Consider the following 57,671-nt stretch of genomic DNA (forward strand, 5'->3'; position numbering starts at 1 on the left):
CGAGCTCGGCCCTTCCGAACTGGAACACGGTGAGCCCCTCAAGGGAGGGGGCGATGAGCGATTCACCGTAGCAGTCTCTGGCACCTTTCATGAACTGGATAAGGCAGACTTTAAGGCCGTGGCCGAGGGCCCGCAGACACAGGCCAAGAGCCGCTGTCGTTTTTCCTTTCCCGTTTCCCGTGTAAACCTGAACGAGGCCCATACTTTGCAATCCACACTATTGATATTTACCTTCGAAAAAGCCGGCAAGGAGCATCTGGTTCAGGATCAGCTCGATAAAGGCATAAAAGAACATGAGATAAAGGGCAAGAGTGATCCCCAGAGTAATGAAGGCATGGGACATGGGAATCTCGCTTATGGCCTCCAGGACCTGGCTCGCAAGATACATCAGCCATAGAAAGAAGGCAAAGCCAAGCAACCCTCCCAGCCATTCCAGGGCAACGATCTTCATCACGCTCCCGAAGTAGAAGAGAGGAAAAGTGATTATCAGGTAAGCAAGGAGCGGGTAAGAGAGGTAGCCGAAGCAGATGAGGAGGTCACGCATCTCACCCTTGATGGCTCCCATTTTTTCGGCGATGAGATCGCAGGCGAAACTGCAGGCAAGCCATGCCGTCAGCACGATGAAGGGCATAAGAAACGCCATCACCATCTCGGCATCTCTCATGCCGTATTTATGAGGGGTGAGCTCCCGGGGTGCAAAGTTCTCCAGCTTCAGGATGAAGGCATTGTACTTCAGATAGCGCTCAAAGCCCATGATGATGCCGCAGATGAAAAGGAGCACTCCCGGGATGGTAAGGGACTCATAGGTGGCAATTCTCTTGAAGGTCTCCTTCGGTTCCCGAAAAAATCCTTTCCAGTCCTGAATAAAAAAGTCCATGGCTCCTCCTGGCAGATGCTGAAATGCGGTCTCGACAAGTCTTTTTACCTTTTTCTTTCGCGTTCCCCCGGGAAGTTTCCTTTCTGGGGGCGATTATTTCTGAAACTGCCGCGGGGAGCCTGAAGAAGCTCCATAACCTCGCGGGCTGCATTCCTCCTGCAGCGCTCCACGCTTTGAATAATTGTCAAGAAAAGGAGTTTCGTCGTTTATAAAGAAAAGTTATGGACCAAAAAGATACCCACAGGGAACGGTACCGTCATTTCCGGGATTGGGCCGCCAGTGGCCTGACAAAAGCTTCCCGGTCAAGAGATCATAGGCAAAGGAGTGAGTTACGGCATGGAGTTTACCCTCAATGAAGAGCAAAGAATGCTGCAGGACATGGTGCGGGAGTTCGCTCAGGAAAAGATAGCGCCAAAAGCCGCCGAGCATGACGCCGCATGCACCTTCCCCTCGGAGAACATCAAGGCCATGGCGGAGCTGGGCCTTATGGGCGTCACCATACCCGATGAGTACGGCGGGGCGGGGATGGATACGCTCAGTTACTGTATTGCCATAGAGGAGATCGCGAGGGCCTGCGCTTCCACGGCGGTGATAATGGCGGTCCATAACTCCCTTATAGGGAACGTGATCTATACCTTCGGCACCGACGGCCAGAAGAAAAAATATCTTGCCGACGTGGCCTCTGGCAAGAAGCTTGGAGCTTACGCCCTTACGGAGCCCAACGCCGGTTCCGATGCCGCCCACATAGAGACCCTTGTGAGGAAGGAAGGCGACCATTATATCCTTGACGGCACGAAAACCTTCATCACCAGCAGCGTGGCAGCGGACCTCTTCATCGTCTATGGCACCATGGACCGCTCCCTCGGCTCCAGAGGCATCTGCTGCTTCATCGTGGAGAGGGACACGCCCGGCTTCAAGGTGGGGAAAAAGGAGGAGATGATGGGAATGCGGGCCTCAGGGACCTCGCAGCTCATCTTCGAGGGATGCAGGGTGCCGGCGGAAAACCTCGTGGGGGCTGAGTGTGAAGGCTTCAAAGTATGCATGGGCGCGCTGGATGTGGGGAGGCTCGGCATCGCCGCCCAGGCTGTGGGCATTTCCCAGGCGGCCTTTGATGCGTCGCTCCGTTATTCCCAGGAGCGCAAGCAGTTCGGCCAGCCGATCTGCAACTTCCAGATGGTGCAGGCCATGCTGGTGCAGATGGCGACGGAGACGGAAGCCGCCCGCCTGATGGTGTACAGGACGGCATGGCTTAAAGACCAGGGTGAGAGCTTCTCCAAGGAGGCTTCAATGGCCAAGCTCTTCGCTTCAGACACGGCAGTCCGCACCACCATCAATGCCGTGCAGGTCCACGGCGGCTATGGCTACACCAAGGAATACCCCCTCGAGCGCTACCTGCGCGATGCCAAGGTGACGCAGATTTACGAGGGCACCTCGGAAGTGCAGAAACTGGTCATCGCCAGGCAGCTTTTGAAGAAATAATCACCGGAGGAGGTTCCCATGAATATTGTGGCATGCATCAAGCAGGTTCCCGATACGGAGACTGTCATCAAGATCACCGCCGACGGGAAGGATATAGAAAGCCAGGGAGTCAAGTACATCGTGAACCCTTACTGCGAGTTCGCCGTCGAAGAAGCGGTGAGAACAAAGGAGAAACATGCAGGAAGCACCGTCACGGTGCTCTCGGTGGGCCCCGCACGCGCCAAGGACGCCTTGAGAACCACACTCGCCATGGGAGGCGACAGGGCCGTCCACTTCGTGGACGATGCCTTTCAGAACGGCGACGGGCATCTCACGGCTGAACTGCTGGCCGCTTATCTCAAAACCCAGGCTCCTGACATACTATTTGTGGGCAGGCAGGCCATCGACGATGACTGCGCCCAGGTGGGCCCCATGCTCGCGGGGCTTCTGGGCTTTCCTTTTGTTTCTGTCATCAACAGGCTCGAGTTCTCGCCTGACCAGAAGAAAGCCAAGGTGCAGCGCGAGATAGAGGGGGGCGCCGAGGTTTTTGAGGTGGAGCTCCCGGCGGTCTTCTCCTGCCAGAAGGGGCTCAATGAGCCCCGCTACCCGGCTCTCAAGGATATCATGCAGGCGAAGAAGAAGGAGATCAAAGAGCTCAAGGCTGCCGATATCGGCAAAAGTGCCGATGAGCTCAAAGCTCTCTCCCGCACGAGGGTGATAAAGATGGAATACCCCACCAAGCGCCCGCCGGGGCGGGTGCTTCAGGGAGAGCCTGCCGACGTGGTGAAGCAGCTCCTCACGCTTCTCAGAGAGGAAGCCAAGATCCTGTGAGCTCACGAGCCCCTGACTTGAAACGAAAGGAGTAGGATAATGGGAAAAGGAATATGGATACTCGCGGAGCCCAGAGATAAGGCTCTTCCCCGTGTGGTCTTTGAAATGCTCGGAGAGGCAAGGAGGCTGGCAGCCCCCGGGGGCGAGGAAGTGACGGCAGTCCTGCTGGGCCACTCACTTGAGCCCCTTGTGGCAGAGCTTGAAAAATACGGCACCGACAGGGTTTTTCTCTACGATCATGCCGATCTTGCCGAATACAATCTCCAGGTGTACTCGAAAATCCTCGCAGATCTTATCGTGAAGGATCCACCCCGCGTGATGCTTCTGCCGGCCAATGCTCATGGCCGTGAGCTTGCCCCTTCCGTGGCGATAAAAGTGAAGAGCGGCATGGCTTCCGACTGTATCAGGTTTTCCCACGAGGGAGCCTTCCATGGCATCCGCCCCGCCTATGCGGGAAAGGTGCTGGTTACTCTCGAGTACACAGGCGACGGCCCTTCCATTGCGACCGTGAGGCCCAACCAGCTTGCCATGGGAGAACTCAGGGAAGGGCACAAGGCCACCATAGTGAAGATGGAGTTCGAGAAGCCCCAGGGACTCAGGGCAAAGCTGCTTGAGGTGAAGAAGCCTGAGCAGGGCGCCACCATGGAGGTCACCGAGGCCACCATCGTGGTGTCGGGAGGACGGGGACTGGGAGCGAAGGAGAATTTCTCCCTCTGCGAGAGCCTCGCATCGGTCCTGGGCGCCGCGGTGGGCGCCTCCCGCATGGCCGTCGATGCCGGGTGGCGTGAGCACAAATACCAGGTGGGGCAGACGGGAAAAGTGGTGACGCCCAACATCTACATCGCCTGCGGCATCTCCGGTGCCATCCAGCACCAGGTGGGGATGAACCAGTCCAAGTGCATCGTGGCCATCAACAAGGATCCCGAGGCCAACATCTTCAAGCTGGCTGACTACGGCATCGTGGGTGATATCTTCACCATCCTCCCTCTTCTCACCCAGGAGTGCCGCACAATGCTCGGGAGCGAGGTTCTTGCCTAGCGGCTCACAGAGAAAATCATCTGGAAAATCAGGGACAGCTGCCGCGTTTTCCCAGGAAAACCCCGCAGCTGTCCTCTCTTTTTGCCAGTTGACAAGAAGGCGGGAAGTACGTATACTCAAGAGCATTACTGAACGGGGGTAAAACCATGAAGATTTCCAGGGAAATCCTGCCGGAAGGCTACATTACTGACCGTAAGGAAGGCCTCTCGGCAAGCTTTTATCCCGACGGCACCCTTGCCCGTTACGGGTATTTCCCGGGAGGGAGTCCCCGGGGATGGCACCTTTCCCTTGAAGAGGGGAAGGCCCTGGGGAAGGTGGAGCGCTTCGAGTGCCACATGTTCCCTGACGGCGACGAAGGCGATTCGCCGATCGACGGCGAGGCTTTCAGGGAATGGGTTGAGCGGTGGGTCACGGAGATTTTCCGCGAAGCCTCTCACCGCCTTCACTGCACCTTCTGCGGCAAGGCGCAGCAAGAGGTGCGGAAGCTCATCGCGGGACCCACGGCTTACATATGCGATGAATGCGTGAGTCTCTGCAGCGATATCATCGCCGAGGAGTTTCCCCGGGAGTGAGGGAGCCTTACAGGATACGGCGGCCATTTCATTGAATAATGGTTTTCTGTCACGGCAAGGCATCTTACCAGCGAGACACGGCATTACAGGAGGATTATATGGAAGAACTGCACCCCGCACGTCAGTCTATAGCCGGCATCCCCGGCCAGGTATTTCTGCTCCTCATCATGGCCTGCGGCTTCGGGATCTTCATTTACAAGGCCCTGGAGGCATACCGCCTCTGTGCGAAAGGCCAGAAGGAAAACCGTCTTGATGCTATCACTGAGAGGGTAAAATCCCTCGTCATCTACGTGCTGGCGCAGCTCCGGGTCTTCCACGAGCCCTTTGCGGGCTTTATCCACGCCTTTATATTCTGGGGCTTCCTGGTGCTCTCGATAGGCTACGGAAATGCCATCATATCTGCATTCTGGAAAGGCTTCCACTTCCCTTTCACGAATACCTTCGCCTTTCTCACCATCCACAACTTCTTCTCATTGATGGTGATAGTGAGCGTGCTCCTCGCCCTCTTCAGAAGGCTTGTGCTCAGGCCGAAGCGGCTCGAATACACCCCTGAGGCCGTGATCATCCTCTGCATGATTCTCTGCATCGTGAGCTTTGACTTCGTGAGCGAGGCCTTCAAGGCGGGGGCTGTGATAAAGAGCGGCCAGGCGCTTCAGGCTTCGGTGCCTCTCGTGACGTCATTCCTGGGGGAGCAGTGCGCAAAGATGGAGATGGCTCCCCAGGCGATGATATCGGTGAGCAGCCTTTTCTGGTGGCTCCATATGCTGCTCATCTTCAGCTTCATGGCCTTCCTTCCCTTCTCGAAGCATTTCCACATCGTGACAGCGGCCATCAATGTATTCCTGAGGAACTTGAAACCCCCGGGACAGCTTTCCACCCTTGACCTTGAGAACTCCGAGACCTATGGCGTCACGGCCGTCAAGGAATACTCATGGAAGAGCCTCTTCGACCTCTTCGTCTGCACCGAGTGCGGCCGCTGCTCCGAGAGCTGCCCTGCCTATTCTACCGAAAAGCCCCTCTCGCCCAAGAAGGTGATTCAGGATCTCAAATACCACCTGAAAGGCCAGGCGAAGCTTCTCCTTGAGCCTCCGCCGCCCGCCAGGGAGGGCGAGGCTCCCTCCCGGGAGTTTCCGCCCATAGTGGGCACTGCACTCAAGGAGGATGAGATTTGGAGCTGCACTACATGCGCCGCCTGCATGCAGTCATGCCCTGTCTTTATAGAGCATGTGCCAAAGCTTGTCGAGGTGCGGCGCTCTCTTGTGCTGATGGAGAGCAAGTTTCCCCAGGAAGTGGTCCTTACCTTTAAAAACATGGAGAACAACTTCAACCCTTACGGCATTGGTTTCGGCTCCCGCGCCGAGTGGTGCGCCGACCTCGGCGTGAAGATCCTTGGAGAGGGTCAGAAGGCCGAGTACCTTTTCTGGGTGGGCTGCGTGGGCTCATTTGACGACAGGAACAGAAAAGTGAGCACTGCCATCGTGAAGCTCCTGAAAGAGGCCGGCGTGGACTTTGCCATCCTTGGCGCCGAGGAGGCCTGCTGCGGCGATCCTGCCCGCCGTATCGGCAACGAATACCTCTACCAGACCCTCGCACAACAGAATATCGAGCAGTTCAAGAACCACGGCGTGAAAAAAATCATCACCCACTGCCCTCACTGCTTCAATGTGCTCAGGCATGAATACGGGCACCTGGGAGCCGGGATCGACGTGGTCCACACGACGGCCTTCATAGGGGAGCTTGTCGAAAAGGGGAAGCTCGTCCCCAGGGAAGCCTTTTCAAAGAGCGTGTGCTACCATGATTCATGCTATCTCGGGCGTTACAACGGAGTCTATGATGCTCCCCGGGGCCTTCTTTCCGCTGTACCCGGCGCAAAGACCCTCGAGATGGGGAAAAAGAGGGAAGACAGCTTCTGCTGCGGTGCCGGCGGCGGCAGGATGTGGATGGAGGAGACCCTTGGAAAGCGCATCAACAAGGCCCGTGTCGAGCAGGCCATGGCGAAGAGCCCCGAGGTGATTGCCTCCAACTGCCCGTACTGCCTCACCATGCTCACCGACGGTGTGAAGGATATGAATCTCGAGGAGAAAGTCAAGGTAATGGATCTGATGGAGATAATGGCGCATTCCTGCGGGGAGCAAAAGTCTCAGGCCGGTGAGTGAGAAGGATGTGGGGTCCCGATCCTCAGGCGCTTCCCTCTGGGCCGTCATGGGATCCCCCCTCATGGCTGTGCTGCTCATTGTGCTTGTCCTTGTGCCCTGCATCGTGGGCACCCTGATCCCTCAGAACCTGGCTCGCTCCCTCTATTTTGAGCGCTATTCCCCCTCGGGGGGAGCCCTTCTCCTCACCCTGGGCCTTGACCATGTTTACGAAACCTGGTGGTTTCTTCTCCTCCTCTGCCTGGTGGCCTTGAACCTTGCCATTTCAAGCCTGAGACGCCTCAGGCGCCTTCGCCTGCAGGCAAAGCCCGTGGTAACAGTCCCCGTGGAGCTTTTCGCCGATCCGGCCCTCACCCTCTCATTTCCCGGAGAGGGAAGTCCCGCCAATGCCGTGGCGGGCGTTTTAAGGAAGCTGGGCTACCGCGGGGAGCATGCGAGTGAACGGGAGGGGAGGCTTTTCTTCGCGGCGTGGAAGGGAGGGCTCCAGAAATGGGGCTCCTTCGTGACGCACATGGGCCTTCTCGTAATATTCGTGGGAGCCATTGCGGGCCATGTGAGCGCCCTGAACTTCTCTTACTATACCGAGGTTGACGAGGGGCAGGAGGTGAAGGTCCGCGGCGCCGCCTTTACCATGAAGCTGCTGGATTTCTTCGCCACCGTCAACTCAAGAGGCTTTGCCACGGAGTTCACCAGCCTCGTGGAGGTGAAGGAGGAGGGACAAGAGCCTCAAAGGCGCGCCATCAGAGTCAATCACCCCTTTCATTACCGGGACATCTGGATTTACCAGGCCACCTGCGGAGTGAGGGGCTTTTCCGTGACGGCGGACGAGGGAGGAAAGAAGGTGCAGGTCTTCTTTCCCCTCGGAGACGGCGGCGGCCTCGAGGTGAAGAGCCGCTTCAATGAAGTGAAGGGAGAGAGGCTTGTCCTCTATGTGCACAATTTTTTACCCCACTTTGTCAAGGACAATGACTCTCTGGGCACTCTTTCCCATTACCCTGTCAATCCTGCGATCCGCCTTTTCGTGAAGCGCGGTGATGTCAAGGCCCAGGGGGAATGGGAAGAAGTGGGATGGCTCAAGGGAGGGGAAAAAAAGGAGCTTGGCTCTTTCATCTTCCAGTTTCAGGGCGTCACCGAGTACAGCGGCTTTATCGTCCGATCTGACAGGGGAATTTACCTGGTGTGGGCAGGTTTTCTCATCGTGGCGCTGGGACTTTTTCTCTCATGCTATGGTGCATACCGAATGGTGCGCCTCATGGGTGAGCAGGAGGGCTCGCAATGGAAAGTGTCGGTCCTTTTCATCGGTGATGATCGCCGCTTCGACAGGGAGCGCAGAGCGCTCATTCAGGCTTCCGGCGGCACCTGCTGAGGCTTTCCCCGGGGCGCAAGGTAGATGTTGTAAAGGATCAGGCCTATGATAGTCGCAAGGCCGATAAGGGAGAAAAAGAGCCAGAGGGTCTGGGGTTTGTGGAGCTTATCCACAAAATAGACGTAACTCGAGGCACCCAGGATTCCCCCTATACCGCTGCCGATTACGCCGTAAAGAAAGCAGTACCCCATGTAGGTCGCCACCTTGTCGCGGGGGGCAATCTCTCCCACGTAGCTGATGTACTTGGGGTGGGCTGTCATCTCGCCAAGCGAGAAGAGGATGATCCCCGCGATGAATACCCAGCAGTATGAGGATAACGAGAGAAGGGCCATGCCGGCCGTTCCCAATGCTATTCCGGCAATCATCGTGGGGAGGGCCCTCGTGTGCTTAACGATGCTGGAGACGAGAATCTGCAGGGCTATGATGGTCCCGGCATTGACGACTGTCACATGCTCGGCATCGAAGACAAAAGGCCTGTGAGGGCCGAGATGATCGAGGAGAGAGTTGATGAAGGCGTTGACAGGCCCCATGTCCATGTGATCCTTGAGGTACCAGAGCACGGTGTCAAACATCTGGAAGTAAAGGATCCAGAAGCCTGAGTAAATCAGGATCATGAGAATGAAGCGGAAGTCCTTGAGGACCAGCAGGGCCTCCGTAAGGACCTCGCCAAGGCTTTTCGTGCTCACCGGCCTTGGCGGCTCCCGGTAGAGGAGGAGGTTCGGGAGAATGAGGATCCCCGTGGCAATGGCCGATGCGATGAAGACATAGCTCCACGAGAGGCTTTTCAGGTAAGGCACAAGGAAAAGGGGGAAGAGGAAGGCCCCCAGGTTGATGGTCCAGTAAAAGATCCCAAAGCCCAGGGTGCTGTTTTCCCTTGACGTGACGCGGGCTATGGTTCCCGAGATGATGGGCTTGAAGGTGCCGGCGCCGAATCCCATCACGACAAGGCTCATAAAAACCAGGGGGTATGTTTTAGCCTGGCTCGTGAGAAAATATCCAAGGCCCAGCAGCGAAAAGGCCACCATGAGGGTTCTCCGGTACCCGAACCGGTCGGCAATGGCGCCGCTGATAATGGGCAGGCCGTAGAGGAGCGGCTGGATGGTGCTCTTGATGAGGCCGACGCTCTGCTTGGAAAAGCCCAGCCCCCCTTCGCCTGTTTTCATGACAAGATAGACCGAGAGGACGCTCATCACGCCGTAATAGGCGCCCCGCTCCATGAACTCGAAGAGGATCGTAATCCAGTAAACAGGGGGAAAGCCCAGGAAATCGGATTTTTTTGCCTGCTCTGCCATGGGAGGCCCTATTGGCTATTGCGGGTAAAAATCCTCTGTAAGAGGCTATTCTTCCTGAACCCCCTGCTCCCGGGGGGAGGGTTTTCATAGCGCCTGGAGAAGTCTCCCGTGAAAACAGAATACTCCCGCAAGAGAAAGGAATTATGGCTATGGGCTTCCCTGACGTACGTCTGCGGAGATTGAGGAAAAATGATGCCATAAGGAGAATGGTGAGGGAGACAAGGCTCTCTGCCGACCAGTTTATCTACCCCCTCTTTGTGCTGCCGGGAGAGAAGGTCAAAGAGGAGATCGCCTCGATGCCCGGTGTCTTTCATCTCTCCGTGGACTGCCTTGTCGAGGAATGCAGGGAGGTGAAAGGGCTTGGCATCCCTGCCGTGCTCCTTTTCGGGCTTCCTTCAGCGAAGGATCCCCTGGCCCGCGAGGCTTATGCCCACGACGGCATTATCCAGCAGGCCGTGAGGGCTCTCAAGAAGGCCCTTCCCGATCTCTATGTCATTACCGATGTGTGCCTCTGCGAATACACCAGCCACGGGCATTGCGGCGTCATAAAGGATGGCGAGGTAGAGAACGATGAGACCCTTGAGCTCATTGCCAGGACTGCTCTTTCCCACGCCCAGGCGGGCGCTGACATGGTGGCTCCCTCTGACATGATGGACGGGAGGGTGGCCGCCATAAGGAATATTCTTGACGGGAACAGCTTTTCCCAGGTGGCAATACTCGCCTATGCCGCCAAGTTCGCCTCGAGCTTCTACGGCCCTTTCAGGGAAGCGGCTGACTCGGCTCCTCAGTTCGGCGACAGGAAAGGATACCAGATGGACCCTGCCAATGGGAGGGAGGCTATGAGGGAGATCCTTCTTGATATTGAAGAGGGCGCCGATATTGTCATGGTAAAGCCGGCCCTGGCTTACCTTGACCTTATCCGCCGCGCCCGCGAGAAGGTACTTCACCCCCTCGCGGCATACAACGTGAGCGGTGAATACTCGATGGTAAAGGCAGCGGCAGCCCGGGGGTGGATCAGGGAGAAGGAGATTACCCTTGAGCTGCTCACGTCCATTACAAGGGCCGGAGCCGATATCATCCTTACCTATCATGCCAAGGAAGCGGCACGGTGGCTCGCCGGGAAAGAGTGACCCGAATGAACGATGCGACACAGAGGCTTATTGAGGCTCTGTCGGAAAAATATGAGGTGGTGAAGCGCCTTAAGAAGGGTGATGTTACCGCCGTCTATCTCTGCCGGGAGCAGAAGGGCGGCGCTCTCTTCGCCGTGAAGGCCCTCTGGGCGGGGAATGTGCCCTTCTATGAGAAAGATCTTGCCGCAGAGAGCTTCGAGCGGGAGGTGAAGGTCCTCAGGACGCTCCGCCACCGGTGCATTCCCCTCTTCTTCGAGAGCTTCTCCTCGGGATCGTGGCATTACTATGTCATGGAGTATATCGAGGGGAAGACCCTCAGCGAGATCAAAAATGAGCGGGGAAAGCCCCTGGAGGTCGATGACGCCATAAGCTCCGCCTCGAAAATCTGCGGGGTCCTTCATTTTCTTCACAACAGGGCCACGCCCATAATCTTCCGGAACCTTGATCCCACCAACGTGTTCTCCACCAGGGAGGGCGAGATAAAGCTCATTGACTTCGGGCTTGTGCGGTTTTTTGATGCCTCAAAGAAGCAGGATACCCTTGTGATGGGGACTTTCGGCTACGCGGCCCCCGAGCAGTACGGGGGCAAGCAGACCACTCCCAAGAGCGATATCTATGCCTTAGGGACCACCCTTTATTCCCTCCTCACCATGGAAGATCCAGGCCAGTTTCTTTTTAATTTTCCTCCCATAAGGAAGTTTAACAGGCTTGTGCCCCCCTGGCTTGAGAAAATCATCTCCCGCTGCCTGGAGAGGGAGCCGGAGAAGCGGCCCTCCGATGCCATCTCGCTCAAGAGGGAACTTGATACGGGCTTTACGAAAGACGGGGGCGTCTCTTTCTAGGGTGATTGCCGGCGGGGCTGCGGTGGGTTCGGGGACAGGCCATTGAGGGTGCTTTTCGCAATGTCAGCGAGCACCTTTTTCTCGTCGGTGAGCTTGTTGGACGTATAGACACGGACGAAAAACACGTTTTTCCTTGCCTCGACGAGGCCGCGGTATGCCCGGGCCTCGTCGCCGAGAGAGAGCTTTTCCGCGGTGGGCCGGTCGTATTTCCTATAGACTGCCCGGGTGTTTTTCACCGAATCCATCTCGTAGATCTCCACCACAATGGGATCATCAAAATGCCTGGAAGTGTAGCTCTTTATCTGGGCTCTCACGAAGCCGTTCTTGAGATAAAACTCTGCGGCGCCGTTGATATAGCGGTAAAGCTCATCGCCGTGGTAGCTTTTCACCTCTTTTGAGCGCTCCCACTGCACTTCGAACTGTGCAGGGCAGGCCCCTGTCGCCAATAAAAAGAGCGCACCAGCGAAAATGGCTGTCAGCAGCCAAACGGCCGCATTTCTCCGCCCTGGCGGGCAGACTCTCTTGGGACTCACCATATCACCCCCTGGAGATGAGATTCCCGGCCCCCTGATATATTCCTTTTACAGGTCGCCAGAGAGCAAAGTCTTCGAAAAGTAACAAATCGGCAACAATCGGTGAATATTGGCAACAAATTGAAAATTTATCAACAAAAGGCCTCTTCCGTTTACATTCTGTTAACAAGCAGTTCTTATTCCGGCAACATTCCGGTCATATTCCGGCAACATTCCGGTAGGCGGACTTTTACTGATGTGGGGAGGAGCGGGGGAATGAGAAAGCCCTGTAGAGGGTTACTGCAGGGCTGAAACGGGCAGGGGCAGGCTTACTTCCCGGCCTCCTTTCCCTGTTCAGGTTGTTTTTCCTTATCGTTCTTTTCTTCAGCCCCTGAAACTTCATCTTGGGCAGGCTGGGCGGGGGTGGGCTGGGCCTGGGCGGCAAGGGCTCCCGCGGTCCTGTTGAATTCCGCCGAGAGCATGATGCCGCTGTCGCGCATTGCGGGGTTCTCCATGGATTTTTTGTGGAGGACCTGCTCCATGTGGCCGAGATTGAGGCCCTCGTTCCTCTTCAGGGCCGTGCAGGCGCCCTTCAGCATGGAGGCCTTGTTTTCCAGCGACATGGGGTCCCTTCCCGGCACGGCAAAGTCGAGGTTCCCCATGAAGCCTTCCACCTGGCTGATGCTGATGTCTTTCCTCGCCGAGAGCATCTGTGTCGTATCCTTGAAGGCGCGGCTCACCCTCGAGAGGGACATGGGATCGCGCTTGTCGCCGAAGCTCTTCACCATTGCTCCTGAAAGCTTTGTCACGTCTTCGGGCTGGATGTCGTTTCTCTTCATGAGAAGATCCACGGAGCTCTCGACCATCTCGAGCTTTGTCTGGTTCATTCTCCGGGCCGCCATGGGGTCCGTGGGCCTTATGGTCTCGAGCTGCTCCGACATGTCGAGAACCATCTTCCCCACTGATTCAGGCGCCATGTCAGAGCGGTTCTTCAGGAGCCTGGCAGCGTGCGCGTAGGCCTTCTTTGCCATCAGGGGATCTCCGTCAAAGGCCTTCACGAAGGTTCCAAAGAGCTTCGTGAGCTCTTTAGGCTTGATGTCCTTGCGGGTTTCCATGATCTCCTTGGACTGGTCGTCGGTGACGGCCCACGTGATGGTAACTTTCCCGTCGGCCGATTTATTCACCAGCTCGTCATATTTCAGGTCCTTGCGCTCGTTGAGGAGCTTTACCAGGTCGGTAATGCCCTTGCGATCACCGCGCAGAGGAAGAAGATCGCCCACCTTCACGTCATCCCGGGTCCTGAGGAGCTCACGGACCGCACCGGCCTGGTCATCAAAGAGCTTCTGGAGATCGTCATCGCTGTAATCGGCTGCCTTCGCCTCCTCGGCGATATTCTTGCGGAGCTTCATATTCGGATCGAGCTCCGTGCGGTCCAGCAGCACGTTCCCGTCAATGTCGCGGGAGATGAGATCGGAGAACTTGAAGTCGGGCCGCTTGTTCAGGAAGGAGATGGCCTTGGTGAGGTCTTCGGGCTTTTTCCTGAGGGCGTAAAGGTCGCTGAGTTTCACGTCGCTGCGGGTGTTCATGAGGCTCCTCACGCTGTCGGCCTCGTCGCCGAAAAGGCTCTTGAGCTCATCGTCGTTTATCTTGTCCTGCCGGGCGTCAAGCGAGGCTTCGCGCTCGGCGCCTGCTATGGCGTGGTATGCTTCGTGGCGCTCGTCAAGCTGGTAGCGGAGGAGGACCGAGGGGAAGGCTCTTTCGGATTCGCCGGGAAGAGGGGAGGATTCGTCATTGCCGGCACCCTGCCGGGCATCCCTGGGAGGGCGGGCTGCGAGAAACTGGAGAAGGCTCTGTGGTCCCTGGGAGCTGATAATCATTGCGGCCACTCCTTTCACTCTTCTTACTTTTATTATAATGGCAGCAGCAAAAAATGTAAACAGTTATTTATTAACATATTATGAAGAAGCTGTTAATTTTTTATGAACACAGTTTTTTGTGTCTTTTTTTGGTGCAAGGGCGGCTTAGGCGGGAGTGGGAATCGGGACGTTTACATTTTGGCAAGGACAGACGCCGTTTTTTCTGGTATAATAAGTGAAGTACACTGACAAGACACCAGGATTGTAAGGGGTGACAGCAATGACCGATATAAGGCCACTCGACATGGGAGCGCCTCTCCCGCGCGGGAAGGTTCCCGCAGGAACTCCTTCCCGGGAAGAGGGGGGAGAGGTGCCTGGCGACACCTTCACGCCAGGCGGCGGCGGGAAAACAAGGGGAAAGCTTTCCATGGCCGGTTTTGCGGGCTTTCAGCCCCCCGCGAGGGAGGTGCTCCTCTCGGAGGTGAATGACCTCCTGCTGGGCGAGAACCGCTTTGCCGTCGAAAAGAAATGGGAGTTCCCCACGGGGGACTGGATATACTCCTCGCCTGCCGCTTCCGATGGTATGGTCTTCGCGGGGAGCCGCGACAAAAAGATTTACGCCATAGATGAGGTCACGGGGGAAAAGCGCTGGGAGTTTGAGACGAACGGCCTTATCACCTCGTCGCCTGCCGTGGCTGATGGAGTGCTTTACTGCGGGAGCCATGACCGCCACCTTTATGCCCTTGATGCCGCGAAGGGCGGAGTGCTGTGGGATTTCAGGGCAGAAGGCATGGTCTGCTCAGACCCCGCCGTCGAAGGCGGCAAGGTCTTTGTCGGCGCCGATGACGGATACCTTTACTCCCTCGACGCGAAGTCAGGGGAGAGGCTCTGGAGCTACGAGACGGGAGGCAACGTGGAGTCGTCGCCCTCTGTAGTTGACGGCATCGTGTACGTGGGAAGCAATGACGGGCATCTCTATGCCCTTGATGCCGGCACGGGAAAAAGAAAATGGGATTTTCCCACGGGGGGCCGGGTGTATTCGTCGCCCTGCGTGGCAGGAGGCGTCGCCTACGTGGGAAGCGATGACGGGAAGCTCTATGCCGTTGATACGGCGTCGGGTAACAGGCTCTGGGACTTTGCCACAAAAGGCCCCGTGAAGTCGTCGCCGGTTATCGCCGAGGGAGTCGTTCTGTTCGGCAGTGATGATGACAGGCTTTACGCCCTTGATGCCGCCACAGGAAAAGAGCTCTGGTCCTATGACACCGGCAGATCCGTCCGCTCGTCGCCGGCAGTCTCCGAGGGTACGGCGTACGTGGGGAGCTATAACGGGAAAGTCTATGCCTTCAATGTGAAAGAAGGTCTGAGGCTCTGGGAGTACGCCACCGGCGGGGGCATTGAGACAAAGCCCTGCGTGAGCGGCGCCATGGTGTACGTGGGGAGCAATGACGGGAAAGTGCATGCCCTCAAGGACGTCTTTGTCCACTTCAAGAAGAAAGCAGAGCAGGGCGGTGAAGAGGGAGCGCCCAAGGAGGGGCCCCGGATTGAAAAGACCGACGAGTGGCTCATCATCGACGGCGTGAAGATCCCCGTGAAATCCCTGGTGAACCTGGAGGCAAAATATGGGGAGCCCCTTGAGGCCCTCATGGGTTACCTCTTCCCAGGAGGGAAAGCCTGAGGCGCTCATTTTCCCCTGCGAGTGTTCCCGGGAGGCTTTATAAGGACAGCCTCAACATCCTTTTTCCCGAGAGAACGGGCAAGCGCCAGGGGCGTCATCCCTTTCGAGTCTTTTGCCGAAATATCGGCTCTCCTTAAAAGAAGAAGCTCCACGACGGCTTTCTGACCTTCAGCCACTGCGCAGTGAAGGGCTGTGCGCCCCTGCTTGTCCTTTTCCTCGAGGGGGACGCCCTGCTCAAGAAGAAGGATCACCACTTTTACCCTCCCTGCAGAGGCAGCCGTATGGAGGGCAGTCTGGCCGTTCAGGGCCTTCTCCTTCACCCGCGCCCCTTTCCTGATGAGAAATGACACCACTTCCCTGTTGCCGCCGTATGAGGCGGCATGGAGGGGCGTGTTCCCGTTCATGCTTTTCGCGTTGATATCGGCTTTCCTTGAGACAAGGAGCTCGACTGTTGAGAGGTGGCCGTTCCAGGCCGCCTTGTGGAGGGGCGTGTGGCCGTTGTTGGCGCGGGCATTGATGGAGGCGCCACAGGAGAGGAGGATGACGATGATATCGTCGTAGCCTTTCGTCGCCGCAGTGTGAAGGGGCGTCCACCCGTAAAGGTCTTCGGCATTGGCAAGGGCGGGGTCCCGCTCAAGGAGAGCTCTCACGCGCCCCTTGTTCCCCTCCTCGACAGCCTTGTGGATGGCCCCTGCCCGGGCCGAGGCCGCGGCAAGGAGCATCATCCCCGAAAGCACAAGGAGAAAACCTGCGAGGCGCCTGATCATGGAGCACTTCCCCCTTATATCTTTTCCTGCGGTGCCTGGACCGCTCCCTGCTTTTTCTGCGGAATCCCGGAGAATACCTGCCGCAGGGTTTTCCTTCCGCCGGGCAGAAAGAGCGTTTCTACCGGAGGAATATCGCCCATGGAAGAACAGCAGGAGGAGCCCGGGGGAAAAGCGGGTGCAGCAGTAGCTACCATACTGATGTTTCTGCTGATGGTCGCAGGTGCCATGCTGTCAGAGGCGCTTCAACTGGCACCTTATTTTGAAAAGAGGCCCCTTCTTTTTTTCATTGTCCCGGCGGCATCTTTCGCCTTGAGCTGGGTCCTGAGAAAGGCCAGTTCCGAGGCAGGTTTCTTCAAGAGCGCGGTATTTCTCCTGGCCATGAGCTTCTATGGTATAGGCCTGCTCACCTTCATCGTTGCGATAATTGCAGCAATCCCGTTTCCTTACAGCTTAATCACGCTTGTGGCGGCCTTTATCATTTACGGTTTTCTGCAGGCAGGAAACCGTAAATGACCCTGCTGCCGGGCGCTTCCTCGGAAAAAGGGCGGCGCTCATGGCATTCCTTGACAAAGAGATCGCCTTATGGTAACATTAGTGAGCTATATTCCAGACCATACAAGACGGCATCATTACCACATGAGTATAATGTGCGTCAGTATATTACAGACAGGGAGGCTACGACAATGTACGCGGTAGTGGAGACAGGCGGCAAACAGGTAAAAGTTTCCCCTGGTGACAAGATCAGAATTGACAGGCTTGATGTAAAGAAGGGCGATACGATAACTCTGGACAAGGTTATCGCTTTTGCGAAGGAAGGCGCCACTGTAGAAGTGGGAACGCCGTACGTGGAAGGCGCCGCCGTAAACGGCAAAGTGCTGCGCCTGGCCCAGGCCAAGAAGATTACCTCGATGCGCTACAGGCCGAAGAAAAGGATCAGGATTATCCAGGGGCACCGGCAGAAGTACGCCCTGCTGGAAATCGCGTCCATCAGCAAAGGAGGCGAGGTCTTTGAGAAGGCGGAAAAGCCTCCCCAGGAGAAACCGGTGAAGGCTCCCAGGAAAGAGTCGCCGAAGGGGGAGAAGAAGAAGGCCTCTGCAAAGGCAGATGCTGATAAGAAAGCCAAGAAGAGCGGCCCCCCCGAGGAGAGCAAGTCCTGAGAGAGAGGCCCCGGCATCCGGGGCCGGGCAGGGCGCTTGTGCGACAGTATATCACACATGTGAGAAAACATGCTGACAGGGAACCTCTCCCTGTCAGTGTTATTTTATGCCCTCACGGAAGAGATGAAGAATGACCATAGAGGTTATCCTTGATACGAAGAGAAATGTGACGGCCTTTCATGTGAGAGGTCACGCCCAGCCTCCTTTTGAGGAGAGCGAGGATATGGCCTGCGCTGCCGTATCGGCTCTCCTGCAGACGGCCGTCATTGCGCTGAAAAAGCTCACCGGCGGGGGGAAATTTTACTTTAAAAGAAAGGGATGCCTTTCTCTCATGCTTCCCTGCGCACTCGAAGGCGAGGCCTGCGGGAAAGCCCTCTTTCTCCTCGACTCGGTGTACCTCGGCATCAGGGAGATTGCCAGGGCTTACCCTGAATATATTTACCTCGAGGAGGTTTTGGAGGAGGCGAGAAAGAATACTGTATCCCGGGGAAAGAAGCCTCATACACAGATATCAATGCGAAGGAGGATGAGCAATGGTTGATGTGAAGGTTATCAAAGATGCTGAGGATGAAGAGCCGCAGGTGCCGGAAAAGCGCAAATCCAAGGTTCCATGGGACAGGCTTATCGGCGTGGCCCTCCTGGGAGCCCTGGGCTCGGCCCTCATCTATTATGTCTTTATCCAGTTAGACGACGAGAAGAAGGAAAAAGTCAAGGAGTTCATCATCGCCCAGGGCAAGCCCCTGATGTCGCAGTTCTTCGCCCACGAGGCGGAATAGGAAATCGAGAGTATGGCTTGTGAGAGCAATGAGCCAGGGAAAAGGTTCCCGCTCTCTCGAGACCGGCACCGGTGCGCCGCAGCCCTGGTGAAAGCCTGTGCCGGAACTGCCGCACACCGAAAGGTCATATCCCGAATCGTTTTGGCCAGGGAGGATCGCTCTTGATCCCTGGGCAATTTTTTTTCTGAATAACAGAAGAGGAGGAGTCTCCGTGGAGTACAGCACAACCCTGAACCTGCCCAAGACCTCGTTTCCCATGAAGGCCGATCTTCCCAGGAATGAGCCCGCCATCCTCAGTTTCTGGCAGGGGCAGGCCATCTATGAGAAGCTCAGAAAGCACCGGCAAGGTCGAGAAAAGTTCATCCTCCATGACGGCCCTCCCTACTCGAACGGTCCCATCCACATGGGACAGGCCCTCAATAAAATCCTCAAGGATATTACGGTGAAATACCGGTCGGCCCTTGGCTTTGACTCACCCTATGTTCCCGGATGGGATACCCATGGGCTTCCCAACGAGATACAGGCCATCAAGACATACAAGATAAACCGCAGGGAGATCGACCCCATCGATCTGAGGGCGAAATGCCGGGAATCGGCCCTCCATTTCCTTGATGTGCAGCGCGGGCAGTTCATAAGGCTCGGCATCCAGGGAGACTTTGACCATCCTTACCGCACCCTCGATCCTGTCTATGAAGCGGCCATTGTGCGCGTCTTCGGGCAGATGGCAAAAAAGGGGCACGTGTACCGGGGCCTCAAGCCTGTCCACTGGTGCCCCGTCTGCGAGACGGCCCTTGCCGAAGCAGAGATAGAATACCGTGACAAACGCTCTCCCTCGATATTCGTAAAGTTTCCCATAAAAAGCGGTGCAAAAAAGCTCTTTCCCTCCTGGGAAGGCCCCTTCTCGGTGCTTATCTGGACCACGACGCCGTGGACTCTCCCGGGGAACCTTGCCATCGCCCTCAATCCCGGTGCAGACTATGTGCTGGTGAAAGCAAGCGGTGAGGCATACCTTGTTGCCGAATCCCTTCTTCCCTCGGTGGTCGCATCGACTGGCCTGGGTGAATACGAGCTTCTCGGGAAAGTGAAGGGCTCAGCCCTCGAAGGGGAGAAGGCCCTCCACCCTTTCCTGGAGAGAGACTCCCTCATCATCAACTGCGACTATGTGGTGCTTGACGATCCCGAGGCCGGCGGCACGGGGTGCGTTCACACGGCCCCGGGCCATGGCGCCGAGGATTTTGAGGCGGGCCTCAAGTACAGCCTGCCGGTCCTGGTGCCTGTCGATGACAGGGGATTTCTGACCGACGAGGCGGGCCCCTTCAAGGGCCTCAGGTATGAAGAGGCAAATGAGCATATCATAGCCCACATGGCCCAGAGCGGCCACCTCCTCCACAGGGGCACCAAGGAGCACTCCTATCCCCATTGCTGGCGGTGCCGCGGCCCCGTCATATTCAGGGCCACGAGGCAGTGGTTTATTGCCGTTGACGTGGAGCGCCTCAGGGAACGTGCCATGGAAGCCATCAAGCAGACCAGGTGGATCCCTTCGTGGGGCGAGGAGCGCATCTACAATATGGTGAAGACCAGGCCCGACTGGTGCATCTCGCGCCAGAGGATATGGGGAACGCCCATTCCCGCCTTTTACTGCGACGCCTGCCACGAGGCCATATTCACCAATGATTCCTTCGAAGCCGTTGAGAAGCTCTTCCTGGCCGAGGGCGCTGACTCATGGTACCGCAAGCAGGCCGCCGAAATACTCCCCCGGGGCTTTGAGTGCCCCCACTGCCATGGCCGCTCCTTCACCAAGGAGATGGACATCTTTGATGTCTGGTTTGAGTCAGGCGTGAGCCATGAAGCTGTCTGCGCCGTCAGGGAGCAGCTGCGCTGGCCTTCCGATCTCTACCTCGAAGGGAGTGACCAGCATCGCGGCTGGTTCCAGGTTTCCCTTCTGCCGGCAATGGCCACCCGCGGGAAGGCCCCCTACAAGGCCGTCCTCACCCACGGCTGGGTTCTTGATGAAAAGGGCCACACCATGCACAAATCTCTCGGGAATGTCATTGATCCGATGCAGATGGTGGAGAAATACGGCGCCGATATTCTCAGGCTCTTCTTCGCCTCGGTGGATTACACGGCTGATATAAAGATATACCACGATGCCATTCTGCAGGTGGCGGAGGTCTACAAGAAGATAAGGAACACCTGCCGGTTCATGCTCGGGAACCTCTATGATTTCGATCCGAAAGAGCACGCGGTGAAAGAGAGCGATCTCCTGGAGATAGACCGGTGGATTCTTCAGCAGAAGCACTACCTTGTAAAAAAACTTGATGAAGCTTATGGGAACTACCAGTTCCACGTGGTCTACTATCACCTTCACAATTTCTGCGCAATACAGCTCAGCTCGATGTACATGGACGTGGTGAAGGACCGGCTCTACGTGTCGCCGCCTGGTTCCCTGGCGCGCCGCTCTGCGCAGACAGCCCTCTACGAGACGCTCAGGGATCTCACGGTGGTCATGTATCCCATTTTGAGCTTCACCTCCGAGGAGATATGGCAGAACTATTTCAAGCCCCGCCAGTCCCTCGAGAGCGTGCAGCTTGCCGAGTGGCCCGCCGACCGGGGAAACTTCCTCACCACCGATGAGGAGAGCAAGTGGAATTTCTACTCCGAGCTCAGGGACCAGGTGTATTTCCTTATAGAGGAGCTCAGAAAAGAGAAGGTGATCAAGCAGTCCCTCGAGGCCCGGATAGAGATATACCCCGACGAGAAGCGCCACGAGATGCTTGCCTTTGACAGCGAGCTTTTAAAGAGGTTTTTCATCGTGTCGCAGCTTAAGGTCCACGGAGCAGGCGATAATGCCCCTGAGGAGAGCAGGCCTCTTGAGCTCTTCCCCGAGATAAGGGTCACGGTGAAAAGAGCCCCGGGAGAGAAATGCGCCCGCTGCTGGAACTATGATGAAAAGCCTCTCGATCAAGGCGAGTTCCCTGGGATATGCGAGCGCTGCATTGCCGCCGTGAAAGAAATCGAAAAAGTGGGTTGACGAGCAGTGAGCAAACTTGTAAGGTCCGTCATACTCTTCATACCGCTTGCATTCCTGGTAATTGCCCTTGACAGGTTCACCAAGATGCTGGTCCTCACCTCGCTTGCGCCTCTTGAGTCCAGGCCTCTTGTGGGCCGCCTGATCCTTATCACCCATATCCACAATTTCGGCGGAGCCTTCGGCCTTTTCTCCCACATGGCCTTTTTCTTTGTCGTGATGGGAGTCATCGTGCCTCTGCTCATCGTCATTTTTTTCAAGAAGCTTGTGGCGAAGGGAAGGGGATGGATCGTGGCCGCGGCGCTGATAATGGGCGGCGCCCTGGGGAACCTGATAGACAGGGTAACCTACGGCTATGTGGTGGATTTTATCAATATAAGAGTCTGGCCCATCTTCAACGTGGCTGATATTGCCATCACGATGGGCATTATCATACTTTTTATCTCCATGATAACCGAGGGGAACGAGGCGCCATCATCACCGAAGGCACCATCCCCCCAGGGAGAGAGCGATGCATCGGGTATTTGCGAAAATCCATGAGTTTGAGATATACTCCTACGGAGTGTTCCTTGTCCTGGGCTTTCTTGCCGGGATCGGCTTCGCCATATGGCGTAACAGGAACAGGGTCGTCAAGAACGACGACATCCTCGATATCGGGTTCTACCTGATCATCGGCGGAGTCGTGGGCGCCAGGTTTGTCTATGTGCTCCTTCACCTCAGCGAGTATCTGAAGCACCCGATCTCTATGTTCAATGTGCGCGAAGGGGGGCTTGCCTGGCATGGCGGCTTCCTGGGGGGGCTTGTGGCCTTCATCATCTATTCAAAGGTGAAGAAAATCAATCTCTATGAGTTTCTGGATCTCTGCGCGGCTCCCGTCATTCTGGGCCTTGCCATAGGGCGGATTGGCTGCTTCCTCAACGGCTGCTGCCTTGGCATGGAAACGACAAGCCACTGGGGCATGGTGTTCCGTGACGCGGGGTATGTCACTCCCCGTTATCCCACCCAGCTCTATGAGCTCGTGCTGGACCTTGCTGTCGTGGTGTTCCTTCTCTGGTGGGAAAAGAGGAAGAAGTTCACCGGGGAGATTATCCTGATGATGTTCTGCTCATATTCCGTGGTGCGCTTCATTGTGGAGATATTCCGGGAAAGCCCGCCCAGGATAGCGGGCCTCTCTCTTGCCCAGTACTCAAGCATCATCCTCTTTGTTGTGACGGCGCTCATCGTGTATCTGCTGAGAAAAAAGGCGCCTGATGCGAAGAAAAGCTTATCAAAAAAAGGATAAATGGTCATGGCTGAGAGGGAAAACCCTGAAAAGGCTCAAGGGGGAAGGATTGCTCCCCTTGACTTGGCCATTATCGCGGCTCTGCTCCTTCTCGCTGTTCTGCTTCGGGCCTATCACCTCGGCTTTCCACCCAAGCTCTATTTTGATGAGATCTATTATGCGAGGGCTGCCGATGCCTATATCGAAGGGAAGGAAGACCCCAACTGGGTTCATCCCCCTCTCGGAAAGATTCTGATAGCCGGGGGGATTCTGCTGAACAGGTCCTTCACCGATGCCATGGCGGCCCTGGGGTACGGTCCTCCCATTAAGTCTGCCGCTGACTGGCGCACGGCCTGCATGATTTTCGGGTCCCTCATGATACCCCTTATCTACCTGCTGGCGCTCCGCCTCTTCAGGAACCGCTATGCGGCCTCGCTCTCAGCCTTTCTGCTCACTATCGAGTTCCTTCATTTTGTCGAGAGCAGAATCTCCATGATTGACATCTTTCTCGGCTTTTTCATGCTCTGCGGCTCCTATTTCGCCTGGCGCTTCATTGAAAGCTCCGCGCCCTCCTCAAAGTATCTGTTTCTTTCGGCGGCATGCTTCGGGCTCTCGGCGGCCTGCAAGTGGAGCGGCGTATTCGGCGCCTTCGGGGCCTACCTGTGCATGGTTCTCCTTAAGGACACTCACCGTGAAAAGGAAGCCTTTGCGGCGCTTGAGGCAAAAGCCGCTGATGAAGGCTCAGAGAAAAAGCGGGGACCCTGGAAGGACCTCCTTGCCAGGGGCCTTGTCAAGCTGCCAAGGGCTCTCACGATTGCGGCGGTCTTTTTCCTTTTCGGCCTCACCATGCAGGTCCTCTCGTTCGTTCCCTTTTTCCTCACGGGAGGAACATTGAGCAAGGCCCTGGGATACTATTCGCAGACCCTTAACTTCCATTACCACCAGAAGTGGGAACATCCCTACCTCTCAAAGATGTGGATGTGGCCCCTCATGATACGGCCCATATGGTATCTTTTCGACGAGGTCAAGGGAACGGTCTATGGCATTGTGGCCATGGGATCACCCCTTTTCTGGTGGGGATTTCTTATCTTTTTCGTCGAGCTCGTGATCCTCACATGGTATGAGAGGAGAAAAGAGCAGTTTTTCCTCATCGTTTCCTACCTGACTCCCTATATCTTCTGGATTATCAGCAACAAGGGAGGATTTTTCTACTACATGACGCCATGTGCAGCCTGGATGTGCCTTATTGTGGCGGGAGGAATGGACCGATGGCGTGAGACAAAGGCGGGCAGGGTCATGGGCTGGCTTTTTCTTGCGACCCTTGTATTCTTTTTCGTGCTTTTTTACTCGATTCTTGCAGGTTTTCCCATACCCCGGGCTCTCTTTAACAAGCTGATGTGGACGCGAAGCTGGATATGAGCACTGTTACCATAGAGATTTCGCCCGATGATTATGGAAAAAGGATTGATATCGTGCTTGCCGGCCATCTTGCCATTTCGAGAAACCAGGTGCAGCGCCTTATTGAGAGGGGAGGCGTGCTGCTGTCAGGTGATTTCCCCGAGGTCAGTGACAGGCTTAAGAAGAGTGACACCATCGTGGTGGAGCTCCTTCCCCCTGAGAGGTCCCAGGTCCTTCCCGAGAATATTCCCCTCGCCATACTTTACGAGGATGAGTGGGTCGCCGTGGTGAACAAGCCCCGCGGGATGGCTGCTCATCCCGGCGCGGGAAGGTACAGCGGCACCCTTGTCAACGCTCTTCTTTACGCCATAAAAGATCTCTCCGGAATAGGGGGCGTGGAGCGCCCCGGCATAGTCCACCGCCTTGACAGGGACACCTCGGGGGTCATGGTGATTGCCAAGAATGACGGAGCGCACGCCCACCTTTCCCTCCAGTTCGCCGAGCGGCAGGTGAAGAAGGAATATCTTGCCCTGGTCCATGGAGAGGTGAGGGAGGCGGAGCGTGATATTGTGGCCCCTATCGGGAGGCACCCGGTAAAGCGCAAGAAGATGGCCGTCTCGAGGGAGGGAAGGTTCGCCCACACGAGGTGGGAGGTGGTGGAGCGGTTCAGGGGCTATTCCCTTCTCAAGGTCCGCACCCTCACGGGAAGAACGCACCAGATAAGGGTACACCTCACCAGCACCGGGTTTCCCCTCGTGGGTGATGAAATTTACGGGGTCCGGGAGAATCCATGGCATTTCAGGGGGCATGCGCTCCATGCCGCAAGGCTTGAATTCATGCATCCCCGGAGCGGCCAGGCCATGGAGTTCGAGGCGCCACTTTGCGGCGAGCTTCAGGAACTCCTTTTCAAGCTGCGCAGAGATCTTTTCCAAGCCTGATAGTGAGAGGACATCAATGGGCGATCTGTTTTTTTCAGTGCTCAGGAGGGACAGGGAGTCCCTGGCCCGCACCGGCATCATGGTGACTTCCAGGTTCCAGGCGAGGACCCCGGTCTTCATGCCCGTGGGAACCCAGGCAACAGTGAAGGGCCTCACACCTGCCGATCTGATGGCAATAGATTTTCCCCTGATTCTCTGCAACACCTATCATCTCTACCTGAGGCCCGGCTCCGAGGTGATAAAGGGAGTGGGCGGCCTTCACCGCTTCATGGCGTGGAGCAGGGGGATTCTTACCGACAGCGGGGGGTTCCAGGTCTTCAGCCTGAGGGACAGGATTACCCTCAGCGATGAAGGGGTTACCTTCCGCTCCCATATCGACGGCTCGGAGCACTTTTTCTCGCCCGAGCTTGTCATGAAAATCCAGGAAGATCTCGGTGCCGATATCATCATGCCCCTTGATGAGTGCGTGCCTCACGATGCCCCGGAGCAGTATATAAGGGAGTCGCTCCGGCGCACCCATGACTGGGCCGCCAGAAGCCTCAGGACCAAAAGCCAGGGGCAGCTTCTCTTTGGCATTGTCCAGGGAGGGATGTTCCCGGCCCTCAGGAAGGAAAGTGCCGAAGTGCTCACCGCCTCGGATTTTTCCGGTTTTTCCGTGGGAGGCCTCAGCGTGGGGGAGTCAAAGGAGCTGATGTACCATGTGCTTGAAGAGACGACACCCCATCTCCCGGAAGAGAAGCCCCGTTACCTTATGGGCGTCGGTGCACCTGAGGACATAATCGAAGGCGTGGCGAGGGGTATTGACATGTTTGACTGCGTGCTTCCGACGCGGATGGGCAGGACAGGCACTTTTCTGACTTCCCTGGGTAAAGTGGTGATCAAAAATGCCCGTTACCGAAATGACGGACAGCCTGTGGACCCCCAGTGCCGCTGCTATACCTGCCAGAAATTCAGCCGCGCCTACCTGCGGCACCTCTTCATGGTCGATGAGATGCTGGGACCTCAGCTCGCCACCATGCACAATCTCTATTTCCTCCGCCGCCTTATGGACCTGATCCGCCATGCCGTTGAAGAGGGCACCTTCTCCCGCTTCCGGAGGGACTTCCTGGAAAGGTACCTCGGCGGGGGGGAGAGCGACTTGCCGTGACAGGTAGAAAATCTTCCCCCTTTTCAGAAGGAATTATTTTCCGGTGAGCGAATAATGATAAGTTTTTTCATATTTATGCCGGAACACGGATATTATAGCCACAATGCCGATCGTGAGCGCGGAAAACGCGTGGCGAGGCGAGAAAGGAGCATAGTATGGGTGGCCTGAAGACCAAGAATCTCATCTACCTCTTCCTGATACTGCTGGCCACAGTGGGAGCAGCCCTCCTGATCTACAACCCGAAAGCCCATGCCTTTAACATAAAGCTTGGCCTAGACCTGCGCTCGGGAACTCACATCGCGCTGCAGCTCCTGCCCCGCGAGGACCCGGTGACCGGGAAGAGGACCGAGATAGACGACAGTATCATGAAGGTGTCAATGGAGATCTTTGAAAAGCGCCTCAATCCCGAGGGCACCCAGGAGATCCTGATCCAGCGCGAAGGCAAGGACAGGATAATCATCGAGATCCCCGAAGAGACCGATGTGAAGAAGGCCGAGGACCTCATCAAGCAGACCGGGGTCCTGGAATTCAAGGAGCAGTATATTGATTTCACCACGAAAAAGCAGATGTGGCGCACCGTGCTTACGGGCAGTTATCTGAAACGCAACGGCGCCACGGTGAACTTCGAGAACATCTCGGGGAAGCCCTATGTTGCCTTTGAATTCAACAATGAGGGGGCCAAGAAGTTTGCCGAGGTCACGCAGAGGAACAAAGGGCAACCTCTCGGCATCTTCTTTGACGGCAAGCTCACCGACGCTCCCATCGTCGAGGAGGCCATCACCGGCGGCACCGGAAGAATAAGCGGCGGCGGCATGGACACTGAGTCATGCGAGCGCCTCAAGGTGCTCCTCAACGCCGGCGCCCTGCCTGTGGACGTGAAGATCCTGGAAAGCATGACCGTTGACCCCATGCTCGGCAAGGAATCGCTCAACGCGAGCCTCATTGCGGGCTTCATCGGCCTCAGTTTTGTGATAATTTTCATGATAGCCTATTACCGCGTGCCGGGTGTCCTTGCCGACGTGGCCCTCGTGGTGTACACTCTCATGCTTCTGGCCACCATGGTGATCTGGAAGTTTGTCCTGACCCTCCCCGGCATAGCCGGCATCATACTCTCGATAGGCATGGCCGTTGATGCCAATGTGCTGATATTCGAGAGGCTCAAGGAGGAGCTCTGGGCTGACAAGAGCATCAGCAATGCCGTTGACACCGGTTTCAAGAGGGCCTTCACCTCGATCCTCGATGGCCACGTGACGACCTTTATCGGCGCAATGATTCTCTATTTCTTCGGGGCGAGCTCCATCAAGGGATTCGGTCTCACTCTCATGCTGGGAACCCTCTGGAGCCTCTTCACCGCAGTGTTCTTCACCAGAGTCTTTGTTGACTTTACTTTCCTCAATGACCTTGTCAAGAACAAGAAACTTTACGGAGCTTAAGGAGGGAGTCACTTGTCCTACTTTTCCGAGTTTATCAAGCATATAAAGCCGACAGACTATGTCGGCATGGCTATTGCCGTCATAGTGCTCATCATGGCGGCGGAATATGCCAAGAGCTTCAGGAAGAAGCCCTTCGACGTCATTGGGAAGCGCAAGTATTTCTTCATAGGTTCAGGCATTCTTGTCGTGATATCGGTCCTGTCGCTTGCAATCAATGCTTTGCACATCGGGGGAGGGAAGCTGAACTACTCCCTTGAGTTCACTGGCGGTACCATCGTTGAGCTCGGCTTCGCCAAGCAGGACATCACCTCCGAAAATATCACCAAGGCAGTGGAGGAATACAACAGCACGATAGAAAACCCGGTGCATAAGCTCAAGCACCCTGTCGTGCAGATGGAAGGCAAGCTCAAGACTGTCGAGTATCCCGAAAAGCTCAAAGAGGTCGAGGTGATCCTCAAGAAAACCGATGGAGGCACCATTACCGCTTCCGAGCTCAACGGCATTGCCGCGCCTTTTGTTGACCGTTACGGCAAGGCGCAGCTTCTTGACAGCGCTTTGCCGGAAGGCGCCGAGGTCAAGGTGAGAATAGGCCTTCCCGAAATAAAGAAGCCCTCGACATTGCCGGGTGCGCAGGCACCCGAAGCCTTGCCGGCACCCGATATGGATGAAGCTCCCAAGCCTTCAGGGTATACCAGGGAAAGCATCCAGACCATTATTTCCTTTTACCACAAGAATCTCGAGGTTGTCGAGGTGAAGGAGCTTGAGCTTGTGGCGGCGCCTGCCAGGATAAAGGATTACAAGGCTGCCATTATAAGGATTACCAAGGAAGATAACTCGAACCTGTCAGCCGATGACGTGCTGGTGCTGGTCTCCTATATCGCCAGGCTTTACGGTGATGTATACAAGTTCAAGGTGGAGAGCATCGGCCCCTCAATAGGCCAGGAGCTCACTCAGAAGGCGCTGCTTGCCATCCTGGTCGCCCTGCTCATCCAGCTTGTCTATATCACCCTCCGGTTCGGCAACCAGTCGCGCTTCGGATTTGCCGCCGATATCGCGCTCTTTCACGACCTCGTGATCATGACAGGCATATACTCCATTGCGGGCCGCGAGCTGGACTCCCCCTTCCTGGCGGCCCTCCTTACCGTGATCGGTTACTCGGTGATGGACTCCATCGTCATCTTCGACAGGATCCGCGAGAACCTCAAGATCTTCAAAAAAGAGACCTACGAGGAGGCGGTAAACATCTCGGTCAACCAGACCATGACCCGCTCGGTGAACACTCTTCTCACCGTGCTCATCACCCTCTTCGCCCTCTATTTCTTCGGCGGGAAAACCCTGCAGAATTTCGCCTTCGCCCTTCTCATCGGCTGCACCCTTGGCGCCTACTCGTCGATATTCATTGCGAGCCCAATCGTGGTTCTTATTGACGAATGGGTGAAAAAGAAGGAGCAGGAGCGCGTTGCGACCCGCCGGGCGGCCCTGGCGGCGGCATCAGCGGAGAAATCCGCAAGGATAAAGGAGAGCGCCCCTCAGAAGCAGGTGTCCCAGGAGCCGGCCTCAGTGGAAGGTGGCGACGAGGTCTCCGATGAGGAGGCCCGGGGCAAGCTCAGGCGCCTCAAGACCAAGAGCAAGCAGAAAAGAAAGCTTGCAAAGATTGAAGGGAAGAAAAAATAAGGAAAATTATCAAATAATTAACAAAGTGCAAGGGAGCAACCCCTTTACAGTTCCTCAAGGCAGTGCTATAATTACACCCTGAGGAACTTTTTCTTTCCTCAGAAGCACTCACGAAAGGCTCTGCAGTCAATGGATGAAGACGCTCTGATGAAGGAAAAGCTCGATCCTGATCTTTACAGGAAGCTCAAGGATGACTGTGCCGAGCCGGTGCAGGTGATTGTGCAGACCCAGGACGGACTCAAGGAAGACGACAGAAAGATCATGAAAACCCTTGGCGGAAAAATCAAGGATGACCTCTATATTATCAATGCCTTTTCCGCCGAGCTCCCCTGCATGGCCCTTAAATCACTGATCCTGAGCCCGCGGGTGGTGAGAGTCTATTTCGACGCCCAGGTAAGGGCGATCTGAAGCCATAGTTTCTCAAGGTGCTCAAAGGGTGGGGAGTCCTTATTCCAATGTGCTGATGCATTGAAGCCAGGAGGGACTCTGAATATGTCCAGGCGGCTTTACAAGCTTCTCAGGGAAAATCAGAGCATCATTCTTTACAGGCTCCTCAAGTCTTTTCACCGGTTTTCCCGGGAAAAGGGCACGGCCTCTGATTTTGATACCCTGTATTATTACTGTGACTCCCTGCTTGGAGGCTACCTTGAGCTTCTTGAAACGGGAAGCCACCAGCGTATAGAGAAATTTTTCCTCTCCACGGCAGAGCAGTGGGCCAGGCTCGGTTTTGACATTGAGGAGACGCAGAAAAGCTTCTCCCTTCTCTGGGAGCTCTGCACCCCCCTCCTGGAGAAGCGTTATTACCATAATCCCCACATCAGGGCCCGCCTGAAGCTGGACCTGGAAAGCACCCTCAGGAAACTTTTCACCCTTTATTCCACCATATATAACTCCGTGCTGGTGAGGCCCCAGCGTGAGGAAACGAGGATCTTCGAGCGTGTCTTCAAAGAGACGGCTGACTGCATATTCTCCTTTGACAAGGATCAGAGGATCACCATCATCAACCCCGCGATGGAGAAGTTCCTGGGCATCACCCTTGACGAGGTCTACGGGAAAAAGTGCTGCGAGGTCCTCAAATGGAAGGAGAGGCAGAAGGTGCGCCGCTGCCAGTCGGGCTGCGAGGTCCTCGATGCCTTCAGGAAGGGCGAAAACAGCGCTTACTGCGAAGGGCTTCTCGAGATTAACCGCTGGAAAAAGCGGTGGGTAGGCACATCGGCCTCCTGTGTCCGCGACGCCTCAGGGGAGATCCGGGAGATCATCCTCATCATGAGGGATGTGAGCCATGCCAAGGAAGTACAGCGCCGCCTCGAGGAGGAGATCCAGACCTTTGAGACGCTGGCCGACACGACAAGGGGCATCGATCTCAAGATTCCATGCCTGAGCGAGTTTGTCATCACGGCCAGGGCCCAGGCGGAGCTCATATCAAGGCGCATGCGATTCTCGCCCGAGAGGATACAGGATATCAAGTCTGCCGTGGGAGAGGCATGCGACAACGCCATCGAGCATGGAAGCTCCCCAAAAGGCGTTGATATAAGGTACCGCGTAAGAGGCACCAATCTCCTCATTGAAATTGAAGATTACGGCGAAGGCTTCGATGCCGATGAAGCCGGCGGAAGCCTTCCTTCGCCCTATGTGGAGGGAGGAAGGGGGCTCTTCCTGATGAAAAACCTTGTCGATGATCTCCAGATTGTGAGCAGGAAAGGCCAGGGCACCAAGGTGTCCATGGAGATATACAGGAACCCGGCCCTCATGAAGCGCAAGAAAAAAGAGGATCGCTGGAAGACTCAAAGAAAAGTCTGTGTCATGTGAGAGGTTGCCATGGAAAAAGTAGCAGAAGTCACGGAAAAAATGGAGAAGATTGTTTCGCTGTGCAAAAGGAGGGGATTCATATTTCCCAGCTCCGAAATCTACGGAGGCCTTGGAAGCACCTGGGACTATGGGCCCATAGGGGTTCTTCTCAAGAACAACGTGAAAGCTGCCTGGTGGAGGGACAACGTGCAGCTGAGAACTGATATGGCAGGCCTGGACGCCTCAATACTGATGCATCCCATGGTGTGGAAGGCTTCAGGCCATGTGGACTCTTTCCAGGATCCCCTTGTGGACTGCAAGGGCTGCAAGAAGCGTTTCCGCGCTGATGACATCGGGAGTGACAAGTGCCCCGAGTGCGGCGGAGAATTTACCGAGTCCCGCCAGTTCAACCTGATGTTCAAGACCTTCATGGGGCCTGTCGAAGAGGACTCGGCAGTGGTCTACATGAGGCCTGAGACCGCCCAGGGGATTTTTGTGAATTTCAAGAACGTGGCCACCGTCACCAGGAAGAAGCTGCCCTTCGGCATCGCCCAGGTCGGCAAGGCCTTCAGGAACGAGATCACACCGGGGAAATTTACCTTCAGGACCAGGGAGTTTGAGCAGATGGAGATAGAGTTTTTCTGCCATCCCTCTGAGTCGGAACGGTGGTTTGACTACTGGGTGGAGGAGCGCTACCAGTGGTATCTCAGGTACGGCATCAGGAAGGAGAACCTGAGGCTCCGCCCCCATGGGAAGGACGAGCTTGCCCATTATGCAAAGGGATGCCAGGACGTGGAGTACCAGTTCACCTGGGGGTGGTCGGAGCTTGAGGGAATTGCCAACAGGACCGACTATGATCTCAAGCAGCACTCCGAGTTTTCCGGGGAGAACCTCTCCTACTTTGACGAAGAGAAAAACGAGCATTTCATTCCCTATGTCATAGAGCCTTCTGCCGGCGCCGACAGGGGCACCCTCGCCTTTCTTGTCGATGCCTATGACGAGGACGAGGCACCCACCGAGAAGGGTGCGATGGAAAAGCGCGTGGTAATGCGTTTCTCGAAGGCAATCGCCCCCGTGAAGGTGGCGGTGCTCCCTCTTTCGAAAAAGCCCGATCTCCAGGAAGTCTCCCAGAAAGTCTATCACGATGTGAGAAGGAATTTCTTCTGCGAGTATGATGACCGCGGAAGCATAGGGAAGCGCTACCGCCGCCAGGATGAGATAGGGACCCTCTATGCCGTCACCGTGGATTTCCAGACCCTGGAAGACAAGGCCGTCACGATCCGCGACAGGGACTCCATGAAGCAGGAGAGGATTGCTCTTGAAAGCCTTGTCCCCTACCTGAAGGAGCGCTTGGAGCAGTAACCCCTCTATGGAATATGCTCTTTCTCCCTTTATCCTTGACAAGCTTGACGAGCTCGTAGTCATTATCGGCCCCATGGGAAGCATTGTTGACTGCAACATCGCTCTGGGGAGAGCACTGGTCCTGGCCAGGGACAAGCTGAAGGGGAGAAACTTTGCCGCAATGGTGTCTTTCCCGGGAGGCCGGGAAGCCTTTGAGAGCTGTCTCGGCACACTCTCATCGCCCGAAAGAGAGGTATCATTCACCACGGTCAGTGAAGCCTCTGACGCCTCGCCCCTCCACATCACCTGGAAGCTTTCGGCCCTCCCTTCTCCGGCCCGCCATTTCCTTGCCGTCGGTACTGCGGCTCCCGCCACAGGGCAGGCAAGGCCCGCCACGGAGCTGCACCTCAAGGAGCAGCTCCATTTAGTCCAGGAAGTAATGGATGCCATCCCCAGCCCTGTCTTTTACAAGGACCGGGAGGGAGTATACCGCGGCTGCAACAGGGCTTTTGAGCTTTTCCTGGGCCGTGCGGGGAGCGAGATAGTGGGAAAGACCACCCAGGAAGTAGCACCTCCTGATCTTGCCGCCCTTTATCATAAAATGGACAGTGAGCTCATCAGGGGGCCTGAGCATGGCCAGGTCTATGAGGCAAAGGTGAAGACTGCCCAGGGTGCCGTGAGAGACGTGGTTTTCCATAAGGCAGTGTACTTTGACATTCACCATGAGCCTGCGGGGATCGTAGGGGTCATCCTGGATATCACCGACAGGAAAAGGGCAGAGGAAGCCCTCGTGAAGGCCAGGGATGCCGCAGAGGCGGCAAACGTGGCAAAAAGCCAGTTTCTCGCCACGATGAGCCATGAGATAAGGACTCCCCTCAACGCAATCATAGGCCTCACAGGGCTTCTGCTGGACATGAGGCTCTCCCAGGAGCAGCGCGAGTATATGCATATTGTGAAAGTCTCTTCCGAGACCCTTCTCGCCATTATCAATGATATTCTGGACTATTCAAAGATTGAAGCGGGAAAACTGGATTTCGAGAGCATGGATTTTGACCTCCACCGCACCGTGGAGGACACCGTCGATTCGCTCTCGATGAAGGCTCACCAGAAGCACCTGGAGCTGAACTTCCTTATGGACCACGACGTACCCCGCTCCCTCAGGGGCGATCCAGGAAGGCTCAGGCAGATTCTTGTCAATCTGATAGCCAATGCCATCAAGTTCACCGAGAAGGGCGAGGCGTTCCTCAAAGTGAGCCTTGATAAGGAGACTTCCACCCACGTGACCGTGAGGTTTACCCTCAAAGACACCGGTATTGGAATCTCGGCCTCGGCTCAGGGAAAGCTATTTTCCCCCTTCACCCAGATGGATGCCTCCACGACGAGGCATTACGGGGGGACGGGCCTGGGCCTTGCAATTTCCAAGCGGCTTGTTGAGCTCATGGGCGGGCAGATCGGAGTGAAAAGCAAGGAAGGTGAAGGCTCCAGGTTCTGGTTTACCGCCATTTTTGAAAAACAGGCAAAAGAGCAGCGGGAGTGCTGGTTTTCCCCCACCGATCTGGAGGAATTGCAGATCCTGGTTGTGGATGACAACAGCACCAACAGGCTTGTCATGAGAGAGCTGCTGCGCCTCTCAGGGTGCAGGTATGACGATGCTTCAGGCGCCGAGGAGGGCCTGGAAAAGCTCCGGGCCCGGGCCATGAAGGGAGAGCCTTTTGCCATGGCTCTTATTGATCTTGAGATGCCCGGAATCGATGGATTCATGATGGCGGCCAGGATCAGGGAAGATGCCATGCTTTCAGGGATGACCCTGATTCTCTGCTCTTCCAGAGGGAACCTTGAAAGAGAAAGCACGCTCAAGCGCCATGGCTTTGACGCGCAGCTTGCCAAGCCCATAAGGTACTCACTCCTTTACGAGACCATCATGAAAATCAAGGACAGGAAGGCGGGTCATGAGGAGCCCGCGCCTGCCTGTGCCGAGACGCTCGCACCTCTCAAGCCTGATCACCGGCACATCAGGGTCCTGCTGGCCGAAGACAATATCACCAACCAGAAAGTGGCCCTGCGGATCCTGGAAAAGTTCGGCTACCATGTTGACGCAGTGGCCAATGGAAGGGAGGCCCTGGAGGCGCTGGAGACAGTGGCCTATGATATCATCATCATGGACGTTCAGATGCCCGAGCTTGACGGCCTGGAAGCGACGGCAAGGATCAGGGAGAGGGAAAAGGAGCGGGGGGGCCATATTCCCATTATCGCAATGACTGCCTGCGCAATGAAAGGCGACAGGGAGCGGTGCCTGGCGAGCGGGATGGATGACTACATCTCTAAGCCGATACAGTCCGGCGAACTCCATGAGATGCTTCTGCAGCATCTCAGGAGTGCCTTCGGGGATCTCAGGATTCCCCTTGAAGAGAATGCCGGGCACCCGCACGATCTCTTCGATGTCGCCGAGGTGATGAAGCGCATTGATAATGACAGAACCCTCCTCAGGGAAGTGCTGGAGATATTTCTTGAAGATGTCCCGAACCAGATTAAGAACCTCGAGGGAGCCATACATGATCAGAAATTCAAGGAGATTGGGCGTTTGGGCCATATTCTCAAGGGAGCGTCGTCAAATATGGGTGCCCACCGCCTCAGGGAAGTAGGCTTTCAGATAGAAAAGGCCGGCTCGTCTTCCGACCTTGCGAAGGCGTCTTCCCTTTACCAGAAGCTTGTCGATGAATATCATGCCCTGGAAGAGGTATTAAAGGATTACCTGGAGAAAAACCCTCTGCCATGAGAGAGGGAGAACGAAAGGATTCACTATGAAAGTGCTTATTGCGGAAGATGATTTTACCTCGAGGAGAATGCTCGAGGCAATGCTTTCCAGGTGGGATTACGAGGTGATATCCACTGTCGATGGCGATGAAGCCTGGGGGCATCTCAGTGTTGACGATCCGCCAAGGCTTGCCGTGCTTGACTGGATGATGCCGGGCATGGACGGCGTGGAGATATGCCGGAGACTGAGGGATCACGAGACACCCACACCCGTCTATATCGTCCTTCTCACCACGAGGGGCCGGAAGGAGGACATTGTCATGGGGCTTGATGCAGGGGCCAATGATTACATCACCAAGCCCTTTGACCGTGAGGAGCTCAAGGCACGCCTCAAGGTAGGCCAGAGGGTCGTGGAGCTCCAGGCTGCCCTGGTCCACCAGGTCACCGAGCTTCAGGCCGCCCTGGCCCATGTGAGAACCCTCCAGAGCATTCTCCCCATCTGCTCATACTGCAAGAAGATACGCGATGACAAGGATTACTGGCACAACGTGGAATCCTATATAGCCGACCACACCGGCTCAGAATTCTCCCACAGCATCTGCCCTGGCTGTTACGAAAAGTTCGTGGAGCCTGAACTGCGCAAGTTCTCGGGCAAAAAGCCCCGGGGAGGGGGGGCGGCGAAGCGGGAGGCGCCTCATTGACTTTTTGCTGAAATTTCATTATCATAGAAAGAGGACCAAGTGCTCGGCACTACCTCCCGTGAAGAAGGGGTATGCACTTTCTATGGGCCTTCCACAAAGAAATCCTCGCTCTTTTCTTTTTATTTCAAGAACTGTTCTGGCCATGGCGCTCACAGGAATTGTAGTGCTCTGTGCCTTTCTCCCTCCTCAAGTCCTGGCCGCTCCGGCATCGGACTTTACCAGGGGGCTTACCCTTCCCAAGGTGGATTTTGACTTTGAAAGACCTAAGGATCCCCTCGCCTCAAGCCTGCAGCTCATCATGTACCTCACGATTCTCCAGCTCATTCCCTATTTCGTCGTGTGCTGCACGTCATTCATAAGGATCACCATCATATTTTCCTTCCTGAAGACCTCGCTGGGAACCACCCATGCCCCCTCACAGCAGATCTGGATAGGCTTTGCCATGATGCTCACCATCTTTATCATGGCCCCTGTCTTTCAACGTATCGACAGGGAAGCCCTTACCCCTTATAAAAACAAGCAGATTCAATATGACGAGTTTGTCGGCAAGGCCACGAAGCCTGTCATGGATTTCATGAAGCTCAACACGAGGCAGAAGGATCTCAAGCTTTTCGTGATGCTCTCGAAACCGAAGGATCCCGTCAAGCTCTACAACAATCCCCCTTTCTTCGTGCTTGTGGCGGCCTTCATCATAAGCGAGATGAAGACGGCCTTTTATGTGGGCTTCATCATTTACCTGCCCTTTCTCTGCATTGATATGATTACGGCCTCGGTGCTCATGTCCATGGGGATGTTCATGCTCTCTCCCATGGGTATCTCCCTTCCCATGAAAATGCTCACCTTCATCATGATTGACGGGTGGGAGCTTCTTGTTGAGGGGCTTGTCAGGAGTTACCGCTACTGAGCCTTTTTCTCGCGGCCGGGAGCGGTGAGCTTCTCTATCCTCTTCTTGATCTCATCATTACCGGGTCCTCTGATGCTCAGGCACTTCCGGTAGCACTCCAAGGCCTTCTCCCTGTCGTTGAGAGGGCCTTCGTAGAGCGGCGCCAGGGCAAGGCAGACGGACTGCTCATCGTATCCATATTTCAGGGAGAGGAGGTATTCCTGTTCGGCTTCCTTCGGTTTATTCCTTTTCTCGAGGAGCATAGCCATGTTGAAATGGGCGTTGGGGGCGCCCGGTTTTGCCGCGATGGCGTCGCGCCAGCATGATTCAGCATCATTGAGCCTGTCAATGGTGAAATATACGCTTCCGAGGTTGTTGAGGAGGTAGTAGTTGTTATTATAGAGTGAAAGGGCCCTGATATAGGTCTTTTCGGCCTCGGGGAACTTGTTGTTTTTCCTGTAGGCCCTTCCGAGCCTCGTGAGGACCTCGAGGCTCCTGGGATCCCGCTCCAGGGCGCTCTCGTATTCCTTGACGGCAAGGTCAAACTTTCCCTCGTCTTCAAGTTTCTGCCCCTTCACCCAGAGCTCAAGGGTCTGAACCTTTTTTAAAGCCATCTCATTGCCTTCCCCGCCTGAGGCAAGGTAGATGCGGTACTGCTCGAGGGCCTTGTCATATTCCCTGAAGGCGTGCTCGGAGAGCACGGCAAGGTGATAGGCCGCTCTCTTCCTGTCAAAGCCTGCATGGAGTGCAGCCTGGTATTCTTTCTCTGCTTCACGGTACTTGTGCTGCTCGTGGAGCGACCGCGCCAGGTAAAAATGAACGGCGCCGTCCTGGGGCCTGATTGATGCGGCCCTGGAAAAATAGTGCTCCGCGGCCTTGTAGTTTTTCTCGGAGAAGGACATAGCCCCTGCCTGCATCAGGAAGGGAAAGTCGCGGGGCTTCAAGGCAAGCCCCCGTGCAAAGATATCCCAGGCTTTTTTTGTGTCGCCCGTTCTCAGGTAGATTTTTCCGATACGCTCGTATATCTCGAAATTTCCGGGATCCCTGGCGAGAGCCTCCTGGTAGAGCTTTACGGCCTCTATGTAGCTTCCCTGGCTTTCAAGCCTCTGGGCCTCAATGATATTCCGGGCATAAAGGATCCTCATGACCACAAAATATACAAGGGTCAGCACAAGAATCAGTGCGAGGACCTGAAGGAAGGGTCGGAGCTTCATTCAGTATATATACCATGAGGGTCATGGTTTCACCTTCTCGCGGGAAAGATCCCCGCCAACGGAGGAGAGGCAAGAGGGAAAGGAGCACCTCCGGAGAATCTTGCAATAAAGGGGGAAGACTCATGGAAGAGCACAGTGAACAGGGCGTTCCGGGGGAGCCGGGTATTGAGCCTTCCCTCCCCTCGGGGAATGACCCAGCCGACCTGGAGCGGTTCAAGGGATGGAACTGGGGCGCCTGCGCCTTCACGGGCATCTGGCAGATTGCCTTCGGCATGCAGGCATGGGGGATCATTGTGCTCGTCTCGACGCTGTTTCTCTGTTTTCCCGGCGTGATTGCCTCTCTCTACCTCGGCGCGAAGGGCAATGAACTCGCCTGGAGGTACCACTCATTTGCAAGCTTTGACGAGTACAGGGAAGCCATGAGGGTATGGAACTACTGGGGAATTGTCTTCATCATCTGTAACTGCGTCGTTGCCTTAGTATTAACCGCTGTTCTGGTGTATCTGGGTGTCAAGATTTTCGCCCCATTCCTCAGGGAGCTAAATTTTTAACGCCGCGGCGCTTTCTGAACCCCAGGATGCGCAGGGCATTAAGCACCACGAGAAGGGTGCTCCCCTCATGGATTATCACCGCCGGACTCATGCAGTTTTTCCCCAGCCATCCCAGAATCACCGCCGTAATGAGAAATCCTATCACCCCAATTGACAGGAAAAGGTTCTGCTTAATAACGGCGCTGGCATGTCTTCCCAGTGCTATCACAAAGGGGACCTTGAGAAGGTTGTCAGCCATCAGGGCCACGTCGGCCGTCTCAATCGCCACGTCGGTCCCTGCCCTGCCCATGGCGATTCCCACGGTGGCATGGGCCATTGCCGGGGCATCATTGATCCCGTCGCCTACCATTGCCACATGGCCGTGACGGGCCGTGTATTCAGCAATTACTGTCACTTTTTCATCGGGCATGAGATCTGCCCTTATTTCGCCTATCCCTACCTCCCGGGCGATTTCCTCGGCGACATGCTTGTTGTCACCTGTTATCATTACGGTGTGAGTTATTCCCAGTGCTTCAAGGCGCCTGATAGCCTCCCGTGCCTGGGGGCGGGGTCTGTCGGAAAATGCCAGGGCTCCCATGAACAGAGCATGGTGTTTTACCAGGATTGCGGTAGTGCCGTTTTCCTGCCATTGTGAGATTGTCTCCCCGAGCTTCCCGGGGAGCGCCTCGCCTGAGAAAAACGAGGGCTTTCCTATAAGGACCTGCTCTCCCCCCAGGGAGGAAGAAAGCCCCTGGCCGCAGATGACCTCCGTAACGGACGGGCTTGTGAGGGTAAGGTTTCTTTTCTCGGCTTCATCGGTAAGGGCTCTTGCAAGGGGATGGCTGCAGGCGCTTTCGCACGACGCGGCCGTAATCAGGAGCTCGTTTTCACTGAAGCCGTTTGCCGGGGCAATAGCAGTAAGCATGGGCTTCCCTTCGGTGATGGTGCCAGTCTTGTCAAAGGCGACGGCCTGCACTGTTCCGAGGTTTTCAAGGGGGATGCCCCCCTTGATGAGCACTCCCTCCTGGGCTGCCCTTGCGATCCCGGCCAGTATGGCTGAAGGGGTGGCAAGGGCAAGGGCACAGGGAGATGCAGCCACGAGCACTGCGAGCGCCCGGTAGAGAGAGGAGGTGAAGGGCTCTCCCCAAATCGGCGGGAGAAAAAGCAGCAGGAGCACGGTGAGGAGCACCACTGGTGCGAATAATGCTTCGAACCGCTCTGAAAAGCGCTGGGAAGGAGATTTGCTTGCCTGTGCCTCCTTGATCATCACGAGGACCCTCGAGAGCATACTCTCGCTGGAAAGCCTGGTGACCTCTATCTGAAGGGCGCCGCTCCCGTTGATGGTCCCGGCATAGACGAGATCATTCACGGTCTTTTCGGAGGGAATCGATTCACCCGTGATGACAGACTGGTCCACCGACGAGCGTCCCTCAATGACAATCCCGTCAGAGGGGATCCTCTCGCCGGGCTTTATGATGACACAGTCGCCTTTCCTGAGATCTTCCACGGCCACGAGCTGCTCAAGGCCTTCACGCCGCACGAGAGCCTCCCGGGGGGTTATCTTCCCGAGTGCCGTGAAGCCTTCGTTTACCTTTGCAAGGGCATAGTGCTCAAGAGCATGGCCCATGCTGAAGAGGAAAAGGAGAAGGGCTCCCTCCTGCCACCTGCCGAGGGAGGCGGCACCATATGCTGCAAAAATCATAAGACCTTCAATGGTGATCTGCCTTTTCCTGACGAGCCTGAGGGCATCTTTGACGGGATAAAATGATCCCGCCGCGTAGGATCCCAGCAAGAGAGCCATTGCAAGGGTGCCGGCCCCGGAATGCCAGAACAGCACGCTCCCTCCGAGGAGAAGCGCGCCGCAGGCCAGACTCATGAAAAGCTCTTTATGGCGTGCCATTGATAAGGGAAGTACTTTCTCTACGGGAAGGCTTCTTCCTTTGCTCTCTCCCCGGTACCATGCAAGGAGGAAATGGCCCGCCGTGCAGGGAAAATGTCACAGGCGGACATGTCACGGTGAAGGAGAAGTGCATGGCAGAAGAAAAGATATGCCCCCTGCTTGCTGATCTCTGCAGGCGGGATCAGTGTATGCTCTATGAAAAGTCAGAAGTCACCCACGTGGGTGAGAGCGGCAGTTGCGCCATATACAATATTTCCAGGCATTTGAAAATCCTTGCTGCCGCCAGCGAGAGCAAGTCTTCCAGGAAGATAGTGTGATTTTCAGGGGAGCCTCGCGCTCTCTTTTTCTATCTTTTTCACCATGGCATTGTTCTCAAGCTTGGTGAAGAACTCTGCCGCCTTCTGGAACAGAGCGGCGGCCTGCTCCTTCTGCCCTTCCTGCCTGAGCGCCCTTGCCTGTTCCAGGGCGATCCTCCCGAGGTCATAAGGCCTTCCCAGTTTTTCCATCTGCTCTTCCGCATTGTGAAGGAGCTGGAGTGCCAGGGAGGGGTTTTTCTCTATCAGGTGGCCGACGGCCTGCAGGATCAGAAGCAGGGCCCCTCCGAGCCTGTTTTCCCCCCGTTTGTTGTGGTGAAGAGCTTCGACGATTCTCTCGCGGGCGCCTTCCAGGTCATCTTCACAGAGGCAGACCTCGGCAAGTCCCACCACAGAGAAAAAGGATCCCCTGAAGAAGCCTTTCACCCCTGAGACGGTCCTGGCCTGCTCGTAATGGAAGCGGGCGTCCTTTATCCTTCCCTTTTTGAGGGCGATATCCCCCTTGAGGAGCTCTGCTTCTGCTGAGTGGGCCCTCGAGGGCGAGCGAGAGAGGGCATCATCGGCCTTCTCTATATGGATAAGGGCTTTCTTGAAGTCTCCCTTGATGGCATAAAGCTTTCCCAGGCCGAGATGGCACTCTGTCAATGGGATTTCATCGCGGTGCCTGAAATACTCCAGGGCGTCCGCCAGGTGGTAATGGGCTCTTTCAAGCTCCCCCGTCTCGCAGCAGAGAACGCCGATATCGAGGGAAAAGAGGGCGCTGTAGGAGGCATCACCGAATTCCGTGGCGTAATCAAGGCCGTCTTCCAGGTAATTCCGTGCCTTGGGATAGTCGCATCCAGGAAAGATAAAAAGCCTCCCGAGCTTTTCAATGATGCGGAGCCTTGTCTTGCTGTCTATTCTGAAATTCAGGATCTTGGAGAGAAATTTTTCTCCCTCGTCCACCATGTTCTGTTCGGTGAAGAGTGACGCAAGTATTTCGCTTGTCTCAATGGTGGCGTCGATATTCCTGAGCTCCTGGGCGATTCTGAAGCCTTCTTTCACGTCCATCAGAGCATCCTCGAAGGTTCTGCCCTCATAATGGCTTATCATGGCGATTTTGCCTCTCCTGGAGAGGAGCTTGCTCCTCCAGATGTTGTCTTTCATGGTCTCATAAGCCAGGGCGTCGCAGATAACCTCTCCGGCCTTTCTATAATCCTTCATCATCATGAGGATATCGGCAATCAGGAAGAGGCATTCCTGTATGGCCGCAAGGTCCCTCTTCTTCTCTGACAGTGCCAGGGCCTGCTTCTGGCATTCCAGGGCTTTTTCCGCCCTCTGCATCCGCAGGTGGATGATGCCTGAGTTATGAAAGCATTTCCACCGTTCCTGCATTTTGTCAGTCCGCCCTCCTATGAGCTCAAGGGCCTTGTCATAATAGCTGATGGCCTGCCCGTGAGCGCCGATGAGGGCGCACTTGTCGGCAGCCCTGATGGTGTAATAAATGGTCCTGTCGTCGTCGCACCCGATGCTGAAATGGGTAAGGAGTTCCTCGAAGTGCCCTATGGGGTTGTCAAAGTGCATCTCCTCTATGAGGGTGCCGATGCGGGTGTGGAAGCTCCTCCTCTCGGTGAGGGGGATCAGGTCATAGAAGGCGTCACGGACCATGTTATGGGAGAAGTAATAGGAGGTTCTCGAGAGATACATCTCCTCAAGGTGGTAGCCGAGCCTTTTCCCCCGCTCAAGCAGGGTTTCGAGGGTTTTTTCCGGGATTCTGCCCATGGCTTCCCAGAGCATTTTCAGAGAGAAGGTCTTTCCTATTGTCGAGGCGGTCTTATATAGTTCCCTCAGGCCCTCGGGAAGCTCTCTGGCCCTCTGCTGCACCAGATCAAAGAGGGAGGAGGGGAGCTTATCCAGATCATCGGGATTCCCGAAAAGGGACTTGTGCTTTATCTGAATGCGCCCGTCAGTGATGAGCTTTTTAATGGCCTCGACTATGTAAAGGGCGTTCCCCCCGCTTTTCTTGAAAAGCCTGCTGAGGAATTCTGCAGGTATGATATCGGTATGGGTCATGTTCCTCACGAGCTGCTCGCACTCTGACTGGGAAAGAGGCACAATCTCCAGTTCCTTTACCTTCTTGTGGGCCAGGAGCTCATGGAGGGCTTCTTCCTGGCCGGGAGTCTCGGGTGCAAAAGAGGTCATGATAAGCACCTTCTCGCCCGAGAAGTGCTCGGCAAGATAGTGGAGCAGGGACAGAGAGCTTGCATCGGCCCATTGGATGTCGTCAATGTGAAGAAGGATGACCCGCTCTCCCGAGATGTTCTTGAAAAAGGAGAGGAAGCTCTCCAGGATCTGCCGCTCCTGCAGGAAAGGCCTGTTGGGGTCCTCGGACTCAATGGCCCTGAAGCCCCTTTCTCCAAGGAGCACAGAGAGAACCCAGTCCTGTCCCATTAGCTCCCTTATGGTCCTTTTCTTGGTAGTGAGGAAGTTCCGCACAAACCTTATGAAAGGATCAAAAGGCGCCCTTGTGAGGTTATTGCAGCGCTCGTTGTAGAATTCCATCCCAAGGAGGCGCGCAAATTCGGCGGCCTCGTTGACAAGCCTCTTTTTCCCCGTGCCGGGAGCTCCCCTTATGATGAGCATCGCTCGTTTTCCGCCGCCCCTGATGAACTCTCTGATGATCTTCTCCTTCTCTTTCCTTTTTACAAGAGGGATGGTAAGAGGGAGTGCCGCTGAAGACGCAGCCAGTGTGCTTTCTTCGACCTCGGGGGATTCCTTGGATACATCAAGGCGCGCGAGTTCATCGAGAAGGTCCTGGCAGGAGGAAAAGCGGTGGGTGGGGTTTTTTTCCAGAAGCTGCAGGACAAGCTCCTCCAGCTTTCTCACGACAGCGGCATTGTGCTTTCGCGGCGGCGGCGGTGGCGACTTAATGTGGGAAAGGAGGATGTCCTCGGGAGAGTCTGCATTAAAAGGAACGGTCCCGGTAAGGAGCTCATAGAGGATGATGCCAAGGGAATAGAGGTCGCTCCTCATATCGCCCTTCTGGCCCATGGCTATCTCCGGGCTTGTGTACCACGCGGCGGCCCGGGCAATATCCATCGTTTTTTGGCTTCCCGGCGGCTCAGGCTTTCTCGGGAAGAGGCCGAAGTGGAGGACCTTGATCTCCTTCTCCTTGCCGATAAGTATGTTTTCCGGCTTGAGTCCCCTGTGGATGAAGCCCCTTTTGTGCAGGTAATTGACGATGGCCGTTATCTCGGTGAAGATGCCGAGGGCTTCGGGCACGGGGATATGCTTTTTCTTCGAGGGGGTCGAGAGGGACCGAGAGGGGAAGTAGTCAAAAACAAGAAAGGGCACGGGCTCTTTCGGATCGGCATCCCTGCTGAACTCATTGACGACAAGCCCCGAGTCAAGCGCATGGACAATATGGGGGTGATCAAGGTCCATATAAGCCCGGAAGGTGCTGTAGAAATTGGAGAAGACCTCGCGGTCTGCAATGCGGCTCGTATGGACGACCTTGAGCGCCACTTCCTTTTCGGTGAGCCTGTCGGTACAATGGAATGTAGTGCCAAGCTCTCCCTCCCCGATTTTTTTCAGGACCCTGTAGCGTTTTCCAAGGATTTTATCTGTCATTCCATTCCCCCCTTGATGGCATAGGCCGGCTTCATCACGGAGTGCTCATGGCCAATCCTCCTTATATTCTCCATCGCAACAGGCTCTTCCTATGCAGGGATGGAGAATATGGGCCCTTTCTTCCATGGGTCATGCGGCCACGGCAGAATGAAGTGCATGGAAAGGGAATAGCGGGCGCTGCAGAGAATGGTAGAACCGCATATTTCAGACTTTTCCGGGGGCTTCCCAAGGAGGACCAGCAATGAGCACAAAATATTCGCTTTTATTCCTTCTCCTCTTCATCTGTGCTCTCAGGATACCCATATCTGCAGCAGAGGAAATGAAAAGCGAAGCATCACCAAGGCCGCCCCACAAGGAGGCTCTCGAGGAGTATCAGAAGGGAAGGGATCTTTACCGCGAGGGAAAACTGGAAGATGCGGCCTCTTGCTACCTGAAGGCCATATCTCTTGATCCCGGGTTTGACTATGCTTATGGAAGCCTGGGGTACATCCGGTATGAACAGGGAAATTATCAGGAGGCTGAGAAGATCTACCTGAAGGCCCTTGAGCTTGCTCCTTCAGATTCTTTTTATCACGGGGAGCTGGCCCTGGTATACCACGCGCTGGGCAAGAAAGATAAAGCCTATCAAGAGTGCGCGAAGGCCCTTGAGCTTGAGCCGGCAAATTATCTCTTCCATTATAACCTGGGCATGATGCAGTCCCTTGACGGGAAGAAAGATGACGCCAGGGCTTCCTTTGAAAAAGCCCTCACCCTCTGCAAAGAAAGGAAAGCCAGAAAAATGATAGAGGAGAAGCTCGGGGGCCTCAAGCTTCGCAGCTTGAAGGCTCCGGGGCATTGGGGTCTTCGAATCCCGGGAGCCTCTTCACCATGCAGAGCGTCGTAAAGGATCCGGGGTTCAGAATATACATCACCTCGTCCATGAGCTCCTTGATGATGTGAATACCCTTTCCCCCCTTGCGCCAGGTCTTCTGCTTGCAGATTCTCTCGAAGTAGTTGGGGTTAAAGGTTCTCCCGCCAAAATCTTTTACCAGGATGATGAGGTTCTTTTCGGTCCTGTGAAACCCTATGATGAAGTCCATGGAGCACGTCGCCGACGAGCCATGCTCTATGGCATTCACGCAGGCTTCATCAACGACAAGCTCAATGTGGAAAATCTCTCTTGATGAATAGCCGAGCTCGGTTGCCAGCCGGTGCACATGCTCTCTGACTACCCGTATGTTCAAGGGGTTGCACTGGAGCCGGAGCTCCACGAGCTTTGTCATTTCTCCGTCCATTGTCACCCTATTCTCCTTTATCGCGGGGCAGGTTTATCACCATGATATCCTTCTCTTCCCTCTTTTCAATAAGGATGGTGCCGCCATGGGCATCGAGGAGGTGCTTCACGAAGGCGCACTCAAGAAGCTGAATGCCTTCCCCGCCCACATGGAGCCTGCAAAGCTCCTCTATGAGCTTGTGGCTTGCAAAGAGATTGGATATCTTCGGCAGCAGATCATCGGGAAGTGAGTTTCTGATAAGAATCTCATAAAAATCGTCTTCCTCGATAAGCTCAACGGCAATGTCCTCCGAGGGAACGACGGAGTGTATGAAGGAGATGATGAGCATTATGGCCTCAATTATCCTGTTGCCGTCCACGTGGACCATACCCTGGGAGTCAGCGACGACGGCATCGATTTTCATCTCCTCGAACTCCTCTTTCGAGAGGAATATGGCTTCCTCAATAAGGTCGTTCAGGCGGTACCTGCTCTTCTCAAGGCGCAGGGGCCCTGCTTCGAGCTCTGAGAAATAATGGAGCTTCTGGACAAAGCTCTTGATGACCTTGACGTTCTTCTCAAGCTCATAGAGCCTCCTGAGGGGCAGCTCGGCATCAACAATCTCCTGTGAAAAGGTATCGATCTCCAGCAGGAGGTTTTCCAGGGGTGCAAAGGTCTTGTAGGTGAGGAGCGTAAGGTACTCAGACCGCATTATCTCCTTGTCCTTGTTCTCCGTGATGTTGCGAAGCACCATCACGGCCCCCTCATCAGCGCCTTCGGGAGTCTTCAGCAGTGTCACGTTGTTTGAGAGGATGGTGTTTTCAGGCTTCATCATCACGATATCAAAGAGGGCGCTCTTTTTCAGGGCTCTCACCTCGTTGAGGAGAAAGGAGAGCTTCTGGTAGGAGGCATAAGGGTGTCGGCTGTCACCTCTGTCCAGCTCGAAGATCGTTCTCGCCGAAGGGTTCATCATCGTGACGTCGCCCTGCTCATTGACGACTACCACGCCGTCTGACATGCTTTTCAGGATGCTCTCAACGCGGTTTTTCTCAGTGGAGATCTGCTGGTAGAGGAGGGCGTTTTCAATGGCTATGGCAGCCTGGTTAGCCATGGCCATAAGGAAATCCATGTCACGCTCATCAAAGAGCTGCTCATCCTTCTTGTTTATCACCTCAATGACGCCATGTATCCTCTTTTTGGTCATAAGGGGTGCGCAAAGGAGCGTTTTTGTGGTAAAGCCTGTCTGTTCGTCGACGCCGGCGAAGAAGCGGGGCTCTTTCCTGGCATCATGGATAAGAAGGGGCTTCCCCGAGAGGGCCACAGTCCCGGCGATGCCCTCGCCGGTCTTTATCTGGACATCCTTCAGCATTGATGCCACTTCCCCTATGGCCACTCTGAAGGTCAGGTACCTCCCGCCGGGCTCGACGAGCAGAAGCGATGATGCCTCAGCCTCCATGATCTCCATGGTCTGTCTGGTAATTGTCTCGAGGAGCGCCGTGAGGTCGAGGGTGGAATTGATGCATGTACAAGCCCCCAGGAGAGCTTTGTATCTCCGTTCGTGCTCTTCTGCTCCGTGCATGGAAAGTGTCTTTCTTTGCTCTTGCCGCATAGTGAAGTACCCTATGAGACTTCAATTTTTTTTATGACTTTCCTGCTTCCTGCCGGGAGAGGGAGGTCCTTCCCACACTCCTGTGGAGGAAAAAGCAGGGGAGCAGGAGAAAATGAAAGCACGGGAAAGGACACAATTCTCCATGGACAGCAGAGTAATTATGGTCGTTGATGATCACGTGGAAGAGCGGATGATGCTCCGTTATATTCTTGAAGCCGAGGGATACCGTGTCCTGGAGGTCCAGGATGAGGAGACTGTCGTGGACCTTGTACAGTTTCACCAGCCTGATCTTATCGTCATGGACCGGAACATGCCGCGCAAGAGCGGCCTGGAGATCAGCCAGGAGCTCAAGGGAAAGATAAGCGCCTCCCAGATTCCCATCATCATGGTGACTGCTGCAGACAAGCTTGATGACAAGGTGCAGGCTTTCGAGGAAGGCGTTGATGACTATATCTGCAAGCCATACGAGCCGAGAGAGCTGCTGGCCCGCATCAAGGCGATGCTCCGTTCCTCAAAAGGGGCCATTGACAGGAATCCCACCACGCTTCTCCCCGGCGCCTCGGCCCTCGAGGAGGAGATCTGCCGGCGCCTCGGAAGAAACGACCTTTTTGCCATCTGCCATGCCGATCTTGACAATTTCAAGCCTTATGCTGATTCTCACGGCTTTTCCCTCGCCAACGACGTGATAAAAATGGTGGGAAGGGCCATCTCGGAGCAGGGTGACCGTTATGCCGCCCAGGGGGTCTTTGTCGCCCACGTGGGAGGCGATGACTTTATCGTCATCTCGCCTCCCGGGCTTTACCAGGCCATCGGGTCTTCCATAATCGGCGAATTTGAGAGGGAGATTGTGAAATATTTCTCCCCCGAGGAGCTCAGCAGGGGGGGGTACAGGGCAAAGAGCAGGGCCGGTGAAGAGATGCAGTTCCCTCTGATGACTATCTCCATAGGGGTAATCACCACCGGGCACCGGCGCTACCTGAACTCCACCGAGCTAGGCGTTGAGCTCAGCACCGCCAAGCGCAAGGCAAAAACACTCAAAAAGAGCAATATCTTTCTCTGGGATCCTTCAGGCCAGGCGGTCTCATGAGGATGGCGAGCCGGTGAGGGTTATTCTCCCGTCAAGCGTGGTGGTGAGAGGCGAGTGCTTCTTCACATACCTGAACCAGGCATCCCTGAGGGTCCCCTTTGTCTTCACCTCACGGGCCGTCTTGAAAGTGGGGTAGCGCGCCTGGTTGTCAGTCACCCCGACGTCGTATTCCCTCTCCGGCTCAAAAGGCGCGCCGTTAATGGTGATGGAGGTGATCCTGCTCCCGTCCGGGCGGCTCCTGTCAACGGTGAAAGAGAAGCCCGAGGGGATCATGATGGCCCTGCTGTCACTGGCATAGCGGCTCTCAAGCTCTTCCTTGAGGTGCTTCCCCTTTATTTTCACTGAGACCACGGCCTCGGTGTTGGGGTAGGAATTAAATAGCTCACGCCTTGTGACTTCCCCTGCAGGGAGCCCGGCACGGAGCATCTTGGCGCTGGTGAGGGCCAGTTTTGTGCCGGCGGCTTCCCTGATCGCGTCGGCCATGTGCTGCCCGAGGGGCGTGGGCTCCGTGAAGGAGTACTTCATTTCGCCCTGGGTGGCTCCCACTATCTCTTTGCCCGCCTTCTCGCCTGCCTCGATATAAGGTTTCAGTATTTTTTCGATCTGGCTGTCGGCGGGGATCTTATCAGCAATGACCGGAATGAGGGTGCTCCTGTAATCGGTGATCTTTCTTGACTCGGGGTCATAGGAGAGGGCGAGGGAGCCTACGTACTCATTGTTGCAGCCCGCCTGCACTATGATGGTGTCGCCTACTTTTTCACCCTGGGGGAGTACCGAGTGGGTGTGTCCCCCTACGATGACATCGATGCCGGGGATTTTTTTTGCCAGTTCCCTGTCATCCTTGAGGCCCAGGTGGGAGACCACGACGATAAGGTCGGCGCCCAGGCTCTTAAGGCGGGCAATCTGGCTTTTTACCGGTTCCTCGGGGCCGGGGAAGGTCATGCCTTCTATTTCCTCAGGCCTCACGTACTCTGCAATTTTCGGCGTGTCCACGCCGATTATTCCCACTTTTATCCCCTTTACCTCCTTCATTATCGAAGGATTGACGAGGGGCTCACCGGTGTCAGTCGCTATGACATTGGCTGCGAGCACCGGTGTGGCAAGCGAGCCGATAAGACCGAAAAGCGCGCTTTTTCCCCATGCGAAATCATGGTTTCCCAGCTCTACAGCATCAAATCCGAGATGGTTGATCACTTCAAGGACGGGTTTCCCGCCTGAGATCTCGCTCTCAAAAGATCCCTGGAGGAGATCGCCGGCATTGAGCAGGAGGCTCCCGGGGTGCTCATCCCTTACCTGCTTCACCACGCTCCCCATATGGGCAAGGCCCCCCACAGGGCTCTCGGCGGAAACGCTTTTTTCCACGTGGGGGCTTATGTTGCCATGCATGTCGTTTACATGGATAATATTGAGCTCCACGGGCTGTTTCTTATTCTCCGACGGGCCTGATGAGAGAGTCACTGCATCGGATGGCTCCTGGGGTAGAGGAGAGGACTCCTTCTTCTTGTGCGGAGGAGTTTCGCGGGGCACATTGATAAAGCCTTGAATCCGTTCCATGGAAAGTCACCTGCTGCCATGTACATTTTTCCATTTTTATTCTAGCGCACCATGAGGTTCAGGGCAAGCACCTTTTTGTTAACATATAGATACCTCGTGGCACACAGGGAAATCAGGGGGAAGGGCGAATATCAAAAAAAAAGAAAACAACAAGAGCCTTCTCCGGAGAAAGAACATCCACCTCTCCCAGGTCATAGTCATAGAATATTTACGGCTCAAAACCTTTTATGAAATCTTGAAAAGTGAGTGCCACTGCCATGGAAACAAAGAAAGAAGGCCTTCAGGTACATGTGGGCCGCCGATTCTCTTTTCTTGTCGAACCCTCCTTTGCCCAGCTTATGTTTAAAAGAAAGATAGAAGCCCTTATCAGGGTCTTCAGGCTGCTGAAGGGTTTTGCCCCTCAGGCCCCCGCCATACTTCTCGATGAATCCCTGGATAATGATGCCTACGTGATTTTATTTCAGGGCTTCAAGGTGAGCGGCGGGAAGGTGCCTCATGGCCATTGGGCAGTGGTAGGTGAGCCTGAGAGTCTCGCCGCTCTTGACGGCGAGGAGCTTTACGAGTCCTTCACCGGAGCTCCCTGCAAGTGGGTGCCCCTCAAAGGCGGCCCTCCCCGTCATGAGGGCTGCCTCTCCTTCAGCGGCAGTGAGCTTATCGCCCTTGACATTTATCAGGCTCTCGAGGGCTGCGCCCCCCTGCTTGTGGAGAAGGCCCATCTCCCGATTTGGATGGAACATCCTGCCTGCCTTGCCCTGAGGGCTGATCTTGGTGAGCTTCCCGATGAGGAGTATTTCCTTGCACTATTTCAGAAGCTTCTGCTCATGGAAGTGCCGCCTCTCTCCGCCCCTGCAGTTTTTGCCGCCATCGGGGAGTGCAGGCAGCCTGAAAGGGGGAATCCCGCCCTTGTGGCGGAGGGCGTCAGGAAGAAGATGTACCGTGAGATTTTGAAAAAATCTCATTCCCGCAGGAGCCCTTCAGTTCCGCTGGCGCTCCGGGAAGAGCTTCTGGCCCCCCTCGCCTCCCTGGTCAAAAGCATGGAGAAAGAGCATTCGCTTTTTGCTGACAAGCGTGTGCAGCCTTTTCTTCTTGCCCTTGGGGAGATGCTCTATGAGCCAATAACCCGCAGGGCCCGTCCTTTACTGCTATGCCCGCCGGGCATGCGCTCTCTTGTTGAGGTTCTTGTGAAGGGCGTCTTTCCCGAAGCCACGGTCCTGGCTTCAGGTGAATGGGAGAAGCCCGGGCGGGATGACCGCCATTCCGACCTGGAGGCTTTCAAGTGGAGCAAAGCCCGCCTGTCCCTTTTTCTCAAGCATCGTCTTTCCGGCCATCACGGCTACAAGGTGGCGCCCCTGTGGCCCGGGTATTTCTGGCTTGCCGCAGCCCGGGGGCTTTTCTCCCAGGCTGAAGGAAGGGAAAAGGAGGCCATGGGGTATTTTGAAGAAGCCCGCGGCGAAAACGACGGATTTTTCCTCTCCCATCACCTGCTCGGTGACTGCTACCTCAGCAGGGGAGCTCAGGACAAGGTCCTCCGGAGCTTCGGGAAGGCCCGGGAATGCAGTGATTTTTACCCTGACATGCTGCTGGAGTGGGGGAAGGAGATTTTCAGCGGGGGTGATGCCTACAGGGCACACCATGTCTATGATGCCATCCTTGCCATTGACAGAGGCAACACCGGTGCTCTCGCGAGTCTTGGGGAGCTTTTCATGGAAAACGGAAGGATGCCGAGGGCCGTCAAGATCCTCAAGGAAGCCCTCTCGCGCTCACCTTACGATATAAGGCCCCGAAGGGTTCTTGGCGAGCTTTTTCTCTCGCGGGGCGACTATGACAGTGCCGAAGAGTGTTTCAAAGAGGCCCTTTCCCTCGATGCCGGCGATGCCTGGTCCCGGTTCGGCCTGGGAATGGTCTGCTACCACAGGGGCAAATGGCGTGAAGCAGAGTGGGAATTCCTGAGAGCTCTCCAGGGGAGCCCCTCTCTTCCCGTGATCTCTTTCAGGCTTGGGTGGCTTTATTTCGAGTCGGGCGACTTTGAAAGGGCAGAGCAGAGGCTCCTGAGAGCCCTTGAGCAAGCCCCCGGGAATGGCGAATTCATGATGGCCCTGGGGATTCTCAACTTTGAATGGAAGCGCTACGACAAGGCGGCACGGTATTTAAGGGAGGCGAGCACCCTTGAGCCCGGGAACAGCAAGACCCGTGAGCTTCTGGCGCGGTCCCTCATAAAATGCGGGAGCCTCGATGAAGCGCTTGAGGAATATGACAAGCTCATGTTCATCGCCCCGGGCGAGGGGCGCTATGCCCATGGGAAGGCGGTCCTTCTCCAGGAGATGGGAAGGGGCGATGAGGCCCACGGGCTTCTCGAGGAGGCAGTGAGAAAGTCGCCGCAGTGGGCCCCGGCCTATGGATCACTGGGATGGTCATGGTGCGAGAAAAGCGAGATGAGAAGGGCTGAAAGGTTCTTTCTCCAGGGGCTCTCCATAGAGGGAGGTGAGCCCCTCTGCCTTTACGGCATCGGGAGCCTCCGGTATTTTCAGGACCGCATTGATGAGGCGGAAAGGTTTCTGAAGGCCTGCCTGAAAAGTGCTCCCCACTCCGATGGTGCCCTCTTTCTCCTCGGGAAATGCAGCAGGCGCAGGGGACAGACCAGGAAAGCCCTCAGCTTCATGGAAAAGGCCCTTGCCCTCAAGCCCGGAAATGTCTCCTACCGTATGGAAGCGGCGGCTCTCCTCAGGGAGGAAGGGTCGCACCGCGAAGCCCTCGCACTCATTGAGGAAGGCCTTGTCATCTTCCCCGATGAGCGTAATCTGCTTCTCTCCGCGGCGCAGGTATGCCGGAAGCTTGGCCTTGGCGCCGAAGGCGAGAAACTCCTCCACAGGGGGCTGGAGCTTTTCCCCGGTGAGTGCGATTTTTACGTGGAGCTCATGCTCCTCTATGAAGAGGAGGGCAATTTCAGGCGCCTGAGCCGCCTTGATGAAAAAATAAGGGAGCATATCTCAGGAACCTGGACAGGGAGAGCCCTCCATGCTTTCGTGCTGATGGCAGGTGGTGAGTGCAGGGAGGCACTGGCGCTCTCCCTTGGGCTTCTTGCGGGGGCAGGGGAGGACACCAGGAGAACGCTCCTCCACTCCTACCTTGCCGCACTCTCGTATCTCTTGAAGGACTTCCCCGGGTCCTGGCATTATGTGAAAAAGGCTGAAGAGGAGAGAGGAGAGGAAATCCTGAGGGACTCCTTTGTGGGCGAGCTTTACGAGATAATGGGGAAAGGCCATCTCTTTGAGAAGCGCTGCCTTAAATATCTTGACGGGCACTACTGCGACACCAAGGTGATGAAGAGCCTTGGCGAGTACTACCTGATGAAGGGCGAATGGGAGAAAGCTTCTCCCCTCCTCAGGAAGGTCTACCGCCTCGAACCCCGGCTTTCAAGAATTCACCACCTTGCAGGCGAGCTTTTCCTCCGCCATGGAAAGTATCGCAAGGCTGAAAGCGTTTTCCAGGCAGCCATCAAGGCCTTTCCGTTCTCTCCCGACCATTACATGAGCCTGGGACAGCTCTACTATGACATGGGGAGGCTTGAGGAGGGCCTTATCGCCGTAACCCGCGCAGTGGAGCTTGCTCCCCCGGCGGTGGCCTCCTTCTACCGGTTCTGTCTTGCCGTGCACCGGCAGGCAGCGGAGGAGGCGGTAGAGCGCTACGGCAGCCTCAATGATGCCATGCGCGAAAGCACCCAGGCGCTCCAGTACCTGGCTTCATCACTTATGGAGATGGAACGGTACGAAGAGGCCCTTGAGGCGATGGAGAGAGGAAAATTGGGGCTTGTGGACCGCTACCTCAAAGGCGAGTGGTATTATGCCCGGGCCCTCATTTACTGGCTCCGCGGCAGCCTGAAGGAGGCCAGGAAATCACTCCGCAAGGCGCAGGCGCTCTCTCTTGGCGTGGGAAACGCTTTGCTTTCCCGGGGATTTCTGCTCTATCTTGAAGGTGCATCTTACGAAGCGGAAGAGGCGGTGAAGCAGGTGGTGAACTCGCGGCCTGCCTTTGTGGAGGCATATTTCCTGCTGGGCCTCATAGCCCAGCAGGCGGGTGATAAGAGGAAAGCAAGTCGCTGGTATGGAAAAGCTATACAAATCGCCCCGGGAAACAGGCGCTTCTGCAGATCGCTTGAAAGCATCTCCCCGCGGGTCCGGCGGCATGAAAAGGAAGGAGTGAAGTGCGCCCCATGATGAACATTGACAGGAAAGTCTGGGTGCTCCAGGGATATTACCAGATGGTGAAGATTCTGGAGGAGCTCGATTACAGCACGGTATATCTCGCAAGAGACGTGGAAAAGGGCACCGAGGAATTCGCCATCAAGGAAGTGATGCTCCATCACGAGTCAGAGGAGAGCCTTAAAAAGGGCCTCAAGCATTTCGAAAAGATCATGTTCAACTACATGGACATTTTCTATCCTTACCTTGCAAATATCCTGGACTTCTTTTATGAAGACGGCTACGAGTACATCGTGATGCGTTTCGTGCCAGGAAGACGTCTCCAGGAAATTATTGACGTGAGGAATGAGCCTTTCAGTGCCGCCGATGTGACCGACATAGGCATCATGATTGCCAGTGCCCTCCATTACCTTCATTCAAAACAGCCTCCCATATTTTTTGCCGACCTTTTCCCCTCAAACATCATTATCACGCCCAAGGGGGGACTGGAGCTCACTGATTACGGCCTGGGCAAGATACTTGCGAGGAGGCCTCCGGGCATGCCCCTCCGCGGAACGAAGGCCTATGCCCCGCCGGAACAGTACGGCTCAAGGGCGGTAGTCAATGCTGCAACTGATGTGTACGCCATGGGGGTGGTGCTTCACCAGCTGGCATCGGGTCATCGTCCCAGTGAATTTGAAGGGCGCCTCCCCCCGGTGAGGGAATTGAATCCGGCCGTTGATGAGCGGCTTGATCAGATAATCACCCAGGCCACGGAGCCCTCGCGGAGCGCCCGGACCGCATCGGCAAAACAAGTGCTCCGTGAGCTCTCGGCCTTGAAGGGCGGCAGCCCTCTCGAGGAGGAGACGCCGACGGGCAAGTCGCAGATGAAGCTCTGGCTCTCGAGAATACTCAGCAGGAGAAAGTTTGAGATGTAAGGGGCCTTTTCCCGGGGGATAGCAAAGATGAGCGTGATGGCCAGACTTCTGGAGCGCCTGAGAGGAAGAGAGCTCACCTCCCAGGAGCGTGAGAACCTGGGAGAGATAGAAAGAGAGATATGTACCCCCATTGCCGTGTGGTCCCTTATCAGCATAGTGCTTTTTTGCCTTCTGGCCTCAACGGAGTGGCGCTTTGTCGGGGAAGCGATGCTCGCCCTCGCCCTGTACCTTGTCTATGGCGCCATGAAGATCAGGAGGGCAGGCAGGGAGAAACTCCACGCCATTGAAGAGCTTCTCAGGGGCCGGCAGATTCTCTTCCGGACGGATATGGGAAGGAAGATTGCCCGCCAGTGCGTGGTAATTTTTTCGGTGACCGCCATTTTCTTCTCCTGCCTCGTGATAATGAACGCGGCGGTGTGGAAAGTGCCTCTCTGGGGGAGGTTCCTTCTTGCGTGGGGAAGAGCTTCCACGGAACTCAAGGTCGATCTGCTCGCCATCCTGTTCTCCGCCCTCATGTCAGCGGTGGTGATTGTGCTGGGAATTCTGAGGGTAGCGCAGATGAGCAACATCATAATCACCGATGATGGCCTCCTGATTAGTGATTCATTCTTCTCATGGAAAGAGATCCAGGCAGCCCACGTGGAGTACTTCTTCGGAAGGCCCGTTGACCTGGTGGTAGAAACCTGCGGGGGATCGAGGATCAGGATCCAGCTCTCACGGTTTCACATAGGGAGAGAGAAAGCCGATGAGCTTGTGACTCTCATCAATGCCCGCTCAAGGCACTCCTAGCGGGGGGTGACGACGATCTTCTTCTGCCCTTCATTGAGGGTAATAGAAGCTTCCAGTACCTTCTTTGCATCGTCGAGAGGTATGTACTCCACATCATCTTTTTTCAGCAGGATGGTCTGGCAGCTCTTTTTTAAGACGGTGAGCACTTTCTTCCTCTCGTCGTAAGAGTATTTGAGGTCCATTTTCTCCGCCAGAAGCGTGAGGGGAAGGTAATAGACCGAGTCCTTCTTGATATATTTGCCCACCACCTCGTCCTTGAAGAGTACCTGGGGGAGCAGGAGCTTCCCCGGGGGTTCCGGCGGCGAGGGATCCTGTGCCTGTGCCTTGAGGCCCAGGCACAGGGTGAGGATGACAATTGCGCAAAGATACCGTGTCATAGAGATCACTCCTTGCATAGTCTGGAGGAGATCTTTCTCTTTCCCCGGCGGAAATCCCTCCTCATTGATTTTTAGGGGGCTTTGTGGTATAGTATTCCTGTATTGGAAAGTCTCCAAAGGATAAGGGGCTTTTTCTTTTATACTCAGGAGCATCAATGATACTGCTGTGATAAACCTGAGCCACAGGGTTTACTATATGCATAAGTATAAGAGGAGTGAGAGCGGTGAGCAGGGAGGAAACAGGGCAGGGAGGCCAGGACACCGGCAGGCCCAAGGTGGGCGCTGACCTCAGCCAGGCGGATTCCTGGATCGAGGAGCATTTCAAGCCCAAGGAAGACGGCACTTTCAAGGCCTCGGAGGTCTCAGAGGATGATCTTCTCAAGGCAAGGACAAAGAGAAAGCGTTTTGACGGCGGCATCACCAGCGAGCTGAAGACCATATTCTTCCTTTTTCTCACTGCAGCCCTGGCCCTTATCGCCGCGGGGCTCTACTTTATCCTCGTGGAAAAGAAGGTTAATATCTCGATATGTGTTTTTATCGGCGCCCTGGTATTGCTTGTGCTGCCCGTGCTCTACGGTTTATCCAACAGGAACAACTTTGTCGTCGTCACGCCCGAGTGCCTCATGGTGGGCCGCGGTGAAGCCGTGAGCTCCATCGTCTGGAGTGACATCACCAGCGTGAGGGAGTCAGGTGCGAAGCGGCGCACTTTCCGCTCCGTCACTCTTGAGGACAGGACGGGCCGCAAAATCAACATCAGCAGCGTGGTATTTCCCAAATATGATCTCTTCCTGGGACTTCTCAGGATGGCCAAACGGTTCTACGAGGAAGGCGGAAAGAAAGGTAAGAAGAAGCAGGAGAGGGATTGAAGTGAGGAGCATACCGATGAGCAAAAAGATGGAAGAAGGATTTCTCAAGATTCTGAAAAGGATAAACACGGCCCATAGCGATCTTCGCGAGACGTCCCGCGAGATCATGGAGTTTATGATAGATGTGTTCGGCGCCGACAAGGCAGAGATTGCCGTATTCAGGGAAGATTTTGACATCCATACCATGGAGCTCACCGAGGAGGGGGCTGTGAGGTTCAGGCTCAAGTGGGGTTACCGCAGAGAGCAGTGGAAAATGCTCGAGGAGTCGGGGATCCTTCTCTTGAGCACCCGCTTTGCCCTGGAGTTCAAGGAGTCAAAGGTGGTGACGGATACCAGTGAGGAGCAGGAGGAGGCCAGGAAGCTCTCCGACTACCTGGGCACCGGGTCGTGGATGAATTACATTCTCGTGTTAAACGAGAAGGTGCTGGCCAACATCCACCTGGACAAGAAAGAACATGGCTATTACCGCAAAAAGGATCTCAGGAGGCTCGAGTACCTCTCGCAGCTCCTCGTGACAGCCATCAACCTCTCGCAGATGTGGGAGCGGGAGCGCACACTCATGATTAATTTCATCCAGTCCCTCAACAAGGCTCTCGAGGTGAGGGATGAATACACGGCAGGCCACGTAGAGCGCGTGGGCTTTTATTCCAGGGTCCTCGCTTCCACGGTGGGGATGAGTGATCAGGAGATAGAGCATGTCCAGACGGCGGCAATCCTCCATGATATCGGGAAAATAGGAATCGCTGACAGTGTCCTCAAGAAGAAGGCGGGGCTCTCGTGGGAGGAAAAGGAGGTCATCCGCAAGCAT

48 protein-coding genes and 1 pseudogene (2 of these 49 running past the window's edge) are annotated in these 57,671 nt (G+C 55.6%); 36 read left to right on the forward strand and 13 right to left on the reverse strand.

Translation table 11 applies throughout. The annotated features are described in order from the left end of the window. Window positions 1-202, reverse strand: partial view of a cob(I)yrinic acid a,c-diamide adenosyltransferase gene (gene cobO, locus RDV48_03130; GenBank protein ID MDQ7821769.1) — the 5' portion only. The gene continues 317 nt to the left of window position 1, outside the view; only the first 202 of its 519 coding nucleotides appear in the window; it begins with the start codon at window positions 200-202; its stop codon lies off the left edge, out of view. Between the two features lie 15 nt (window positions 203-217). Beyond that, window positions 218-877: a hypothetical protein gene (locus RDV48_03135; GenBank protein ID MDQ7821770.1), complete on the reverse strand. Its 660-nt coding sequence runs from the start codon at window positions 875-877 to the stop codon at window positions 218-220. Window positions 878-1,213: 336 nt separating this feature from the next. Between RDV48_03135 and RDV48_03140 the strand changes: the two genes are divergently transcribed. The 6 genes and pseudogenes from RDV48_03140 (at window position 1,214) to RDV48_03165 (ending at window position 8,295) form a co-directional block, all read left to right on the forward strand. Beyond that, window positions 1,214-2,356: an acyl-CoA dehydrogenase gene (locus RDV48_03140; protein ID MDQ7821771.1), complete on the forward strand. Its 1,143-nt coding sequence runs from the start codon at window positions 1,214-1,216 to the stop codon at window positions 2,354-2,356. Window positions 2,357-2,374: 18 nt separating this feature from the next. Beyond that, window positions 2,375-3,166 carry an electron transfer flavoprotein subunit beta/FixA family protein gene (locus RDV48_03145; GenBank protein MDQ7821772.1) on the forward strand — a complete coding sequence of 264 codons (792 nt, stop codon included), beginning with the start codon at window positions 2,375-2,377 and terminating at the stop codon, window positions 3,164-3,166. 39 nt (window positions 3,167-3,205) lie between these two features. Continuing rightward, window positions 3,206-4,204, forward strand: a complete 999-nt coding sequence (locus tag RDV48_03150) for an electron transfer flavoprotein subunit alpha/FixB family protein (GenBank protein MDQ7821773.1) — start codon at window positions 3,206-3,208, stop codon at window positions 4,202-4,204. Window positions 4,205-4,620: 416 nt separating this feature from the next. Beyond that, window positions 4,621-4,773, forward strand: a pseudogene (locus RDV48_03155) (ClpX C4-type zinc finger protein). Window positions 4,774-4,874: 101 nt separating this feature from the next. Beyond that, entirely contained in the window at window positions 4,875-6,932 is a 2,058-nt protein-coding gene (locus RDV48_03160) for a (Fe-S)-binding protein (GenBank protein MDQ7821774.1), read from the forward strand. Window positions 6,933-6,939: 7 nt separating this feature from the next. Further along, the gene (locus RDV48_03165) at window positions 6,940-8,295 is read left to right on the forward strand and encodes a cytochrome c biogenesis protein ResB (protein ID MDQ7821775.1); all 1,356 of its coding nucleotides are present in this window, start codon (window positions 6,940-6,942) and stop codon (window positions 8,293-8,295) included. Here the strand turns inward: RDV48_03165 and RDV48_03170 are convergent. After that, window positions 8,271-9,587 carry an MFS transporter gene (locus RDV48_03170; protein ID MDQ7821776.1) on the reverse strand — a complete coding sequence of 439 codons (1,317 nt, stop codon included), beginning with the start codon at window positions 9,585-9,587 and terminating at the stop codon, window positions 8,271-8,273. The two genes, RDV48_03165 and RDV48_03170, sit on opposite strands and share 25 nt — an antisense overlap. Window positions 9,588-9,736: 149 nt before the next feature. Here RDV48_03170 and hemB point away from each other — a divergent pair, with 149 nt between their 5' ends. Next, window positions 9,737-10,717, forward strand: coding sequence for a porphobilinogen synthase (gene hemB / locus RDV48_03175; GenBank protein MDQ7821777.1), 981 nt, complete (start codon window positions 9,737-9,739; stop codon window positions 10,715-10,717). A 5-nt stretch (window positions 10,718-10,722) separates the two neighbouring features. After that, window positions 10,723-11,559: a serine/threonine-protein kinase gene (locus tag RDV48_03180; protein MDQ7821778.1), complete on the forward strand. Its 837-nt coding sequence runs from the start codon at window positions 10,723-10,725 to the stop codon at window positions 11,557-11,559. Here the strand turns inward: RDV48_03180 and RDV48_03185 are convergent. Both RDV48_03185 and RDV48_03190 read right to left on the reverse strand, forming a co-directional pair. Continuing rightward, window positions 11,556-12,005 (reverse strand): hypothetical protein, encoded by a 450-nt coding sequence (locus tag RDV48_03185; GenBank protein ID MDQ7821779.1) that lies wholly within the window; start codon window positions 12,003-12,005, stop codon window positions 11,556-11,558. The two genes, RDV48_03180 and RDV48_03185, sit on opposite strands and share 4 nt — an antisense overlap. Before the next feature lie 395 nt (window positions 12,006-12,400). Continuing rightward, window positions 12,401-13,948: a hypothetical protein gene (locus RDV48_03190; GenBank protein MDQ7821780.1), complete on the reverse strand. Its 1,548-nt coding sequence runs from the start codon at window positions 13,946-13,948 to the stop codon at window positions 12,401-12,403. Window positions 13,949-14,207: 259 nt separating this feature from the next. Between RDV48_03190 and RDV48_03195 the strand changes: the two genes are divergently transcribed. Beyond that, window positions 14,208-15,602: a PQQ-binding-like beta-propeller repeat protein gene (locus RDV48_03195; GenBank protein ID MDQ7821781.1), complete on the forward strand. Its 1,395-nt coding sequence runs from the start codon at window positions 14,208-14,210 to the stop codon at window positions 15,600-15,602. Between the two features lie 5 nt (window positions 15,603-15,607). On the opposite strand, the gene RDV48_03200 is transcribed toward RDV48_03195, so the two are convergent. Continuing rightward, entirely contained in the window at window positions 15,608-16,369 is a 762-nt protein-coding gene (locus tag RDV48_03200; GenBank protein MDQ7821782.1) for an ankyrin repeat domain-containing protein, read from the reverse strand. 138 nt (window positions 16,370-16,507) lie between these two features. Here RDV48_03200 and RDV48_03205 point away from each other — a divergent pair, with 138 nt between their 5' ends. The 18 genes from RDV48_03205 (at window position 16,508) to fliP (ending at window position 36,669) form a co-directional block, all read left to right on the forward strand. Next, entirely contained in the window at window positions 16,508-16,882 is a 375-nt protein-coding gene (locus tag RDV48_03205) for a hypothetical protein (GenBank protein MDQ7821783.1), read from the forward strand. A gap of 170 nt (window positions 16,883-17,052) precedes the next feature. Further along, on the forward strand, window positions 17,053-17,526 hold the full coding sequence (gene rplU / locus RDV48_03210) for a 50S ribosomal protein L21 (GenBank protein MDQ7821784.1): 474 nt from the start codon (window positions 17,053-17,055) through the stop codon (window positions 17,524-17,526). A 130-nt stretch (window positions 17,527-17,656) separates the two neighbouring features. Further along, on the forward strand, window positions 17,657-18,067 hold the full coding sequence (locus RDV48_03215) for a ribosomal-processing cysteine protease Prp (GenBank protein MDQ7821785.1): 411 nt from the start codon (window positions 17,657-17,659) through the stop codon (window positions 18,065-18,067). After that, complete coding sequence (locus RDV48_03220; GenBank protein MDQ7821786.1) at window positions 18,060-18,302, forward strand: hypothetical protein; 243 nt, start codon at window positions 18,060-18,062, stop codon at window positions 18,300-18,302. The genes RDV48_03215 and RDV48_03220 overlap by 8 nt, the downstream gene beginning before the upstream one ends. 211 nt (window positions 18,303-18,513) lie before the next feature. Next, the gene (gene ileS / locus RDV48_03225) at window positions 18,514-21,333 is read left to right on the forward strand and encodes an isoleucine--tRNA ligase (protein ID MDQ7821787.1); all 2,820 of its coding nucleotides are present in this window, start codon (window positions 18,514-18,516) and stop codon (window positions 21,331-21,333) included. A 6-nt stretch (window positions 21,334-21,339) separates the two neighbouring features. After that, window positions 21,340-21,870, forward strand: a complete 531-nt coding sequence (lspA, locus tag RDV48_03230; GenBank protein ID MDQ7821788.1) for a signal peptidase II — start codon at window positions 21,340-21,342, stop codon at window positions 21,868-21,870. Further along, window positions 21,842-22,612 carry a prolipoprotein diacylglyceryl transferase gene (lgt, locus tag RDV48_03235; GenBank protein ID MDQ7821789.1) on the forward strand — a complete coding sequence of 257 codons (771 nt, stop codon included), beginning with the start codon at window positions 21,842-21,844 and terminating at the stop codon, window positions 22,610-22,612. Before lspA ends, lgt begins: the two co-directional genes overlap by 29 nt. Window positions 22,613-22,618: 6 nt before the next feature. Then, window positions 22,619-24,010, forward strand: a complete 1,392-nt coding sequence (locus tag RDV48_03240) for a phospholipid carrier-dependent glycosyltransferase (protein ID MDQ7821790.1) — start codon at window positions 22,619-22,621, stop codon at window positions 24,008-24,010. Then, window positions 24,007-24,927 (forward strand): RluA family pseudouridine synthase, encoded by a 921-nt coding sequence (locus RDV48_03245; GenBank protein MDQ7821791.1) that lies wholly within the window; start codon window positions 24,007-24,009, stop codon window positions 24,925-24,927. The genes RDV48_03240 and RDV48_03245 overlap by 4 nt, the downstream gene beginning before the upstream one ends. Before the next feature lie 16 nt (window positions 24,928-24,943). After that, window positions 24,944-26,074, forward strand: a complete 1,131-nt coding sequence (tgt, locus tag RDV48_03250; GenBank protein ID MDQ7821792.1) for a tRNA guanosine(34) transglycosylase Tgt — start codon at window positions 24,944-24,946, stop codon at window positions 26,072-26,074. 155 nt (window positions 26,075-26,229) lie between these two features. Next, window positions 26,230-27,507, forward strand: coding sequence for a protein translocase subunit SecD (gene secD / locus RDV48_03255; protein MDQ7821793.1), 1,278 nt, complete (start codon window positions 26,230-26,232; stop codon window positions 27,505-27,507). 12 nt (window positions 27,508-27,519) lie between these two features. After that, on the forward strand, window positions 27,520-29,181 hold the full coding sequence (gene secF, locus RDV48_03260; protein MDQ7821794.1) for a protein translocase subunit SecF: 1,662 nt from the start codon (window positions 27,520-27,522) through the stop codon (window positions 29,179-29,181). 129 nt (window positions 29,182-29,310) lie between these two features. Next, window positions 29,311-29,589, forward strand: coding sequence for a hypothetical protein (locus RDV48_03265; protein MDQ7821795.1), 279 nt, complete (start codon window positions 29,311-29,313; stop codon window positions 29,587-29,589). Between the two features lie 84 nt (window positions 29,590-29,673). Continuing rightward, on the forward strand, window positions 29,674-30,990 hold the full coding sequence (locus RDV48_03270) for an ATP-binding protein (protein MDQ7821796.1): 1,317 nt from the start codon (window positions 29,674-29,676) through the stop codon (window positions 30,988-30,990). Between the two features lie 9 nt (window positions 30,991-30,999). Further along, window positions 31,000-32,331: a glycine--tRNA ligase gene (locus tag RDV48_03275; protein ID MDQ7821797.1), complete on the forward strand. Its 1,332-nt coding sequence runs from the start codon at window positions 31,000-31,002 to the stop codon at window positions 32,329-32,331. A gap of 7 nt (window positions 32,332-32,338) precedes the next feature. Further along, window positions 32,339-35,086, forward strand: a complete 2,748-nt coding sequence (locus tag RDV48_03280; protein MDQ7821798.1) for a response regulator — start codon at window positions 32,339-32,341, stop codon at window positions 35,084-35,086. A gap of 25 nt (window positions 35,087-35,111) precedes the next feature. Then, complete coding sequence (locus RDV48_03285; GenBank protein MDQ7821799.1) at window positions 35,112-35,765, forward strand: response regulator transcription factor; 654 nt, start codon at window positions 35,112-35,114, stop codon at window positions 35,763-35,765. Between the two features lie 142 nt (window positions 35,766-35,907). Next, on the forward strand, window positions 35,908-36,669 hold the full coding sequence (gene fliP, locus RDV48_03290; protein ID MDQ7821800.1) for a flagellar type III secretion system pore protein FliP: 762 nt from the start codon (window positions 35,908-35,910) through the stop codon (window positions 36,667-36,669). Here the strand turns inward: fliP and RDV48_03295 are convergent. Further along, on the reverse strand, window positions 36,663-37,862 hold the full coding sequence (locus tag RDV48_03295) for a tetratricopeptide repeat protein (protein MDQ7821801.1): 1,200 nt from the start codon (window positions 37,860-37,862) through the stop codon (window positions 36,663-36,665). The genes fliP and RDV48_03295 overlap by 7 nt on opposite strands. Window positions 37,863-37,984: 122 nt before the next feature. Here RDV48_03295 and RDV48_03300 point away from each other — a divergent pair, with 122 nt between their 5' ends. After that, on the forward strand, window positions 37,985-38,413 hold the full coding sequence (locus RDV48_03300) for a hypothetical protein (protein ID MDQ7821802.1): 429 nt from the start codon (window positions 37,985-37,987) through the stop codon (window positions 38,411-38,413). Here the strand turns inward: RDV48_03300 and RDV48_03305 are convergent. After that, complete coding sequence (locus RDV48_03305; protein MDQ7821803.1) at window positions 38,394-40,268, reverse strand: heavy metal translocating P-type ATPase; 1,875 nt, start codon at window positions 40,266-40,268, stop codon at window positions 38,394-38,396. The two genes, RDV48_03300 and RDV48_03305, sit on opposite strands and share 20 nt — an antisense overlap. A 155-nt stretch (window positions 40,269-40,423) precedes the next feature. Here RDV48_03305 and RDV48_03310 point away from each other — a divergent pair, with 155 nt between their 5' ends. Then, a complete protein-coding gene (locus RDV48_03310) occupies window positions 40,424-40,609 on the forward strand; it encodes a hypothetical protein (GenBank protein MDQ7821804.1) in 186 nt (61 codons plus the stop codon). 3 nt (window positions 40,610-40,612) lie between these two features. On the opposite strand, the gene RDV48_03315 is transcribed toward RDV48_03310, so the two are convergent. Next, a complete protein-coding gene (locus RDV48_03315; GenBank protein MDQ7821805.1) occupies window positions 40,613-44,215 on the reverse strand; it encodes a protein kinase in 3,603 nt (1,200 codons plus the stop codon). Between the two features lie 241 nt (window positions 44,216-44,456). On the opposite strand from RDV48_03315, the gene RDV48_03320 reads away from it, so the two are divergent. Further along, window positions 44,457-45,098, forward strand: coding sequence for a tetratricopeptide repeat protein (locus tag RDV48_03320; protein ID MDQ7821806.1), 642 nt, complete (start codon window positions 44,457-44,459; stop codon window positions 45,096-45,098). Here RDV48_03320 and RDV48_03325 read toward each other — a convergent pair. Continuing rightward, window positions 45,019-45,489 (reverse strand): ATP-binding protein, encoded by a 471-nt coding sequence (locus tag RDV48_03325; protein ID MDQ7821807.1) that lies wholly within the window; start codon window positions 45,487-45,489, stop codon window positions 45,019-45,021. The genes RDV48_03320 and RDV48_03325 overlap by 80 nt on opposite strands. Before the next feature lie 7 nt (window positions 45,490-45,496). Then, on the reverse strand, window positions 45,497-47,044 hold the full coding sequence (locus RDV48_03330; GenBank protein MDQ7821808.1) for a GAF domain-containing protein: 1,548 nt from the start codon (window positions 47,042-47,044) through the stop codon (window positions 45,497-45,499). A gap of 172 nt (window positions 47,045-47,216) precedes the next feature. On the opposite strand from RDV48_03330, the gene RDV48_03335 reads away from it, so the two are divergent. Beyond that, on the forward strand, window positions 47,217-48,161 hold the full coding sequence (locus tag RDV48_03335) for a response regulator (protein MDQ7821809.1): 945 nt from the start codon (window positions 47,217-47,219) through the stop codon (window positions 48,159-48,161). On the opposite strand, the gene RDV48_03340 is transcribed toward RDV48_03335, so the two are convergent. Then, window positions 48,156-49,715 carry a bifunctional UDP-sugar hydrolase/5'-nucleotidase gene (locus RDV48_03340; protein ID MDQ7821810.1) on the reverse strand — a complete coding sequence of 520 codons (1,560 nt, stop codon included), beginning with the start codon at window positions 49,713-49,715 and terminating at the stop codon, window positions 48,156-48,158. The genes RDV48_03335 and RDV48_03340 overlap by 6 nt on opposite strands. A gap of 257 nt (window positions 49,716-49,972) precedes the next feature. Between RDV48_03340 and RDV48_03345 the strand changes: the two genes are divergently transcribed. The 3 genes from RDV48_03345 to RDV48_03355 are packed head-to-tail and all read left to right on the forward strand — an operon-like array spanning window position 49,973 to window position 55,620. Next, window positions 49,973-53,929: a tetratricopeptide repeat protein gene (locus tag RDV48_03345; protein MDQ7821811.1), complete on the forward strand. Its 3,957-nt coding sequence runs from the start codon at window positions 49,973-49,975 to the stop codon at window positions 53,927-53,929. Next, window positions 53,926-54,831 carry a serine/threonine-protein kinase gene (locus tag RDV48_03350; GenBank protein ID MDQ7821812.1) on the forward strand — a complete coding sequence of 302 codons (906 nt, stop codon included), beginning with the start codon at window positions 53,926-53,928 and terminating at the stop codon, window positions 54,829-54,831. Before RDV48_03345 ends, RDV48_03350 begins: the two co-directional genes overlap by 4 nt. Window positions 54,832-54,867: 36 nt before the next feature. Next, window positions 54,868-55,620, forward strand: coding sequence for a hypothetical protein (locus RDV48_03355; protein MDQ7821813.1), 753 nt, complete (start codon window positions 54,868-54,870; stop codon window positions 55,618-55,620). Here RDV48_03355 and RDV48_03360 read toward each other — a convergent pair. Continuing rightward, window positions 55,617-55,997 (reverse strand): hypothetical protein, encoded by a 381-nt coding sequence (locus tag RDV48_03360; protein ID MDQ7821814.1) that lies wholly within the window; start codon window positions 55,995-55,997, stop codon window positions 55,617-55,619. The genes RDV48_03355 and RDV48_03360 overlap by 4 nt on opposite strands. A 224-nt stretch (window positions 55,998-56,221) precedes the next feature. Between RDV48_03360 and RDV48_03365 the strand changes: the two genes are divergently transcribed. Next, window positions 56,222-56,863 carry a hypothetical protein gene (locus tag RDV48_03365; GenBank protein ID MDQ7821815.1) on the forward strand — a complete coding sequence of 214 codons (642 nt, stop codon included), beginning with the start codon at window positions 56,222-56,224 and terminating at the stop codon, window positions 56,861-56,863. 16 nt (window positions 56,864-56,879) lie between these two features. Next, window positions 56,880-57,671: the 5' portion of an HD domain-containing protein gene (locus tag RDV48_03370; protein MDQ7821816.1), read on the forward strand. Its footprint extends 510 nt past the window's final position; the window shows 792 of its 1,302 coding nt (coding positions 1-792); it begins with the start codon at window positions 56,880-56,882; its stop codon lies beyond the right edge, outside the window.

Source organism: Candidatus Eremiobacterota bacterium (assembly GCA_031082125.1).
Taxonomy (GTDB): Bacteria; Vulcanimicrobiota; CADAWZ01; order CADAWZ01; family Ess09-12; genus Ess09-12.

Bases quoted from the DNA above. Each gene is read 5' to 3' on its own strand.
- RDV48_03240 (MDQ7821790.1), top strand. From the start codon at position 22,619: ATGGCTGAGAGGGAAAACCCTGAAAAGGCTCAAGGGGGAAGGATTGCT.
- RDV48_03140 (MDQ7821771.1), top strand. From the start codon at position 1,214: ATGGAGTTTACCCTCAATGAAGAGCAAAGAATGCTGCAGGACATGGTG.
- RDV48_03310 (MDQ7821804.1), top strand. From the start codon at position 40,424: ATGGCAGAAGAAAAGATATGCCCCCTGCTTGCTGATCTCTGCAGGCGG.
- RDV48_03205 (MDQ7821783.1), top strand. From the start codon at position 16,508: ATGGAAGAACAGCAGGAGGAGCCCGGGGGAAAAGCGGGTGCAGCAGTA.
- secD (MDQ7821793.1), top strand. From the start codon at position 26,230: ATGGGTGGCCTGAAGACCAAGAATCTCATCTACCTCTTCCTGATACTG.
- RDV48_03170 (MDQ7821776.1), bottom strand. From the start codon at position 9,587: ATGGCAGAGCAGGCAAAAAAATCCGATTTCCTGGGCTTTCCCCCTGTT.
- RDV48_03280 (MDQ7821798.1), top strand. From the start codon at position 32,339: ATGGAATATGCTCTTTCTCCCTTTATCCTTGACAAGCTTGACGAGCTC.
- RDV48_03335 (MDQ7821809.1), top strand. From the start codon at position 47,217: ATGGACAGCAGAGTAATTATGGTCGTTGATGATCACGTGGAAGAGCGG.
- RDV48_03180 (MDQ7821778.1), top strand. From the start codon at position 10,723: ATGAACGATGCGACACAGAGGCTTATTGAGGCTCTGTCGGAAAAATAT.
- tgt (MDQ7821792.1), top strand. From the start codon at position 24,944: ATGGGCGATCTGTTTTTTTCAGTGCTCAGGAGGGACAGGGAGTCCCTG.
- RDV48_03345 (MDQ7821811.1), top strand. From the start codon at position 49,973: ATGGAAACAAAGAAAGAAGGCCTTCAGGTACATGTGGGCCGCCGATTC.
- fliP (MDQ7821800.1), top strand. From the start codon at position 35,908: ATGGCGCTCACAGGAATTGTAGTGCTCTGTGCCTTTCTCCCTCCTCAA.
- RDV48_03295 (MDQ7821801.1), bottom strand. From the start codon at position 37,862: ATGAAGCTCCGACCCTTCCTTCAGGTCCTCGCACTGATTCTTGTGCTG.
- rplU (MDQ7821784.1), top strand. From the start codon at position 17,053: ATGTACGCGGTAGTGGAGACAGGCGGCAAACAGGTAAAAGTTTCCCCT.
- RDV48_03150 (MDQ7821773.1), top strand. From the start codon at position 3,206: ATGGGAAAAGGAATATGGATACTCGCGGAGCCCAGAGATAAGGCTCTT.
- RDV48_03195 (MDQ7821781.1), top strand. From the start codon at position 14,208: ATGACCGATATAAGGCCACTCGACATGGGAGCGCCTCTCCCGCGCGGG.
- RDV48_03300 (MDQ7821802.1), top strand. From the start codon at position 37,985: ATGGAAGAGCACAGTGAACAGGGCGTTCCGGGGGAGCCGGGTATTGAG.
- RDV48_03330 (MDQ7821808.1), bottom strand. From the start codon at position 47,044: ATGCACGGAGCAGAAGAGCACGAACGGAGATACAAAGCTCTCCTGGGG.
- hemB (MDQ7821777.1), top strand. From the start codon at position 9,737: ATGGGCTTCCCTGACGTACGTCTGCGGAGATTGAGGAAAAATGATGCC.
- RDV48_03355 (MDQ7821813.1), top strand. From the start codon at position 54,868: ATGGCCAGACTTCTGGAGCGCCTGAGAGGAAGAGAGCTCACCTCCCAG.
- RDV48_03265 (MDQ7821795.1), top strand. From the start codon at position 29,311: ATGGATGAAGACGCTCTGATGAAGGAAAAGCTCGATCCTGATCTTTAC.
- RDV48_03145 (MDQ7821772.1), top strand. From the start codon at position 2,375: ATGAATATTGTGGCATGCATCAAGCAGGTTCCCGATACGGAGACTGTC.
- RDV48_03320 (MDQ7821806.1), top strand. From the start codon at position 44,457: ATGAGCACAAAATATTCGCTTTTATTCCTTCTCCTCTTCATCTGTGCT.
- RDV48_03325 (MDQ7821807.1), bottom strand. From the start codon at position 45,489: ATGGACGGAGAAATGACAAAGCTCGTGGAGCTCCGGCTCCAGTGCAAC.
- RDV48_03200 (MDQ7821782.1), bottom strand. From the start codon at position 16,369: ATGATCAGGCGCCTCGCAGGTTTTCTCCTTGTGCTTTCGGGGATGATG.
- RDV48_03305 (MDQ7821803.1), bottom strand. From the start codon at position 40,268: ATGAGTCTGGCCTGCGGCGCGCTTCTCCTCGGAGGGAGCGTGCTGTTC.
- RDV48_03220 (MDQ7821786.1), top strand. From the start codon at position 18,060: ATGGTTGATGTGAAGGTTATCAAAGATGCTGAGGATGAAGAGCCGCAG.
- RDV48_03245 (MDQ7821791.1), top strand. From the start codon at position 24,007: ATGAGCACTGTTACCATAGAGATTTCGCCCGATGATTATGGAAAAAGG.
- RDV48_03270 (MDQ7821796.1), top strand. From the start codon at position 29,674: ATGTCCAGGCGGCTTTACAAGCTTCTCAGGGAAAATCAGAGCATCATT.
- lgt (MDQ7821789.1), top strand. From the start codon at position 21,842: ATGCATCGGGTATTTGCGAAAATCCATGAGTTTGAGATATACTCCTAC.
- RDV48_03340 (MDQ7821810.1), bottom strand. From the start codon at position 49,715: ATGGAACGGATTCAAGGCTTTATCAATGTGCCCCGCGAAACTCCTCCG.
- RDV48_03360 (MDQ7821814.1), bottom strand. From the start codon at position 55,997: ATGACACGGTATCTTTGCGCAATTGTCATCCTCACCCTGTGCCTGGGC.
- RDV48_03275 (MDQ7821797.1), top strand. From the start codon at position 31,000: ATGGAAAAAGTAGCAGAAGTCACGGAAAAAATGGAGAAGATTGTTTCG.
- RDV48_03315 (MDQ7821805.1), bottom strand. From the start codon at position 44,215: ATGACAGATAAAATCCTTGGAAAACGCTACAGGGTCCTGAAAAAAATC.
- RDV48_03350 (MDQ7821812.1), top strand. From the start codon at position 53,926: ATGATGAACATTGACAGGAAAGTCTGGGTGCTCCAGGGATATTACCAG.
- RDV48_03135 (MDQ7821770.1), bottom strand. From the start codon at position 877: ATGGACTTTTTTATTCAGGACTGGAAAGGATTTTTTCGGGAACCGAAG.
- RDV48_03215 (MDQ7821785.1), top strand. From the start codon at position 17,657: ATGACCATAGAGGTTATCCTTGATACGAAGAGAAATGTGACGGCCTTT.
- RDV48_03160 (MDQ7821774.1), top strand. From the start codon at position 4,875: ATGGAAGAACTGCACCCCGCACGTCAGTCTATAGCCGGCATCCCCGGC.
- RDV48_03285 (MDQ7821799.1), top strand. From the start codon at position 35,112: ATGAAAGTGCTTATTGCGGAAGATGATTTTACCTCGAGGAGAATGCTC.
- RDV48_03190 (MDQ7821780.1), bottom strand. From the start codon at position 13,948: ATGATTATCAGCTCCCAGGGACCACAGAGCCTTCTCCAGTTTCTCGCA.